54 protein-coding genes and 3 tRNA genes (2 of these 57 only partly in view) are annotated in these 55993 nt (G+C 68.8%); 43 read left to right on the top strand and 14 right to left on the bottom strand.

The window, feature by feature from the left end:
* The 10 genes from recJ to PSV23_RS06365 all read left to right on the top strand — a co-directional run.
* Positions 1–1425, top strand: the 3' portion of a protein-coding gene (gene recJ, locus PSV23_RS06410) for a single-stranded-DNA-specific exonuclease RecJ (RefSeq protein WP_300467044.1). Its footprint begins 390 nt before the window's first position; the window shows 1425 of its 1815 coding nt (coding positions 391–1815); the start codon falls outside the window, past its left edge; it ends in the stop codon at positions 1423–1425.
* Between the two features lie 235 nt (positions 1426–1660).
* Positions 1661–1735, top strand: a tRNA-Glu gene (locus tag PSV23_RS06405).
* Positions 1736–1851: 116 nt separating this feature from the next.
* A complete protein-coding gene (locus PSV23_RS06400) occupies positions 1852–2271 on the top strand; it encodes a response regulator (RefSeq protein ID WP_300467042.1) in 420 nt (139 codons plus the stop codon).
* Positions 2272–2379: 108 nt separating this feature from the next.
* Positions 2380–2949: a cold-shock protein gene (locus tag PSV23_RS06395; protein WP_300467040.1), complete on the top strand. Its 570-nt coding sequence runs from the start codon at positions 2380–2382 to the stop codon at positions 2947–2949.
* Between the two features lie 28 nt (positions 2950–2977).
* Complete coding sequence (locus tag PSV23_RS06390) at positions 2978–3448, top strand: DUF192 domain-containing protein (RefSeq protein ID WP_300467038.1); 471 nt, start codon at positions 2978–2980, stop codon at positions 3446–3448.
* Between the two features lie 52 nt (positions 3449–3500).
* Positions 3501–3577: transfer RNA gene (locus PSV23_RS06385), tRNA-Pro, on the top strand.
* A 27-nt stretch (positions 3578–3604) separates the two neighbouring features.
* Positions 3605–3910 carry an ETC complex I subunit gene (locus PSV23_RS06380; protein WP_300467036.1) on the top strand — a complete coding sequence of 102 codons (306 nt, stop codon included), beginning with the start codon at positions 3605–3607 and terminating at the stop codon, positions 3908–3910.
* Positions 3911–4022: 112 nt separating this feature from the next.
* Positions 4023–4099, top strand: a tRNA-Arg gene (locus PSV23_RS06375).
* Positions 4100–4136: 37 nt separating this feature from the next.
* Positions 4137–4907 (top strand): exodeoxyribonuclease III, encoded by a 771-nt coding sequence (locus tag PSV23_RS06370; RefSeq protein WP_300467034.1) that lies wholly within the window; start codon positions 4137–4139, stop codon positions 4905–4907.
* Positions 4908–4949: 42 nt separating this feature from the next.
* Complete coding sequence (locus tag PSV23_RS06365; protein ID WP_300467032.1) at positions 4950–5405, top strand: hypothetical protein; 456 nt, start codon at positions 4950–4952, stop codon at positions 5403–5405.
* Here the strand turns inward: PSV23_RS06365 and metC are convergent.
* Entirely contained in the window at positions 5395–6567 is a 1173-nt protein-coding gene (metC, locus tag PSV23_RS06360; RefSeq protein WP_300467030.1) for a cystathionine beta-lyase, read from the bottom strand. The two genes, PSV23_RS06365 and metC, sit on opposite strands and share 11 nt — an antisense overlap.
* A gap of 101 nt (positions 6568–6668) precedes the next feature.
* Between metC and PSV23_RS06355 the strand changes: the two genes are divergently transcribed.
* The gene (locus PSV23_RS06355; RefSeq protein WP_300467028.1) at positions 6669–7772 is read left to right on the top strand and encodes an amino acid ABC transporter substrate-binding protein; all 1104 of its coding nucleotides are present in this window, start codon (positions 6669–6671) and stop codon (positions 7770–7772) included.
* 28 nt (positions 7773–7800) lie between these two features.
* Positions 7801–9111 carry a dicarboxylate/amino acid:cation symporter gene (locus tag PSV23_RS06350; RefSeq protein WP_300467026.1) on the top strand — a complete coding sequence of 437 codons (1311 nt, stop codon included), beginning with the start codon at positions 7801–7803 and terminating at the stop codon, positions 9109–9111.
* A gap of 142 nt (positions 9112–9253) precedes the next feature.
* Here the strand turns inward: PSV23_RS06350 and PSV23_RS06345 are convergent, their stop codons facing one another.
* From PSV23_RS06345 to PSV23_RS06335, 3 genes are read right to left on the bottom strand one after another with little or no spacing between them, the layout of a single operon-like run.
* A complete protein-coding gene (locus tag PSV23_RS06345) occupies positions 9254–10090 on the bottom strand; it encodes a sulfurtransferase (protein WP_300467025.1) in 837 nt (278 codons plus the stop codon).
* A 20-nt stretch (positions 10091–10110) separates the two neighbouring features.
* Positions 10111–11331, bottom strand: a complete 1221-nt coding sequence (locus PSV23_RS06340) for a cyclopropane-fatty-acyl-phospholipid synthase family protein (protein ID WP_300467022.1) — start codon at positions 11329–11331, stop codon at positions 10111–10113.
* Between the two features lie 33 nt (positions 11332–11364).
* Complete coding sequence (locus tag PSV23_RS06335) at positions 11365–12825, bottom strand: deoxyribodipyrimidine photo-lyase (protein ID WP_300467020.1); 1461 nt, start codon at positions 12823–12825, stop codon at positions 11365–11367.
* A 111-nt stretch (positions 12826–12936) separates the two neighbouring features.
* Between PSV23_RS06335 and kdsA the strand changes: the two genes are divergently transcribed.
* From kdsA to PSV23_RS06315, 4 genes are read left to right on the top strand one after another with little or no spacing between them, the layout of a single operon-like run.
* Positions 12937–13800, top strand: coding sequence for a 3-deoxy-8-phosphooctulonate synthase (gene kdsA, locus PSV23_RS06330; protein ID WP_300467018.1), 864 nt, complete (start codon positions 12937–12939; stop codon positions 13798–13800).
* 18 nt (positions 13801–13818) lie between these two features.
* Positions 13819–15288: a D-glycero-beta-D-manno-heptose 1-phosphate adenylyltransferase gene (gene rfaE2 / locus PSV23_RS06325; protein ID WP_300467016.1), complete on the top strand. Its 1470-nt coding sequence runs from the start codon at positions 13819–13821 to the stop codon at positions 15286–15288.
* Positions 15285–16286, top strand: coding sequence for an ADP-glyceromanno-heptose 6-epimerase (rfaD, locus tag PSV23_RS06320; RefSeq protein WP_300467014.1), 1002 nt, complete (start codon positions 15285–15287; stop codon positions 16284–16286). The genes rfaE2 and rfaD overlap by 4 nt, the downstream gene beginning before the upstream one ends.
* The gene (locus PSV23_RS06315; protein WP_300467012.1) at positions 16283–17389 is read left to right on the top strand and encodes a DUF3089 domain-containing protein; all 1107 of its coding nucleotides are present in this window, start codon (positions 16283–16285) and stop codon (positions 17387–17389) included. Before rfaD ends, PSV23_RS06315 begins: the two co-directional genes overlap by 4 nt.
* On the opposite strand, the gene recG is transcribed toward PSV23_RS06315, so the two are convergent.
* Positions 17386–19473 (bottom strand): ATP-dependent DNA helicase RecG, encoded by a 2088-nt coding sequence (recG, locus tag PSV23_RS06310; RefSeq protein WP_300467010.1) that lies wholly within the window; start codon positions 19471–19473, stop codon positions 17386–17388. The genes PSV23_RS06315 and recG overlap by 4 nt on opposite strands.
* A gap of 83 nt (positions 19474–19556) precedes the next feature.
* On the opposite strand from recG, the gene PSV23_RS06305 reads away from it, so the two are divergent.
* Together PSV23_RS06305 and mfd are read left to right on the top strand one after the other, a co-directional pair.
* Positions 19557–19877 carry a succinate dehydrogenase assembly factor 2 gene (locus PSV23_RS06305; protein ID WP_300467008.1) on the top strand — a complete coding sequence of 107 codons (321 nt, stop codon included), beginning with the start codon at positions 19557–19559 and terminating at the stop codon, positions 19875–19877.
* Positions 19877–23338: a transcription-repair coupling factor gene (gene mfd, locus PSV23_RS06300; RefSeq protein WP_300467006.1), complete on the top strand. Its 3462-nt coding sequence runs from the start codon at positions 19877–19879 to the stop codon at positions 23336–23338. The genes PSV23_RS06305 and mfd overlap by 1 nt, the downstream gene beginning before the upstream one ends.
* Here the strand turns inward: mfd and PSV23_RS06295 are convergent.
* Genes PSV23_RS06295 through PSV23_RS06285 form a run of 3 tightly spaced genes read right to left on the bottom strand, consistent with a single transcriptional unit; the run spans position 23335 to position 26036 of the window.
* Positions 23335–24081, bottom strand: a complete 747-nt coding sequence (locus PSV23_RS06295; protein ID WP_300467004.1) for a hypothetical protein — start codon at positions 24079–24081, stop codon at positions 23335–23337. The two genes, mfd and PSV23_RS06295, sit on opposite strands and share 4 nt — an antisense overlap.
* Before the next feature lie 2 nt (positions 24082–24083).
* Positions 24084–24680, bottom strand: a complete 597-nt coding sequence (locus tag PSV23_RS06290; protein ID WP_300467002.1) for a helix-turn-helix domain-containing protein — start codon at positions 24678–24680, stop codon at positions 24084–24086.
* Positions 24681–24722: 42 nt separating this feature from the next.
* Positions 24723–26036 (bottom strand): diguanylate cyclase domain-containing protein, encoded by a 1314-nt coding sequence (locus PSV23_RS06285; protein WP_300467000.1) that lies wholly within the window; start codon positions 26034–26036, stop codon positions 24723–24725.
* Positions 26037–26264: 228 nt separating this feature from the next.
* Here PSV23_RS06285 and PSV23_RS06280 point away from each other — a divergent pair, with 228 nt between their 5' ends.
* Positions 26265–27170: a YihY/virulence factor BrkB family protein gene (locus PSV23_RS06280; RefSeq protein WP_370461011.1), complete on the top strand. Its 906-nt coding sequence runs from the start codon at positions 26265–26267 to the stop codon at positions 27168–27170.
* On the opposite strand, the gene PSV23_RS06275 is transcribed toward PSV23_RS06280, so the two are convergent.
* The gene (locus PSV23_RS06275; protein ID WP_300466996.1) at positions 27133–27363 is read right to left on the bottom strand and encodes a sulfurtransferase TusA family protein; all 231 of its coding nucleotides are present in this window, start codon (positions 27361–27363) and stop codon (positions 27133–27135) included. The two genes, PSV23_RS06280 and PSV23_RS06275, sit on opposite strands and share 38 nt — an antisense overlap.
* Entirely contained in the window at positions 27360–27851 is a 492-nt protein-coding gene (locus tag PSV23_RS06270; RefSeq protein WP_300466994.1) for a CinA family protein, read from the bottom strand. Before PSV23_RS06270 ends, PSV23_RS06275 begins: the two co-directional genes overlap by 4 nt.
* Positions 27852–27933: 82 nt before the next feature.
* Here PSV23_RS06270 and PSV23_RS06265 point away from each other — a divergent pair, with 82 nt between their 5' ends.
* The gene (locus PSV23_RS06265; RefSeq protein WP_300466992.1) at positions 27934–30246 is read left to right on the top strand and encodes a fused MFS/spermidine synthase; all 2313 of its coding nucleotides are present in this window, start codon (positions 27934–27936) and stop codon (positions 30244–30246) included.
* Here the strand turns inward: PSV23_RS06265 and PSV23_RS06260 are convergent.
* Complete coding sequence (locus PSV23_RS06260; protein ID WP_300466990.1) at positions 30243–31379, bottom strand: bifunctional 2-C-methyl-D-erythritol 4-phosphate cytidylyltransferase/2-C-methyl-D-erythritol 2,4-cyclodiphosphate synthase; 1137 nt, start codon at positions 31377–31379, stop codon at positions 30243–30245. The two genes, PSV23_RS06265 and PSV23_RS06260, sit on opposite strands and share 4 nt — an antisense overlap.
* A gap of 110 nt (positions 31380–31489) precedes the next feature.
* On the opposite strand from PSV23_RS06260, the gene PSV23_RS06255 reads away from it, so the two are divergent.
* The 8 genes from PSV23_RS06255 (at position 31490) to PSV23_RS06220 (ending at position 40530) form a co-directional block, all read left to right on the top strand.
* Positions 31490–31909, top strand: a complete 420-nt coding sequence (locus PSV23_RS06255) for an MAPEG family protein (RefSeq protein ID WP_300466988.1) — start codon at positions 31490–31492, stop codon at positions 31907–31909.
* Positions 31910–31959: 50 nt separating this feature from the next.
* Entirely contained in the window at positions 31960–33012 is a 1053-nt protein-coding gene (gene dusB / locus PSV23_RS06250; RefSeq protein ID WP_300466986.1) for a tRNA dihydrouridine synthase DusB, read from the top strand.
* A complete protein-coding gene (locus PSV23_RS06245; RefSeq protein WP_300466984.1) occupies positions 33009–35306 on the top strand; it encodes a PAS domain-containing sensor histidine kinase in 2298 nt (765 codons plus the stop codon). Before dusB ends, PSV23_RS06245 begins: the two co-directional genes overlap by 4 nt.
* A gap of 9 nt (positions 35307–35315) precedes the next feature.
* Positions 35316–36731, top strand: a complete 1416-nt coding sequence (locus PSV23_RS06240) for a sigma-54 dependent transcriptional regulator (protein ID WP_300466982.1) — start codon at positions 35316–35318, stop codon at positions 36729–36731.
* Positions 36728–37591 (top strand): D-amino-acid transaminase, encoded by an 864-nt coding sequence (locus tag PSV23_RS06235; RefSeq protein WP_300466980.1) that lies wholly within the window; start codon positions 36728–36730, stop codon positions 37589–37591. The genes PSV23_RS06240 and PSV23_RS06235 overlap by 4 nt, the downstream gene beginning before the upstream one ends.
* A gap of 108 nt (positions 37592–37699) precedes the next feature.
* Complete coding sequence (gene hfq / locus PSV23_RS06230) at positions 37700–37945, top strand: RNA chaperone Hfq (protein ID WP_300466978.1); 246 nt, start codon at positions 37700–37702, stop codon at positions 37943–37945.
* A 165-nt stretch (positions 37946–38110) separates the two neighbouring features.
* Positions 38111–39433 carry a GTPase HflX gene (gene hflX, locus PSV23_RS06225; protein ID WP_300467231.1) on the top strand — a complete coding sequence of 441 codons (1323 nt, stop codon included), beginning with the start codon at positions 38111–38113 and terminating at the stop codon, positions 39431–39433.
* A gap of 95 nt (positions 39434–39528) precedes the next feature.
* Entirely contained in the window at positions 39529–40530 is a 1002-nt protein-coding gene (locus PSV23_RS06220) for a sensor histidine kinase (protein ID WP_300466976.1), read from the top strand.
* Between the two features lie 6 nt (positions 40531–40536).
* Here the strand turns inward: PSV23_RS06220 and mazG are convergent, their stop codons facing one another.
* The gene (mazG, locus tag PSV23_RS06215) at positions 40537–41322 is read right to left on the bottom strand and encodes a nucleoside triphosphate pyrophosphohydrolase (protein ID WP_300466974.1); all 786 of its coding nucleotides are present in this window, start codon (positions 41320–41322) and stop codon (positions 40537–40539) included.
* Positions 41319–42707, bottom strand: coding sequence for an MFS transporter (locus PSV23_RS06210; RefSeq protein ID WP_300466972.1), 1389 nt, complete (start codon positions 42705–42707; stop codon positions 41319–41321). The genes mazG and PSV23_RS06210 overlap by 4 nt, the downstream gene beginning before the upstream one ends.
* A 132-nt stretch (positions 42708–42839) precedes the next feature.
* On the opposite strand from PSV23_RS06210, the gene PSV23_RS06205 reads away from it, so the two are divergent.
* The 4 genes from PSV23_RS06205 to ygiD all read left to right on the top strand — a co-directional run bounded on the left by PSV23_RS06205 (position 42840) and on the right by ygiD (position 45668).
* Entirely contained in the window at positions 42840–43733 is an 894-nt protein-coding gene (locus PSV23_RS06205; protein WP_300466970.1) for a D-alanyl-D-alanine carboxypeptidase family protein, read from the top strand.
* Complete coding sequence (locus PSV23_RS06200) at positions 43730–44185, top strand: hypothetical protein (RefSeq protein WP_300466969.1); 456 nt, start codon at positions 43730–43732, stop codon at positions 44183–44185. Before PSV23_RS06205 ends, PSV23_RS06200 begins: the two co-directional genes overlap by 4 nt.
* Before the next feature lie 119 nt (positions 44186–44304).
* Entirely contained in the window at positions 44305–44907 is a 603-nt protein-coding gene (wrbA, locus tag PSV23_RS06195) for an NAD(P)H:quinone oxidoreductase (RefSeq protein ID WP_300466967.1), read from the top strand.
* On the top strand, positions 44907–45668 hold the full coding sequence (gene ygiD / locus PSV23_RS06190; protein ID WP_300466965.1) for a 4,5-DOPA dioxygenase extradiol: 762 nt from the start codon (positions 44907–44909) through the stop codon (positions 45666–45668). Before wrbA ends, ygiD begins: the two co-directional genes overlap by 1 nt.
* Before the next feature lie 37 nt (positions 45669–45705).
* Here ygiD and PSV23_RS06185 read toward each other — a convergent pair whose 3' ends face one another.
* The gene (locus tag PSV23_RS06185) at positions 45706–47265 is read right to left on the bottom strand and encodes an AMP-binding protein (RefSeq protein WP_300466963.1); all 1560 of its coding nucleotides are present in this window, start codon (positions 47263–47265) and stop codon (positions 45706–45708) included.
* Positions 47266–47434: 169 nt separating this feature from the next.
* Here PSV23_RS06185 and lipA point away from each other — a divergent pair, with 169 nt between their 5' ends.
* The 11 genes from lipA to PSV23_RS06130 all read left to right on the top strand — a co-directional run.
* Entirely contained in the window at positions 47435–48397 is a 963-nt protein-coding gene (gene lipA / locus PSV23_RS06180) for a lipoyl synthase (protein ID WP_300466961.1), read from the top strand.
* Positions 48398–48404: 7 nt separating this feature from the next.
* Positions 48405–48860 (top strand): type II toxin-antitoxin system RatA family toxin, encoded by a 456-nt coding sequence (locus PSV23_RS06175; protein ID WP_300466959.1) that lies wholly within the window; start codon positions 48405–48407, stop codon positions 48858–48860.
* Positions 48857–49969, top strand: a complete 1113-nt coding sequence (locus PSV23_RS06170; RefSeq protein ID WP_300466957.1) for an NAD(P)/FAD-dependent oxidoreductase — start codon at positions 48857–48859, stop codon at positions 49967–49969. Before PSV23_RS06175 ends, PSV23_RS06170 begins: the two co-directional genes overlap by 4 nt.
* The gene (locus tag PSV23_RS06165) at positions 49962–50492 is read left to right on the top strand and encodes a GNAT family N-acetyltransferase (protein ID WP_300466955.1); all 531 of its coding nucleotides are present in this window, start codon (positions 49962–49964) and stop codon (positions 50490–50492) included. Before PSV23_RS06170 ends, PSV23_RS06165 begins: the two co-directional genes overlap by 8 nt.
* 129 nt (positions 50493–50621) lie before the next feature.
* Positions 50622–50804 carry a 50S ribosomal protein L32 gene (rpmF, locus tag PSV23_RS06160; protein WP_055830178.1) on the top strand — a complete coding sequence of 61 codons (183 nt, stop codon included), beginning with the start codon at positions 50622–50624 and terminating at the stop codon, positions 50802–50804.
* A 106-nt stretch (positions 50805–50910) separates the two neighbouring features.
* Entirely contained in the window at positions 50911–51507 is a 597-nt protein-coding gene (locus tag PSV23_RS06155; protein ID WP_300466952.1) for a hypothetical protein, read from the top strand.
* A 104-nt stretch (positions 51508–51611) separates the two neighbouring features.
* Complete coding sequence (eno, locus tag PSV23_RS06150) at positions 51612–52892, top strand: phosphopyruvate hydratase (protein WP_300466950.1); 1281 nt, start codon at positions 51612–51614, stop codon at positions 52890–52892.
* A 158-nt stretch (positions 52893–53050) separates the two neighbouring features.
* A complete protein-coding gene (locus PSV23_RS06145) occupies positions 53051–53488 on the top strand; it encodes a nuclear transport factor 2 family protein (RefSeq protein ID WP_300466948.1) in 438 nt (145 codons plus the stop codon).
* 140 nt (positions 53489–53628) lie between these two features.
* Positions 53629–53946 (top strand): septum formation initiator family protein, encoded by a 318-nt coding sequence (locus PSV23_RS06140; protein ID WP_370461010.1) that lies wholly within the window; start codon positions 53629–53631, stop codon positions 53944–53946.
* A gap of 193 nt (positions 53947–54139) precedes the next feature.
* Positions 54140–55174: a pyruvate dehydrogenase (acetyl-transferring) E1 component subunit alpha gene (gene pdhA / locus PSV23_RS06135; protein WP_300466944.1), complete on the top strand. Its 1035-nt coding sequence runs from the start codon at positions 54140–54142 to the stop codon at positions 55172–55174.
* Positions 55171–55993 carry the 5' portion of a pyruvate dehydrogenase complex E1 component subunit beta gene (locus tag PSV23_RS06130; protein WP_300466942.1) on the top strand. Its footprint extends 569 nt past the window's final position, so 823 of the gene's 1392 nt are visible here — the first part of the coding sequence; the start codon lies at positions 55171–55173; its stop codon lies beyond the right edge, outside the window. The genes pdhA and PSV23_RS06130 overlap by 4 nt, the downstream gene beginning before the upstream one ends.

Below are 55993 nucleotides of genomic sequence, written 5' to 3'. Positions count from 1 at the left end.
ATCTATGTGCCGGACCGGATGACCGAGGGGTATGGCCCCAGCGCGCGGGCCTTCGACACGTTGAAGACCTCGGGCGCCGATCTGGTCATCACCGTCGACTGCGGCGCGGCGGCCAATGAGGCGGTGGCGCATGCGGCGGCGATCGGGCTGAAGGTCGTGGTCATCGACCATCACATGATGCGCGAGCATCCGCCGGTCTGCGCCGCCGTGGTCAATCCGAACCGGCCGGGCTGCAACTCGGGGCAGGGTAATCTGGCGGCGGCGGGGGTGGTGTTCGTGCTGCTGGCGGCGCTGAACCGCGAGGCGCGGCGGCGGGGGATGTTCGCCGATCTGAAGGAGCCGGATATCCGCCACTGGCTGGATCTGGCGGCCATGGGGGCGATCTGCGACGTCACGGGGCTGACGGGGTTTAACCGGGCCCTGACCAGCCTCGGGCTGCGGCGGATGTCGGAGTGGGGCAATCCGGGATTGAGGGCGCTTCTGGCGGCGGCAGGAGCCGAGCCGGGACCGGCCAAGTCGAACCATGCGGGCTTCATTCTGGGCCCGCGGATCAACGCCGGGGGCCGGATCGGCAAATCGGACCTGGGCGCGCGGCTGCTGTCGACCGACGATCCCGCCGAAGCGGCGGCGCTGGCCCAGGAGCTGGACGCCCTGAACATCGCTCGCCGCGAGGTCGAGCGGCAGGTGACGGATCAGGCCACGCGGATGGTCGAGGCGACCGGCGTCCATGCCGACGGCTCGGCCGTGGTGGTGATCGAGGGCGACGACTGGCATCCGGGGGTGGTCGGCATCGTGGCCGGCCGGCTGCGCGAACGCTGGCGCAAGCCGGTGGTGGTGATCGGCGTCGATGCGGTGAACGGGATCGGCAAGGGCTCGGGCCGGTCGCAGCCGGGCATGAACCTGGGCCGGGCCGTGCAGGCCGCCTGGGAGACGGGCGTGCTGCTGGCCGGGGGCGGCCACGCCATGGCGGCGGGACTGACGGTCCGCGCCGACGACATCGGACGGCTGCGGGACTTCCTCAACGAGCGGATGGCGGGCGAGCAGGCGGCGGCGGATGCGCTGGATGTGGTCGAGATCGACGCCCTGATCGACCCGGGCGCGGCGACGCGGGGCCTGTTCGAACAGTTCGAGCAGCTGGCGCCCTTCGGACCGGCCAATCCCGAGCCGCTGTTCGCCCTGGAGCATGTCTCGGTGCGCGACGCCGTGGCCATGAACGGGGGCCATGTGCGCTGCCGGCTGGTCGGGGCCGACGGCGCGTCGGTAAAGGCCATCGCCTGGCGCTGCGCAGACCTGCCCGGGGGCCAGTCGCTGCTGTCGGGACAGGGCGGGCTGAGCGTGGTCGGCCGGCTGAAGGCCGACGACTGGAACGGCCGCAAGGGCGTGCAATTCGAGATCGAGGACTTGGCCGATCCGCGGATGGTGTGACGTCTCCTCCCTGTCGCGAAGCGATGGGGAGGTGGCGCGGCGCGGATACGCGCCGTGACGGAGGGGGCGACGCTGACGGTAGCTCGTCGGAGCGCCAAAACCCCGCCACCGAGTCGCCCCCTCCGTCTCGTCGGCTGAACGCCTCCGAGCCACCTCCCCATTCGCGTCGCGAATGGGGAGGAGAGGGGTTGCACGCCCCGGAATCGGCGGCTATATCGCCCGCTCTCCGCGCAGCGGTCCCTTCGTCTATCGGTTAGGACGTCAGGTTTTCAACCTGAAAAGAGGGGTTCGACTCCCCTAGGGACTGCCAGCGCGGAGCCTTCCCCTTTTTCACCGCCGACCCCGCCGCGGCGCCGAGCCTTTCAGGGTCTGGCGCGTTGGAACGGCGTGTCCGGTGTGCGGGCGGAGGATGGCCGGTTGATCGAAATGTCCGCAGACCCGGGTCAGACATCGTCATTCATCCCGCCTGCCCCCGGCGCGCGCGCGTCCATCCTGATGGTCGAGGACAACGCCGAAGTGCGATTGATGGGAGCGACCCTGCTGGAGGAGGCGGGGTTCGAGGTGCATCAGGCCGGCGACGCCGACGAGGCGCTGGCCCTGGTGAGGACCGGGCTGGCTTTCGACCTGCTGTTCACGGACGTCGTCATGCCCGGCGACATGGACGGGGTGGCTCTGGCGGCCGAGGTGCGCCGGCTTCAACCGGGGGTTCCGGTGCTGCTCACGACCGGTTGGGGCGACAGGGTCAACGGTTGCGGGGGGCTGGACCTGATCGGAAAACCCTACCGTGCGCCCGAGCTGACGCGGAAAATTCGGGCGCTTCTGGACGACGCCGAAGGCTCGATCTGACCGCATATGTCGCTTTCTGGCGAAAACAGGGGTTTTTTGCTTTTCCGAGCTTCACAGAACCGTGTTAAATAAACGCCGTCCGCAAGGGTCGCGGGCAGGGGGAAGGCTGTGTCTGACTACGAGGGCGTTGGGACGGTCGCTGCGGTGCGTATTGCCGGCCGGGTGAAATGGTTCGATCCCGGCAAGGGATACGGCTTCATCGTGCCCGACGACCCGTCGCTCACCGACATGAAGGACGTGCTGCTGCACATCTCCAGCCTGCGCGACAGCGGGCGGGACACCGCGCCGGAAGGCGCGCCGATCACCTGCGATTGCGCCCGGCGTCCCAAGGGCTGGCAGGTCACCGAGGTGCACGACCTGGGCGAAGGCGATCCCGAACTGGCTCCCGCGCCGAAGCGCACCGGCTATGACGGGCTGAGGCAACAGGAAGCGTCGCGCGTCGCCGGGACCGAGACGGCGTCCGGGGGGCCGCTGGAGACCGCCGTCGTAAAATGGTTCAATCGCACCAAGGGCTACGGATTCGTGGTGCGCGACGGCGCGCCGGGCGATATCTTCGTCCATGTCGAGACCTTGCGGCGCTGCGGGCTGGATGACCTCCTGCCGGGCGAGACGGTTGCGGTGCGGTTCGCCGAAGGCCCCAAGGGGCTGGTGGTCGCGGAAATCAGGCCGGGCGGATAGTCTCCGCCCCTTTGAGGGTGGATGCGAGATGCTACGTCGTGGAATACTGGCCGTCCTGTCCTCCGCCGTCCTGCTGGCCGCCTGCGCAGGCGCGGGGACGCCCAAGGACGCGAACGGCAATCCGCTGGAACCCCTGACCATCACCACCGCCAGCGGCGAGCACCGGTTCATGGTGGAGATCGCCGACGACGCGGCCGAACGGGAACGCGGGCTGATGTTCCGCGACCCGCTGGCGGATGACCGCGGCATGCTGTTCCAGTTCCCGGACGTGGCCGAGCGCGGCTTCTGGATGCGCAACACGCCCAGCCCGCTGGACATCATCTATATCGACCCGCGCGGGCGGATCGTCTCGATCGCGAAGAACGCCACCCCTCGGTCGGACACGGTCATTCCGTCGAACGGCCCGGCCAGCGGCGTGCTGGAACTGCGCGCGGGCCGCGCCGACGAGATCGGGGCGAAGGCGGGCGACAGGGTGCGCCATCCTTTCTTCGCCGAATAGCAAACACGCGTTGCGGCGGGGCGCCTCCCGTGGCAAGAGCCCGCCTCTGGATCGGGGTGTAGCGCAGCCTGGTAGCGCATCTGGTTTGGGACCAGAGGGTCGGAGGTTCGAATCCTCTCGCCCCGACCAGAGAGATCGAAGAGCCCGGAGCTTCCCATGCTTGCCCGCATCCACCGCCCCGCCAAGACCGCGATGCAGTCCGGCAAGGCCTCGGCGAGAGAATGGCGTCTGGAGTTCGAACCGGCGTCGGCGCGGACGATCGATCCGCTGATGGGCTGGACCAGTTCGAGCGACATGAACGGCCAGGTCCGCCTGACCTTCGATACGGCCGAGGAGGCTGTAGCCTATGCCGAGCGGCACGGCATTCCGTTCCGACTGCACGAGCCGCAGGATCCGCCGGTGATCCTCAAGGCCTATGCCGACAATTTCGCCACCTTCCGCAAGGTGCCGTGGACGCACTGAATTCTTTTGCGGCTACCGCGCTTCGCCGCATCCTTGTTCGGCTACCGCGCTTCGCGCTACTTGAGCCGTGCTGTTGTTCGGCTACCGCGCTTCGCGCTACTTGAGCCGTCGGGCGCCCATAGCTCAACCGGATAGAGCACCCGCCTTCTAAGCGGGATGTTGCAGGTTCGAGTCCTGCTGGGCGCGCCACTCCTGAACCGCGCCGACGCCCGCGCATTGAGGGGCGATGCGGATCGCGACCTTCAACATCAACGGCGTCAACACGCGGCTGCCGAACCTGCTGGCATGGCTGGAGGAGGCGCGGCCGGATGTAGCCTGCCTGCAGGAGCTGAAGGCGACCGATGCACAGTTCCCGGAGGCGGCTATCCGCGACGCCGGCTATCATGCCGTATGGAAGGGGGAGCACCGCTGGAACGGGGTGGCGATCCTGTCGCGGGTCGAGCCGGTGGTGACGCGGCGCGGGCTGCCCGGCGACGAGGCGGATGCGCAGAGCCGCTATATCGAGGCGGCGGTGGACGGGATTCTGGTCGCGTCCCTGTATCTGCCCAACGGCAACCCCCGGCCGGGGCCGAAATTCGACTACAAGCTGGCCTGGTTCGAGCGGCTGATCGCCCATGCCGAGGGGCTGCTGGCCAGCGGGGCGCCGGTGGTGCTGGCGGGGGACTATAACGTCGTGCCGACCGAGGCGGACATCTACAACAGCCGTTCGTGGAAGAAGGACGCGCTGCTGCAGCCCGAAAGCAGGGCGGCGTATGCGCGGCTGCTGGATCACGGGTGGACCGACGCCTTGAGAGAGCGGTTTCCGCACGATCCGCCGCCGTGGACCTTCTGGCAATATTTCCGGCAGGCGTGGGAGCGGGATGCGGGTCTGCGGATCGACCATCTGCTGCTGAGCCCGTCGGCGGCGGGACGGTTGAGCGACGCCGGGGTGGACCGCGTGGTGCGCGGGCGCGAGCGGGCCAGCGACCATGCGCCGACGTGGATCGTGCTGGACTGAACCGGGACGGAGCGTGGCCGTTCAGGGATCATGGCGCGTGCCTTGAAAGTCTTTTCGTACTCTGACGGCTTCCACTCCTGGACCGTGGCGGCGACGTCGCGGGCGAAGGCGCTGGAAGCCTGGGGCGTGAAGCGGGACCTGTTCAAGGACGGCTCGGCGGTTGAGGCGGCGGAGGGGCCGGACAAGGCCGCCGCGCTGAAGGCGCCGGGCGAGCTGATCGAACGCGGACTGTCGGTCGATATCGGCAAGGTGGAGAAGACGAAGGCTCCCAGGGCGATGAAGAAGCGAGGTCCCGGCGCGAAGGACCTGGCCCGGATCGAGGCGCTGGAGGCCGAACTGGCGAAACTGGACGCCGAGCAGGCGCAGGAGACGCAGACGCTGGAGGCGCGGCGGGCCGGGCTGGAGCGGGAGGCGGCGGTTCTGGCGGGACATCAGGCGAAGGCCGCGGATGCGCTGCGTGCGAAGCTGAAGGCGGCGCGGGCGAAGGTCAGCGGATAGCGGCCCGCCAGGCGGCGAGACCGATCTCAAGGTCGGCGAGAAGGTCGGCGGGCGATTCCAGGCCGATGTGGAGGCGCAGCAGCTCGCCCTGAAGTATGGGCGGGTGGTTGCGGAAGGCGAGTTGGCCGGTCTCGTGAGTGATCAGGCTTTCGAACCCGCCCCAGGAATAGCCGAGGCCGAACAGCTCGAGCGCCGACATCAGGGCGTGGGCGGCGGCTTCGTCGCCGCCGTGCATGACGACGCCGAACAGGGAGGCGGCGCCGGTATAGTCGCGGCGCCAGAGGTCGTGGCCGACCGAGCCGGGCAGGGCGGGGTATAGGATGCGGGCGACCTCGGGGCGGGCCTGCAGCCAGGTCGCGACGGTCTTTGCCGAGCGGGCCTGTTCCTCATAGCGCAGGGGCAGGGTGCGGATGCCGCGCAGGGCCAGCCAGGCGTCATCGGGGGAGACCCGCCAGCCGAGGTCCTCGATGGTTTCAGCGATGGCGCGGCCGACTTCGGGCCCGGCGACGGCGATGGAGCCCATCAGCAGGTCGGAATGGCCGCCGACGTATTTGGTCACGGCCTGGACGCTGACGTCGACGCCGTGGGCGAGGGGGCGAAAGGCGAGGCCGGCCGCCCAGGTGTTGTCCATGACGGTGCGGACGCCCCGCGCGCGGCAGGCGGCGGCGAGGGCGGGCACATCCAGCATCTCGAATGTCAGGGAGGCGGGCGATTCGATCAGCAGGACGCGGGTCCGGTCGGTCAGGCAGGCGAGGATGTCGTCGGTCCGGGCGTCCGCAGCATGGAAGGCGGTCGTCACGCCGCGGGCCTTCATGTGCCGCGTCAGAAAGCGGCGGCTGGGGCCGTAGAGAGCGTCGGTGGTCACGACCTCGTCGCCGGGGCGCGCCAACGCGGTCAGGGGCACGGTGACGGCGGCGAGGCCGGAGGGGACGAGGAAGGCGTCGGTGGCGCCCTCCAGATCGGCGAGGGCGGCGCGCAGTTCGCGGGCCGCGGTCAGGTCCTCGATGCCGTAGACGGGGCCGAGCGTTCCGTCGCGCATGTCCGCCGGCGCATCATTCAGCAGGGTGGAGGCCCGCTCTACCGGCGGAGCAACCGCGCGGCGGCCACGGCCGCGCCGGGTGGCGGAGGCGATAAGGCGGGTGCGGTCGCTGCGGTCGGACATTCGGGCCGTGGGAAGGCTTGCGGTTCGGTCTGCAAAAGCCTCTAAAGCGAGGCGGGGCGCAAGGTCTGACACGGCTTCGGCGAGGCTTAATGAGGGCAGGTTTGGCAGGAGGCTGGACGGCGACCGCTGCAATCGTGGCGGCGCTCCTGACGCTGGCCGCTTGCGGGCGAGGCGACCGTCAGGCCGACAAGGACGCGGGCGAGGACGTCGGCGCCCGGACCGACGTCGCCGCTCCTGCCTTCGCCAGTCCGACCCTGGCCGCGATCAAGCGGCGCGGCCGGTTGAACTGCGGCGTGCATGAGGGACTGGTCGGCTTCGCCTTTACGGACAACCGCGGCCAGTGGCGCGGATTCGACGCGGACTTCTGCCGCGCCCTGGCGGCGGCGGTTCTGGGCGATGCGGACGCGGTGCGTTTCGTGCCGCTCGTCAGCAGCCAGAGGTTCGAGGCGCTGCGCAGCGGGCGGGTCGACGTGCTGTGGCGCTCGACCTCGTGGACCCTGTCGCGGGAAGCCCGGGAGGGCGTCCGCTTCGCCGGGATCAACTATTATGACGGCCAGGGCTTCCTGGTGCGCCGGTCGCTGGACCTGGCCAGCGCCACGGAGCTGAACGGCGCGCGAATCTGCGTGCAGCGCGGCTCGACCTCGGAGCTGAATGTCGCTGACTGGTTCCGGTCGCGAGGACTGGAATACACCCCCGTGGTCACCGCCAATGAGGAGGCGGCGCGCGCGGCCTACGGGCGCGAGGACTGCGACGCCTTCAGCGCGGACATCTCGGCCCTGGCGGCGGCCCGCACCACCTTGTCGAATCCGGAACAGCACGCCGTCCTGCCCGACGTCATCTCCAAGGAGCCGCTGGGGCCGGCGGTCAAACAGGGAGACGACGCCTGGACATCGATCGTGCGCTGGACCCTGAACGCGGTGATCCTGGCCGAGGAACTGGGGGTGACCCAGGACAATGTCGATCAGCAGGCGGAGGATTCGCGCGATCCCCAGGTCCGGCGCCTTCTGGGCGTCGAGGGCGACTTCGGGGCCATGATGGGATTGCGCCGGGACTGGGCGAAGTCGGCGATCGAAGCCGGTGGAAATTATGGAGAAATCTTCGCGCGGAATGTCGGCGGGGATTCATCGCTCGACCTGACGCGCGGGCTTAACGCACAATGGAATGCAACGCCGGGCGGCCTGATCTACGCCCTGCCCATCAGATAACGACATCGGCCGAGGGCCGGGGGGACGCATGGAAACGACGAAAAAGGGCGGCGTGCCGCTCTACCTGTGGATGCTGCTGGGCTTCGCGGCCGGCCTGGGGGGCGGGCTGTACGTCAATCTGACGGGCCAGACGGTGATCCCGGAGGTGATGTCGATCATCCAGGCCGTCGGCCAGATATTCCTGCGCCTGCTGTTCATGCTGGTCCTGCCGCTGCTGTTCGCGGCCCTGGCGGTCGGGGTGGCCGAGATGGGCGATCTCAAGTCGCTGGGCCGGGTCGGCTTCAAGACCCTGGTGTTCACCGTCGTGGTCTCGGCCATCGCCGTGGGCATCGGCCTGGGCATGGTCAACTACTTCCGCCCCGGCGACGGGGTCGATCCGGTGCTGGCCCAGCAACTGCTGGCCCAGGGCGCCCAGGGAGCCTCGGCCATCGTCGGCAATGCGCCCAAGAGCATCGAGGCGGGCCAGTTCTTCCTCGACATGATCCCGTCCAACGTCTTCACGGCGGCGGCTGACAACCAGATCCTGCCGGTGATGATCTTCGCCCTGATCTTCGGCATCGGCATGGTGATGGCGAAGAGCCCGGCCACCGACGCGCTTCAGAACGTCCTGCAGGGGCTGCTGGAAGTGATGATGAAGCTGATCAATCTCGTCATCAAACTGGCGCCCGTCGCCATCGCGGCCCTGATGTTCAACCTGTCGGCGGTGTTCGGCTGGGATCTGCTGGTGCGGCTGGGAGCCTATGCCGGCGTCGCGGTCGGGGCGATGGCGATCCACATGTTCATCGTCTATCCGCTGCTGGTCTGGATCTTCGGCGGCATGAACCCGCTGAAATTCGCCAACGGGGTGCGCGAGCCGTTCGTGGTGGCCTTCTCGACCGCCTCGTCCAACGCGACCCTGCCGATCGCCATCAAGGCGGCGGAAGAGAAGCTGAAGCTGCCGCGCCGCATCTCGCGCTTCGTGCTGACGGTCGGGGCGACGGCGAACCAGAACGGCACGGCCCTGTTCGAGGGCGTGACGGTTCTGTTCCTGGCCCAGTTCTTCGGCGTCGACCTGAACCTGCAGCAGCAGCTGGTGGTGATGCTGGTCTGCATCCTGGGCGGCATCGGCACGGCCGGCGTGCCGGCCGGATCGCTGCCGGTCATCGCCCTGATCCTGACCATGGTCGGGGTGCCGGCGGAGGGCATCGGCCTGATCCTGGGCGTCGATCGCTTCCTGGACATGTGCCGGACCACGCTGAACGTCACGGGTGATCTGGTCGCGGCGACGGTGGTGTCACGCGGCGAGGTTGACGTGCCGGCCGATGTGGCGGGACCCGAGCCGGTCGCGCCGCCGGTCTAGGTATCTTCCCGCCCACACGGCGAATGCCGGGGCCCGGTTCGCAAACTCGATCACCGAGACAAGCAAGCCGGGCACAAGGTGATCGCGCGTGACTTCCATCCGGGCGCCGGCATTCGCCGGGATGAGCGGAGATAAATGCGTCTCAGCCGGTCCCAACCGGCGTGTCGGGTCGGCCGCCCCATTCTGCCCAGCTGCCGTCATAGAGGCGGGACGGCCTGCCCAGCTCGGCGAGTCCGAGGCTGAGGATGGCGGCGGTGACGCCCGAGCCGCAGGTGGTCACGACCGGACGGTCCGGATCGACCCCGGCGTCGCGGAAGGCCTGTTCCAGGGCCGTTCCCCGCTTCATCGTCCCGTCGACCTCGAGCAAGGCCGGGAAGGGCAGGTTCAGCGCGCCGGGCATGTGGCCGGAGCGCAGACCCGCGCGGGGTTCGGGCTCACGGCCCTGGAAGCGACCGGCCGACCGGGCGTCCAACACCTGAACTTCCGCCTCCAACGCTGTGCGAATGTCAGAGAGTTCGGCGACGGCGTCGGCGTCATGGCGCGGAGAGAAGACGGCGGGGACCGGTGCGGCGGACGGCCCACTCTCCACCGGACGCCCTTCCGCCACCCATTTCGGCAGGCCGCCATCCAGTACACGGACGTTCGCCGCGCCCATGACGCGGAACATCCACCAGGCCCGGGCGGAGGAGCGGATGCCGACCGTGTCGTAGACGACGATCGCGTCCCGTTCCGAAATCCCGAGGCTCCCCATGCGCGCGGCGAAGACGGCGGGTGTGGGCAGCATGTGCGGCAAGTGGCTGTCCGGATCTGAACTGGCGTCCAGATCGAAGAAGACCGCGCCCGGCAGGCGCGCCGCCTCGAAATCCGGCCGTCCGTCGCGCCCATCCAGATGCCAGCTGGCGTCAAGGATGCGCAGGCCGGGATCGTTCAGAGACGCCGCCAGCTCTTCGGTTGGGATCAGGGGCGAGGGAGCGGTCATGTCGGGGTCCGGCGCCGCGATCAGTCGCGCGCGAGGACCAGCTGTATCACGTCGGTCCGGGCTGAACGGAAGCCGGCCTCGCAATAGGCGAGATAGAAGCGCCACAGCCGCCGGAACCGGTCGTCGAACCCGCCCATGCGGCGGATGTCGCCCCAGGCGGCCTGGAAGCGCTCGTCCCAGAGCCTGAGCGTCTCGGCATAGTCCTGACCGAACCGCTCTATGGCCCGCCACTCAAGCCCCGCACGGTCGATGACGGGTTTCAGCGACGTCTCCGACGGGAGCATCCCGCCGGGGAAGATGTATTTCTGGATGAAGTCAGTGCGCTTGTTGTAGCCGGCGAACAGGGCGTCATCGATGGTGATGATCTGCAGGCCCGCCTTGCCGCCGGGCTTCAGCACATCGTGGATCTTGCCGAAATAGGCCGGCCAGTATTCCTGGCCGACAGCCTCGAACATCTCGATCGAGGCGACGCGGTCGAAGGTCCCCTCGACGTCGCGATAGTCGGCCATGCGGATGTCGACGCGGTCGGACAGGCCGGCGTTGAACATGCGCTGACGGGAGAAGTCGAACTGCTCCTGCGAGATGGTGACGGCGGTGACGCGGGCGCCAGCCTCCTTCGCCGCGAACTCGGCAAACCCGCCCCAGCCGCAGCCGATCTCGAGCACCGACTGACCGGATTGCAGGTCCATCAGCCGGGCGAGGGAGGCGTATTTCTCATGCTGGGCGGCCTCCAGAACCATGTCTCCCCGGGTGAACCGGGCCGAGGAATAGGTCATCGAGCGGTCCAGCCACGAGGCGTAGAAGGCGTTCCCGAGGTCGTAGTGGGCGTGGATGTTCTTGCGCGAGCCTTCGCGGCTGTTGCGGTTCATGCGGTGGGAAACCCAGTGGACCGCCTTCATCACCGCATGGCCGTCGACCAGGCGTCGGATGTGCTCGTAGTTGTGGGCGAAGGATTCCAGAAGGCCGGCGAGGTGCGGGCTTTCCCACTCGCCGGCCATGTAGCCTTCCGCGAAGCCGATATCGCCGGACGCCAGGACGCGGCGGGCGAAGCGATAGTCCTTGATGTCGAAGACGGCCGACGGGCCCGGCTGCGACCCTTCCAGTTGATGCACCTCGCCATTGGGCAGGAGGACAGTCAGGCGGCCGAAGGTCCAGTTGGCGGCCAGAAGGCGCAGCAGGAATGAGAACCCGCCGGGGGTGCGGGCGCCTGCCTCATGCCGCTCGGCGGTGACCGACGTCATGACCGGAAGTCTCCGATGGACGACGGATGGCCGTCAATCCCCTTCGGCCCCGCGGCCGGCGACGACGGATTTGAGGGCGTCCAGCGCGCGCTGGCGGGCCTCGGCATGATCGACGACAGGAGCGGGGTAGTCGCGCCCCAGGCGGAGGTTGGCGGCCGCGAGGATGTCGGCGGGCGCCGTCCACGGCGCGTGAAGCCAGCGGTCGGGCAGGCGGCTGAGTTCCGGAACCCACCGTCGGACGTATCGGCCGTCTGCATCGAATTTCTGCCCCTGAATGACTGGATTGAAGATTCGGAAGTACGGTGAAGCATCCGCTCCGGATCCAGCGACCCATTGCCAATTCTGAACATTGGAGGCGAGGTCGGCGTCGACAAGGGTGTCCCGGAACCACCGCTCGCCCTCCCGCCAGTCGATCAGCAGGTGTTTGATCAGGAAGGAGGCGACGATCATGCGCACCCGGTTGTGCATGAAACCGGTCGTCCAGAGCTGGCGCATGCCCGCGTCGACGACGGGATAGCCGGTCCGGCCCCGCTTCCACGCCGTCAGGGCGGCGGCGTCGTCACGCCAGGGCATGGCGTCGTACTCGGGACGGAAGGCCGTGTCGGTCATCCGCGGGAAGGCGTGCAGCAGATGGGCGGAGAATTCGCGCCAGCCGATCTCCGCGACGAATTTTTCCGCTTCGGCGGCGGGGACCCGACCGTCGGCGGCGGCCTCGCGGGCGGCCTGGATGGCGCGCCATGGGCTGATCTCGCCGAAATGCAGATGGGGGGACAGTCGGCTGGTGGCCGGCTCGGCTGGCCGGTCGCGGCCGACGGAGTAGGATTTCAGACCCCCGGCGACGAAGGCGGAGAGGGCGGCGGAGGCCCCGGCCTCGCCCGGGGTCCAGTCGAAGCCGCCGGACCAGTCGGGACGGGTCGGATGCAAGCCCCAGGCGTCGAGGTCGTCAGAGGCGATGTCGGCGGGCGTCGCGACGATGCGCGGGCCGGTCGTGGGCGGCGGGGCCGAGGCCGTAGCCAGCAGGGCCTTCATGAAGGGGGTGAAGACCTTGTACGGCTGGCCGGCGCCGTTCAGTACGCCGCCCGGACGGTGCAGCAGGGCGGCGTTGTAGCCCTTGCAGTCGACGCGCTCAGCCTGAAGCGCGTGGGCGATGTCGGCGTCGCGGGCGAAGGCGTCGGGCTCGAACAGGCGGTTCATGAAGACGGCGTCGGCGCCGGTTTCGCCGATCAGGCGGTGCAGTTCAGCCTCGCTGTCGCCGCGGCGCAGGATGAGGCGCGATCCGCGCGCCCGCAGGGTGGCGTCGAGGGCGCGCAGGGACTTGTCCAGCCACCACAAGGAAGCCGCACCCATGGAGCAGACGCGCGAGCCCTGGTCGAGGATGTAGACGGGAATGATCGGCCGTCCGGTTTCGGCGGCGTGCATCAGGGCCGGATTGTCGGCCAGGCGCAGGTCCTGACGGAACCACAGGATCACGGGACGATCGGCCTTGGTGGTCATGCGGTCGGGCTCCGTGATAGCTTGCGAACCTCAACGTCCGACGCCACCTGATCGCCGCATGAGTGCGGCATCGACCGCGCGTCGCCAAGCCGCAAATCCGGGAAGCCTGTCTTGTCCAAGCCCAACGCCGTCATCGACATCAAGCAAGGGCTGAAACGCCCCGTCAGCATCGGCGGCGGTCAGCGAATCGTCTTCATCGCCGGCCCGTGCCAGCTGGAAAGCCGCCAGCACGCGCTGGAAATGGCCCATGCGCTGAAGGAGATCGGCGAGCGGCTGAACGTCGGCGTCATCTACAAGACCAGCTTCGACAAGGCGAACCGCACCTCGGCGACCGCCGCGCGCGGGTTCGGCCTTGAAGGATCGCTGCCGATCTTCGCGGAGATCCGCGAGGTCACGGGCCTGCCGGTGCTGACCGACGTGCACACCGAGGAGCATTGCCGCATCGCCGCCCAGGCCGTGGACGTGCTGCAGATCCCGGCCTTCCTCTGCCGCCAGACCGACCTGCTGCTGGCCGCCGCGGCGACGGGCAAGGTCATCAACATCAAGAAGGGCCAGTTCCTCGCCCCCTGGGATATGAAGAACGTCATCGCCAAGGTCGTCGGCGCGGGCAATCCCAACGTCATGGCCTGCGAGCGGGGGGCCAGCTTCGGCTACAACACCCTGGTCTCGGACATGCGGTCGCTGCCGATCCTGCGTGAGATCGGCTGTCCGGTGGTGTTCGACGCGACGCACAGCGTGCAGCAGCCAGGCGGGCAGGGGACCTCCTCGGGCGGACAGCGGGAGTTCGTGCCGGTGCTGGCCCGCGCCGCCGTGGCCGTGGGCGTGGACGCCGTCTTCATGGAGACCCATCAGGACCCCGACAATGCGCCGTCGGACGGGCCGAACATGGTGCCGCTGGACCAGTTCGAGGCGCTGTGCGCCGACCTGATCGCCTATGACGACCTGACCAAGGCGCGGATGGCGAAGGCGGCGTGAATCCGATAGGCCAAGGGGATGGCTGAACGCACGCTCGATCTGGGAGAACTGCAGGCGCTGCTCGAGGGCGTGCGCGGGCTGAAGATCGCCTGCGTCGGCGACCTGATGCTGGACCGCTATGTCTATGGCGAGGTCAGTCGCATCTCGCCGGAAGCGCCGATCCCCGTGCTGCGCATGGGCCGGACCGTCGCCATGCCGGGCGGCGTGGGCAATGTGGCGCGCAATGTCGCCGCCCTCGGGGGTGTGGCGCGACTGGGCGCGGTGGCGGGGCAGGATGCGGCCGGCGATGAGCTGGCGGCGCTGATCGCCGTGGAACCGGGCATCGAGGACGCGGTGGAGCGCCGGGCCGGCGTGGCCACCATCGTCAAGACCCGCTTCGTCGCCGCCGGCCAGCAACTGCTGCGGCTGGACGAAGAAGCCGCGGCCTTGATGGGCGATGAAAGTGGCGCCTTTACGGGCGCTTCCGTCTATTTGTTATCAGATTACTCCAAGGGCGTAGTCAGCGATCTGGTGATCGCCCAGGCCCTTTCCGCCGCGCAGAAGAGCGGCGCGCCGGTGGTCGTGGATCCCAAGGGCCGCGACTTCGCCCGCTACGGCGCGGTCGATCTGATCAAGCCGAACGCCAGCGAACTGGCGGCGGCCACGGGACTGCCGGTCGAGACCGACGCCGAGGTCGAGGCGGCGCTGAAGGCGCTGCTGCACGCGACGACGGCCAAGGCCGTGGTGGTCACGCGCGCGGGCAAGGGCATGAGCCTGATGCGGCGCGGCGAGGCGGCGAAACATTTCCCCGGACGGGCGCGCGAGGTGTTCGACGTTTCGGGCGCCGGCGATACGGGCCTGGCGGCGCTGGGCCTGGCGCTGGGCGCGCGCGCCTCGCTGGAGACGGCGGTCGAGTTCGCGATCCTGGCCTCTGGCGTGGTGGTCGGCAAGGCGGGGACGGCGGTGGTGACCCCGGCCGAACTGATCGACGCGGAGATGAGCCAGCACGCCGCCGGGGCCCACGCCAAGGTCATGCCGCTGGAGGAGCTGGCGCATGTCGTCGAGGGCTGGAAACGGCAGGGGCTGAAGGTCGGCTTCACCAACGGGTGTTTCGACATCCTGCATCGCGGTCACGTGGCCTATCTGGCCCAGGCGCGTGGCTGGTGCGACCGGCTGGTGGTGGCGCTGAACACCGACGCTTCCGTGCGCCGGCTGAAGGGCGAGGGGCGGCCGATCAACGATCTGGACAGCCGGGCCGTGGTCATCGGCGGGCTTCAGTCGGTGGACCGGGTGACGGCATTCGACGATCCGACGCCGCTGGCCCTGATCGAACGGCTGCGGCCGGACGTGCTGATCAAAGGCGCGGACTACACCCGAGAGGGCGTGGTCGGCGGCGATCTGGTCGAGAGCTGGGGCGGCGAGGTCAAACTGGCGACGTTCGAGGACGGCTATTCGACCACGAAGACGGTCGAGAAGATGAAGGGTCGTGAAGGGGAGGCGGGGCGATGATCCGGCGCATGATCGTGGTGACGGGCGGGGCCGGCTTCATCGGCTCGAACATCGTGGCGCGCCTGTGCGCCGAAGGGCGGCGCGACATCGTCGTGGTCGACCGGCTGGAAACGGCCGATCTGGGCAAGTGGAAGAATCTCGCCAAACACTCGATCGCCGACTTCTGGTCGCCCGAGGAGATGTTCGAACAGCTGGAACGGAACGCTGAACGGATCGAGGCGGTGGTGCACATGGGCGCCATTTCGTCGACGACCGAGCCGGACGCGGACCTGATCCTGCATACCAATTTCAGCCTGTCGCGGGACCTTTGGGCCTGGTGCGCCCTGCGCGACGCACGGCTGATCTACGCCTCGTCGGCGGCGACCTATGGAGACGGCGGACTGGGGTTCGAGGACCATGATGATCTTCGCTCTCTGTCTGCGCTTCGACCGTTAAATGCCTATGGTTATTCGAAGTATCTGTTTGACCAGTACGCGGCGCGGCAGGCTCAGATGCGGACGGCGCCGACCCAGTGGGCGGGGCTGAAATTCTTCAACGTCTATGGGCCGAACGAGTACCACAAGGGCGGGATGAAGTCGGTCGTGGCCCAGATCTGGCCCAGGGTTCAGGCCGACCAGCCGGTGACCCTGTTCCGCTCGCACAATCCGAACTACGCCGACGGCGGCCAGATGCGCGACTTCGTCTTTGTCGACGACGTGGTCGACATGGTCGAGTGGCTGCTGGAGACGCCGGAAGTGTCGGGGGTGTTCAACGCCGGATCGGGGCAGGCGCGGTCGTTCCTCGACCTGGCCAACGCGACCTTCGCGGCGGCCGGAAAGGCGCCGAGGATCGAATACGTCGATACCCCCGAGAGCATCCGCGACAAATACCAGTATTTCACCGAGGCCCGGATGGAGCGGGTGCGCGCCGCCGGCTTCGGCGGGCAGCCGACGCCGCTGGAAGAGGGCGTGCGCCGCTATGTGCAGGACTTCCTGGCCACGGCGGACCCGTATCGATGACGCGGCCCAGGCTGACCTTCCGCCAGTGGGCCGGCTGGATCGGCCTGACAATCATTCTGGTGCTGGCCGCCGCGGTGGCGGTGTGGCGCGGGGACATCCTGAGGGCCGGGCTGGATCCGCAGGTGCCATTCCAGACCTATACGCCGCCACCCGCTCCGGACTATGGCGCACCGGCGGCCTGGGCCTTGCGGGAGACGCGAACCGCGGGCGCGGGGCCGGCGGCGATCTTCTTCGTCCACTCCACCACCTATGACGGCGGGCGGGAGTGGAACGGACCGATCGGGGATCGCGAGGCCGACGCATGGCTGAGCCGGGTGGTTCTGCCCAACTACGCCGGGCCGTTCGCGCGCGCCGGGGCGATCAGCGCGCCGCGATACCGGCAGAGCAGCCTCTACACCCGGCTGACGCTGCGCGAGGACGCGCGCGAGGCGAGGGCCTTCGCTTATGGCGATGCGGCGGCGGCGTTTGACGTCTGGATCGCCAACCATCCGACCGGGCCGATCGTGCTGGCCGGACTGGAGCAGGGCGGCGAGATCGTGGAGCGGCTGGTGCGCGAGCGCGTGGCTCCCGATCCCGCGCTGCGCGAGAGGCTGGTCGCGGCCTATCTGATCGATGTTCTGGCCGCTGCCGACGGCCTGTCGCCACGGGTTCCGGCCTGCGCGCGGCGCGATCAGGTCGGCTGTGTCGTCGGCTGGTCGCCGGTAGGCGAGGGCAATGACGCGGCGGCGCGGCGGCGGCTGCGGCGGGCCCTGGTCTGGGACGCACGGGGACGCCTGGTCGATCTCGACGGGCGTCCGGCCCTGTGCGTCAATCCGGTGACCGGTTCGACCGACACGGCGCCGGTCGAGGCGCGGCTGCACAAGGGGGCGACCAACGCCACCGGGCTGGAGTGGGGCGCGCGGCCGGCCCTGATGGCCCGCGAAATCGCCACCCAGTGCCGGGGCGGTTTGCTTCGCCACACGGAGCCCAGGACGGAGTCGTTCCGCGAGACGGGGAGTTGGGCGGATCGAAGAAAATCACGACCTTACAATCTGTTCTACGGTGATATTGAAGCCGACGTTCAGGCTCGCCTGACGGCCTGGCAGGCGCGTCCGGCGATCTAGTCTATGCCCGGCCGGTCGTTGCGCCAGTCGAACAGCGCTTCCAGGACCTTCACCGCCTCGCCGCGCGGGCTGGTCAGGTCGGGGTCGCGGCCCAGCACCAGACGGGCGTCGTCGGCGGCGGCCAGCATCAGGGCGCGATGGCGGATGGGGTCGGCGAAGCGGTAGGCGGGGAAGCCGCTCTGCTTGAGGCCCAGGGGATCGCCGCCGCCGCGCAGGCGGAAATCCTCTTCGGCGATCTCGAAGCCGTCCTCGGTGCGGCGCAGGGTCTCAAGCCGGGTCTTCGCCGTTTCGCCGAGACCGTCGTCGCCGCCGCCGTACAGCAGGATGCAGGCGCTGGCCTTGGCCCCGCGGCCGACCCGGCCGCGCAGCTGATGCAGTTGGGCCAGGCCGAAGCGGTCGGCATGCTCGATGACCATGATGGTGGCGTTGGGCACGTCGACGCCGACCTCGACCACGGTGGTGGCGACCAGCAGGGGGATGCGGCCGTCTGCGAAATCGGCCATGACGGTCTCGCGCTCGGGGCCCGGCATCTGACCGTGGGCGAGGCCGACCTCGACCTTGAGGATGCGGCGCAGGTCGGCGGCGCGGGCCTCGGCGGCGGCGAGGTCGGAGGCTTCGCTCTCGGCCACCAGGGGGCAGATCCAGTAGGCCTGGGCGCCGCCGTCGATCGCCGCCTTCAACCGTTTGGCCACCTCGCCGATGCGGGCCAGCGGCAGCACGGCGGTGGTGACGGGCGTGCGGCCCGGCGGCTTCTCCATCAGCCGCGAGACCTCGAGCTCGCCGTATTGGGTCAGCTCGAGGGTGCGCGGGATGGGCGTGGCCGACATGGTCAGCAGGTGGACGCCGCCGGTGCGGGGGTCGCCCTTGGCCTGTAGTCGCTGGCGCTCGTTGACGCCGAAACGGTGCTGTTCGTCGATCACGGCGAGGGCCAGCCGGTCGAAGCGCACGGCGTCCTGGAACAGGGCGTGGGTGCCGATGGCGACCTGGGCCTCGCCCGAGGCGAGGGCGGCGAGCCGGGCGCGGCGCTCGGCGGGCGTGTCGCGGCCGGTCAGGAGGACGGCGCTGACGCCGGCGGCCTCCATCATGGGGGCGATGCGCTGATAGTGCTGGCGGGCGAGGATTTCGGTCGGAGCCATCAGGGCCGACTGGAAGCCCGAGGCGGCCGCGTCGGCCAGGGCCAGGGCGGCGACGGCCGTCTTGCCCGAGCCGACGTCGCCCTGCAGCAGCCGGCCCATCTGTTCGCCCGAGGCGAGGTCGCGGCGGATTTCGGCGATGGCGTGATGCTGGGCGCCGGTCAGCTGGAAGGGCAGGGACGCCAGCAGGCGGGCCGAGGCGTCGCCGGGATGGATGACCGGGGCGGGGGTGATCTGGCGGGCCCGGCGGCGGCGGGCCAGGGCCAGCTGGTGGGCGAACAGTTCGTCATAGGCCAGCCGCTGACGAACGGGGGCGTCGGGCTCCAGATCGGTCTCGGCCTCCGGGGCGTGCAGCCGTTCGAGGGCGGCGCGCCAGCCCGGCCAGCGGGTCTTCGCCAGCCAGGCGGGATCCTGCCATTCGGTCAGGTCCGGCGCGTTCTGCAGCGCGGCCTGGACCAGTTTGCGGATGACGCGCGACGACAGGCCCTGGGTCGCGGGATAGACCGGCTCGATGGCGGCGATGTCGCCAGCCTGTTCGGGGGTGAATATGTCGGGGTGCACGATCTGCACCTCGCTGTTGAACCGCTCGACCTTGCCCGTGACCAGCCGGGTCTGGCCGCGCGGCAGCAGGCGGTCGATGTGCTGGGCCGAGCCGCCGAACCAGATCAGATGGACGAAGCCGGTGGCGTCGGTGGCCCGGACCTTGATGGGCGCCCCGGGCTTGGCCGGGACGATCAGGCGGTCGATGACAATCTCGAAGATCCCGACCTGGCCCTCGACGGCGTCCGCGGCGGTCATGGGGCGACGGACGATCAGGCCGGACGGGGACAGGAACAGGACGTCGCGCACCAGCTGCCCGGCCAGCTTCTGGACGAGCGGCAGCACTTTCGGGCCCACGCCCTTCAGGGTGGAGACCTCGGCGAACAGGGGAAAGAGAATCTCGGGCCGCATCACGCGACAGCATAGCTGGCGAAACGGCGGGGGGAACGCTATCTGACCCGTCCTGTTTACTGACCGACCGGGCAAGGAAGCTTGTGGCCGATATTGACGCGCGTCCCGAAGAGGCTTCCGCCCGTGAGCGGCTGGGCCGGATCGTGTTCCGGGCCTGGCGGCGCGGATTCCGCGAGGCTGACCTCGTGCTGGGTCCGTTCGCGGACCAGGTCGGCCCGACCCTGACCGAAGACGAACTGGATTCCCTGGAGGCTCTGCTGGCCGAAGACGACGATCACCGACTGTACGCCTGGATCATCGGCAGCGAGCCGACGCCCCCGGCGCACGACACCGCTGTGATGGGCAAGATCCGCGCCTTCATGCGCGACCACGTCGCCGCCGCCGTCGCCGAGGGCGCGGGTTGATGGATGGCGTGGAGCCCCGGCGGGGCGATCAGGAGCTGGGCGGGGCGCCCGAGGGACTGGACGCGCTGACCGTCGCCGAACGGCTGAGGACCGCGGGCGGCGTCGGCGTGTTCGTGGCGCGCGACTACGCCCGCATGGGCGAGTTCGTTCAGGCGTTCGGCTTCTTCGCCCAGGACATCGAGGTCATCGAATTCCCGGCGTGGGATTGCCTGCCCTACGACCGGCTGAGCCCGTCGTCGTCGGTCTCGGCCGAGCGGATGGCGGCGCTGACCCGGCTGGCGCAACGCCATCCGACCGAAAGCCGCCCGACGCTGGTTGTGACCACCATCGGGGCGGCGATCCAGCGGACGCCGCCGCGCGAGGTGACCAGCGGGGCCGGATTCCAGACCACGGTCGGCCTCGATCTCGACACGGCGGCGCTGGAGCGGTATTTCGCCGCCAACGGCTATATGCGCGCCTCGACGGTGTCGGAGCGCGGCGAGTTCGCGGTGCGGGGCGGGGTCATCGACGTGTTTCCGCCGGGCTTCGCGGAGCCGGTGCGGCTGGACATGTTCGGCTCGGAGCTGGAGTCGATCCGCACCTTCGACCCGGCGACCCAACGGTCGACCGGACAGCGGCGCGAGGTGTCGCTGGCGCCCGTGTCCGAGGCCCTGCTCGACGCGGAGAGCATTTCGCGGTTCCGCACCGGCTATCTCAGCCTGTTCGGCGCGGCGGGCGACGATCCGCTGTACGCGGCCATCAGCGAGGGCGCGCGACGGCAGGGCATGGAGCACTGGCTGCCGCTGCTCTACGATCGTCTGGAGACCCTGTTCGACTATCTGCCCGACGACGCGAAGGTCTTCCTGGACAATCAGGTCGAGGCGGCGCGGAGCGAACGCTGGACCTTGACGCGCGACGCTTACGAGGCGCGCCGGGACGCGGCGATGAGCCGGAAGGCCGGCGGCTCTGCCTATCGCGCCCTGCCGCCCGAGCGACTGTATCTGGACGAAGCCGAGTGGATCACGGCCCTGGCCGGGCGCTGGGTGCGGCGGATGACGCCCTTCCACGGGCCGGGTGAGGACGCCGGAGGGCGGCTGGGGCGCAGTTTCGCGGCCGAGCGGGCGCAGGACAGCATCAATCTGTTCGAGGCCGTGGCGCGCCACGCCGAGGCGGTGAAGGCGGCCGGCAAGCGGGTGTTGTTCGCCTCCTGGACCGAAGGTTCGTCCGAACGGCTGGCCGGGATGCTGGCCGATCACGGGCTGGAGCATGTCGTCGCCGTGCGCGACTGGACCGACGTCCAGAAGGCGCCAAGGGACATCTATCTGCGCGGGGTTCTGCCGGTCGAGCATGGGTTCGAGACCGGCGATGTCGCGGTCATTTCCGAGACCGACATCCTCGGCGACCGGCTGGCGCGACCGCGGAAGAAGCGGCGGGCGTCGAACTTCCTCGCCGAGGCCTCGGCCCTGACCACCGGCGATCTCGTCGTGCACCTCGATCACGGCATCGGCCGCTACGAGGGGCTGAAGACGCTGGAGATCCAGCAGGCGCCCCACGACTGTCTGGAGCTGGTCTACGCCGGCGACAGCAAGCTGTATCTGCCGGTCGAGAACATCGACCTGCTGACCCGCTATGGCAGCGACTCTGACGGGGCGCAGCTGGACCGGCTGGGCGGGGCCGGCTGGCAGGCTCGCAAGGCCAAGGCCAAGCAGCGGCTGCGTGACATGGCCGAGGGGCTGATCGCCCTCGCCGCCAAGCGGTCGCTGCGGACGTCGGACCCGATCACCCCGCCGCACGGTCTGTTCGACGAGTTCTGCGCCCGCTTCCCCTATGAGGAGACCGACGACCAGCTGAACGCCATCGGCGACGTGCTGGAGGACCTCGGCAAGGGCACGCCGATGGATCGCCTGATCTGCGGCGACGTCGGCTTCGGCAAGACCGAGGTGGCGCTGCGGGCGGCCTTCGTGGTGGCGATGACGGGGCAGCAGGTGGCCATCGTCTGCCCCACCACCCTGCTGGCGCGGCAGCATTTCAAGACCTTCAGCGAGCGGTTCGCCGGCTGGCCGGTCACGGTGCGCCACCTGTCGCGTATGGTCACGGCGAAGGACGCCGCCGAGACGCGCGCGGGGCTGAAGGACGGATCGTTCGAGATCGTCGTCGGCACCCATGCGGTGTTGAGCGAACAGGTCGGGTTCAAGGACCTAGGCCTTGTTATCGTTGACGAAGAGCAGCATTTCGGCGTCAAGCACAAGGAGAAGCTGAAGTCCCTGCGGGCCGATGTTCACCTGCTGACCCTGACGGCCACGCCCATTCCGCGCACGCTGCAGATGGCGCTGTCGGGCATCCGCGAGATGTCGATCATCGCCACCCCGCCGGTCGACCGGCTGGCGGTGCGGACCTATGTCACGCCGTGGGACCCGGTGCTGGTGCGCGAGGCCCTGCTGCGCGAGAAATACCGCGGCGGTCAGGCCTATTATGTCGTGCCGCGCCTGAGCGACCTGCCGGAGATCGAGAAATTCCTGCGCGAACAGGTCCCCGAGATCAAATTCGTGGTCGGCCACGGCCAGATGTCGCCGACCCAGCTGGAAGACGTGATGAGCGCCTTCTACGACGGCAGCTACGACCTGCTGCTGTCGACCACCATCGTCGAAAGCGGCTTGGACGTGCCGACGGCCAACACCCTGATCGTGCACAAGGCCGACATGTTCGGCCTGGCCCAGCTGCACCAGATCCGGGGTCGTATCGGACGGGCCAAGGCGCGGGCCTTCGCCTATCTGACCACGCCGCCGAACAAGCCGATGAGCCTGTCGTCCGAGCGGCGGCTGCAGGTGCTGCAGTCGCTGGACAACCTCGGCGCCGGCTTCCAGCTGGCCAGCCACGATCTGGACCAGCGCGGCGGCGGCAATCTGCTGGGCGACGAGCAGTCGGGCCATATCCGCGAGGTCGGGGTCGAGCTTTATCAGCAGATGCTGGAGGACGCGGTGTCGGAGCTGCGTCTGTCCGGCGAGGGCGGCGGGGTCGTCGACCGCGGCTGGTCTCCGGCGATCAATGTCGGGGCGGCCGTTCTGATCCCGGAGGAATATGTCCCGGACCTCAACGTTCGTCTTAGCCTGTATCGCCGTCTGTCGGACGCGGAAAACAGCGAGACGCGCGAGGCGCTGGCCGCCGAACTGATCGACCGGTTCGGCCCGCTGCCGGATGAGGCCAAACAGCTGCTGCGGATCGTCGGCATCAAGGCCAACTGCAAGACGGCCTGTATCGAGCGCATCGACATCGGGCCCAAGGGCGCTGTGCTGACGCTGCGCAACAACGCCTTCCCCAATCCGATGGGGCTGGTCGGGCTGATCCAGAAGAACCACGCCTTCTGGAAGCTGCGGCCCGATCAGAAGATCGTGGTCAAGGGCGAGTGGGACACGGCCGCCGACCGGCTGAAGGTGGCCGAACGCATCACAGCCGATCTGGCGCGGGTGGCCGGGGCGGCCTAGCCAGTGTGCGGATCGGCGTTCTCGAAGCGCGCCTCCCACCAGGCCTTCCAGCGACCCTCCAGATCGGCGAAGGCCGTGTCGGACAGGCCGTAGGTGGTCAGGGTCAGCATGGTCGAGCCGCGCGGGCGCTTCTCTTCCCTGGGCGGGCTGTCCAGCACGACCAGCAGGCCGTCGCCCCAGGCGTCGACCGTGACGCCGATCTGGTGGCGGGCCGTGAACCAGACCTGGCCCGAGGCGTCCGCATCGGGGCCCAGCGGCATCGCGTATGGCTCGCCAGGCGCCGGGGCGGCGTCGAGACCCAGCACCGACCGGCCCAGCCGGTCCGCGCGCGGCGGGCCCGAGAAGAAGATCGTGCGGCGCGTCTGGCCGGGATGGCGGGCGAAGGCGAAAGCAAGCTGGTGGGTGAAGGAGATCCAGCCCTCGACCATGCCGTCGAACACATCCGACCAGTCGCCGGCGGGAGCGGAGCGGACCACCCGGACGAGGGTGGTCGTCTCGCCCGCAGCCTCGACCTCATACCGGTCATTGACGCCGACAAAGGTCACGACCCGGCGCGCCTCGTCGGCCTCGGCGTGGGTGACGAAGATGAAGTCGATCTCGTCCTTCAGGCTGTCGGCATCCCAGCCGAACCACTGTTTGATCTTTTGCGGATCGCGCAGGGCAGCCCAGACTTCATCGGCGGGGGCGGGCACGGTCACCTCGACGAGGACGTGATCTTCCATCGGCTTCGCGGCTTCGGTCATGGTCAGTTCCTGGCTGGAGCGGGCTTGGGCGTCGCCGGATGGGCGGCGGCCGTGAGGCGGTAGCGGCGGCCCGAGGGGGCTGAATATTTGCGGGCCAGAGCCGCGACGGCGGCGCTGACCTCTTCGGTGAAGGCGTCGAAATCGGCGGGGGTAGCGAAGGTCACGTCGGCCTCGACCGTCAGGGTGAGCAGGCGCGACCCTTCGGCGGCCGCGTCCTGGCGCATGCGGGCGACGTCACGGACGATGGTCGAGGCGGTCGAGATCAGGTGGTCGGCGGCGTGGCGGTCCTGGGCGTCGACTGCGTCGGGGTCGGGCGGGGCCTGCATCATGGCCGGGTCGAAGACGTAGTTCTGCGCGGCGACGAACAGGCGTTCGGTGAAGCCGCGCCTGCGGCGTTCTTCAGCCAGCTGGATCAGGCCCGCGCCCTCGAGCGCGCGCAGATGGTGGCCGATGTTCTGGCGCGGCAGGCCGAGCATTTCCGACAGGCCCGCGGCGGAGGCGGGCTCGGTCAGGGCGGCGAGAATGCGCCGACGGAGGGGCGCCAGCGCCAGAAGGGCAATGTCCAGATCGTCGAGCAGGGCTGAGGGACGCGCCGTCATGGCGCAAACCTGCATTAGACAAAATAGATTGTCAAATGAACGTCAGGCCTGGGACCGGACATCCTTCGAGGCGCGTTCCAGCACGGCGGCGGGGGATTCGCCCGGCGTGATTTCGGCCACGCCGACCTCGAACTCGACCACGAAGGGCGAGCGGTCGGGGCCGGCGTCGAACGCCGTGCAGCCGATGACGGCGGCGATCCGGTCGGCGGCGATCCGGCCCGATGGACCGTGGGTGGCGGGCAGGGCGAGGGCAAAGACGTCGGGCGACAGCCGCGCCGCCGTGTCTTCGGTGCGGATCAGGCGCGAGACCATGGCGCCGATCTGGGGCAGGGCGCGGTCCAGCCAGCCGCCCTTGCGGGCCTCGACCACCGCCTCGGTTTCCGAGACACGCAGCACGGCGACCGAGAGCGGGCGCCGGCGCAGGCGGGCGCCCTCGGCCACGCGCGCCAGATGGCTGGCGAACAGCTGAGGCGTGAACAGGCCGGTGGCGGGATCGGTCAGGCCCGAGCCGCGCGCGCTTTCCAGCGCCTTGCGGATGGCGACGTGGCGGCGGTGCGCGCGGGCCAGGGCGGTGACCCGCTCGGCCGTCTCGTCTTCCGGCGTGTCGGCGGCGGCGACGTCGGCGAAGCCCCGGTTGTAGAGCTCGGCCAGGTTGATCTCGCCCGAGCCGCGCAGATAGAGCACGGCGGGGATGTGATAGAGCCGCGTGTTCCGCTTCATGCCCGAGGCGATCGACAGGGCCGGGGTGTGATCCTCGGCCCCCCAGAGCACGGCGGCGTCAAAGGGCTTTTCGTGCAGGTAGTCGAAGGCAGTGTAGGGCGTCGGCGCGGCCACGACCTCGCAGCCCCGGTCGGTCAGGGCGTTGGACAGGGCGAGGAAGTGCCGGTCCGGCTTGCCCGCCGCCAGGACGCGCAACGGCGTGGCGTCCGGGTCGGCCAGGGGCAGGGGCTGCCCGCGCGCCGCGAAGGTGGCCTCGCGCAGGCTGACCTCCTCTTCGGCGATGGCGGACCGGATCAGGTTTTCCAGACGCAGCGCGGCCTGGGCGGCGTGCGGCGGGCTGGACATGACGATGTCGGCCGAACCGGGCTCCCAGCCGGCGGCGTCGGCGCCGATGGCGAGAACGGGCAGGCGACGGGGCGAGACGGTCTGGCGCAGGGCGTCGACGCCGTGGACCGCGTCGGGCAGGCGGGCGTCGAGGATCACGGCTTCCAGCGGCCAGTCGATCAGGGTCTGGATGGCGCCCGCCAGTGAGCGGGCGGTGACGGTGCGCCAGCCGAGGGCGTCCAGCCCCTGACACAGCGGACCGATCAGGTCGTCGTCAGGGGCGACGACCAGAATGCGCGGATCGGAACCCAAGATCGGAATCTCCAGCCGCGCCCAGCCCCGGGCGCTGCTTCATGGCGGCGGACCATAGCGACGGTCGGCGGCTGTAAGCAACGGGTCACGCAAGGGGTCGGGGGCGGCTATCCCCAGCAGCGCTTTCCCCGGGACCGAATTGGGGTAGAAGTGCGCGCTTCAACGGTTGTGGGGACCGGCTTGCAGGCCAAATCGGATATTGAAGTCGCCGCGCGCTGGGCCACGCCCATGCTGTGGGGCCGGCTGGCGGTCAAGGCGTTCTCGCGCAGCTGGGGCCGCGACGTGATGCTGTACACGGGCGGGGTGTCGTTCTTCGCCCTGCTGGCGGTGTTCCCGGCCATCGCCATCCTGATCGGCTTCTACAAGGCGGTGCTGTCGATCGCCCAGGTCAGCGAGCAGGCGGCGGCCCTGGCCGATGTCATGCCGACGGCGGCGCGGGCCATCTTCCGCGCCGAGATCGAGCGACTGGCCAATGCATCGGCGCGGACGGTGTCGGCGCAGAGCTTCTTCGCCGTCGTCATCGGCGGGTACGCCGCGCATCGCGGCTTCAAGGCCCTGCTGGCGGGGCTGAACCTGATCCACGACGAGACGGAGCCGCACGGCTTCTTCAAGTTCAACCTGCTGGCCTTCTTCGTCGCCCTGGCGGCCTTCCTGCTGTTCACCGTGGTGTCGGGCGCGGTCGTGACCTCGCGGCTTCTGGAGCACGCCGGCCCGGGCGCCGAGGGGCCGCCTGGAGGCATTCCGCTGGACGGGCTGTGGCCAGCCCTGGGTCTCGCGATCGGCCTGACCATGCTCTACCGCTATGCGATGTCCCACCGGACGCCGGTGGCCTGGGCGCCGTCGATCGCCGGGGGGCTGGTGGCGACGGTGATGTCGACGGTCTCGTCGTGGCTGTGCGCCATCTATGTCGAGCAGATCGCGCCCCTGGGGGCGACCTATGGCTCGGTCGGCGCGGTGGTGGTGCTGCTGATCTGGCTGTCCTGGAACGTCAACGCCTTCTTCTACGGCGGGGCGTTCGCGACGGAGATGGAGATCGCGGCGCGGTCGATCGGCGCGCCCGAGATCGAACCGGACGCGCCCGCCTCGGAGACGGTGGTCAGCCTTTCCGAGCGTCGGGCGTCTCGACCACGATAGTCAGAATCCCGTCCGCCTCATCGACCGAGACGACCCGGCCGCCCAGACCGGTCATCAGGTGCGGCACGTCGATGCGGGCCATGGGGTCTGTGGCCAGCAGCGTCAGCCGCGCGCCGGCAGGAGCCTCGCGCATCGCCTTCTGAAGTTTCAGGCTGGGGGTCGGGCAGCGGTGGCCGCGGGCGTCGACGATCATCCGCCGATCCGGTCCAGCAACAGGCGCAGGGCCACGCGCACGCTTTCCAGACGGATACCCTCGCGGCCCAGGTCGCCGAAGCGGTGCTCGGCGTGGATCAGGCCCGAAGGTCCGAAGGCCGCGAAATGGACGAGACCAATCGGCTTTTCGTCGGACCCGCCTCCCGGACCCGCTACCCCGGTGACGGCGACCGAGACGGTGGCGGCGGAGCGGTTGACGCCGCCCTCGGCCATGGCGCGGGCGACCGGTTCCGAGACGGCCCCGTGGGCCTCGATCAGGTCGGCGGCTACGCCCAGCATCTCGCACTTGGCCGTGTTGCTGTAGGTCACGAAGCCCCGGTCGAGCGCCGCCGACGAGCCCGGGACCGCCGTCAGGGCGCCCGCGACCAGACCGCCGGTGCAGCTCTCGGCCGTGGCGATCATCAGACCGCGCGCGACGGCCGTTTCGACGACCCGCCGGGCCAGTACGTCAATATCGTCGGGGAACATCGGGCGGGGCCTTCCGAAGGGGCGGCGAGTCGGTCCAGGGTGGGCCAAGCGCCCGGTAACGGCGCCAGCATACGGGGCGGGCATGAGCGACACCACCGGGGACACGGCCATGGACGCGGGCGCGCCGGACAAGCCCGCCGATCGGCTGACGCCACTCCTGTTCGCCCTGGCCATCTTCACCTCGGCCTCGCTGGTGTTCGTGGTCCAGCCGATGGTGACCAAGCTGGTGCTGCCCATGCTGGGCGGCTCGCCGGCGGTGTGGAACACGGCGATGGTCTTCTTCCAGACCGCGCTGCTGGCCGGATACGCCTACGCCCACGTCCTGCAGAAGGTCGGGTCGATCAAGACCCAGGTGGCGATCCATCTGGCGCTGCTGCTCGCCGCCGCCCTGTTCCTGCCGCTGCGGGTCAACGGCTGGCTGGGCGATCCCGACCCGTCGGCCCCGATCCTGTGGCTGCTGGCGACCCTGGCCCTGTCGGTCGGCGCGCCGTTCGCCGTGCTGTCGGCCACGGCTCCGCTGCTGCAGGCCTGGTACGCCCGGGTGCGGGCCGGACACGCCGACGGCAAGAACCCCTATGTCCTGTACGCCGCCTCGAACCTCGGCAGCTTCCTGGCCCTGCTGTCCTATCCGATCCTGATCGAGCCGCTGGCGACCCTGTCGGGGCAGCGATGGGGCTGGAGCGGCGGCTATGTCGCCTTCATGCTGATGGTCGTGGCCCTGGCCCTTGTGGTCTGGCGCCGCCGGCTGGACCGTACGACGGAGCCCGCGCGGCTGGCGGCCAGCCCGCCGATGACCCTGCGCGAAAAGGTCATCCTGGTGCTGCTGGCCGCCGCGCCGTCCAGCCTGATGCTGGGGGTGACCTCGCACCTGTCCACCGATGTGGCGTCCGCGCCCTTCCTGTGGGTCCTGCCGCTGGCCCTGTACCTGCTGACCTTCGTCATCGCCTTCCAGAACAGGCCGTGGATCCCGCTGAACCTCACCCTGCCTGTTCAGGCGGCGATCGGAGCGGTCTGCGTGCTGACCGTGGCCTTCCGCTCGTCCAACTGGAGCATGGCCTTCGCCATCCACCTGATCGCCTTCTTCTTCGCGGCCCTGATGTGCCACCAGTTGCTGGCGGCGCGACGGCCGGCGCCGGACCGGCTGACGGAATTCTATCTGCTGATGTCGCTGGGCGGCGTGGTGGGCGGCGCCTTCACCGCCCTGATCGCGCCGGTCATCTTCAACATGGTCTGGGAGTACCCGCTGGTCCTGGTGCTGGTCGGGCTGGCCCGGCCATGGGGCAAGGGTCGGCTCAATGGGACGCAGACGGGCATCCTTGTAGCCGCCGCCGTGGTCGCGGCGATTCCCGGGCTGCTGTCATGGTACCTGAACAGCAATGACGGGGCGCGAGCCGCCTTCTATGCGACCTCGCCGTTCCAGATGGGCCAGCTGGCCATGATCATCCTGCTGCCGGCGGCCATCTGCGCCTTTCTGGTGCGTGACCGGGCGCTGGCCTTCACCGCCATCCTGCTGATGATCACCCTTTCGTCCCAGTGGATCGCGCGAGGCTATGACTGGAGCTATTCGGGGCGCAGCTTCTTCGGCGTGATGCGGGTGGCCAATTCGCCCGATCCCCGGCTGGGGGGCGACGTCCATGTGATGATGCACGGCACGACCCTGCACGGCGCCCAGGCGCGGGACCCGCGCTTCGACTGCGTGCCGACCCTCTACTACGCTCCCGCCACGCCTATCGGCCAGGCTGCGGACATGGTCGAGGCGCGGGGTCCGGCCCGGATCGGCGTCGTCGGTCAGGGTTCAGGCGCCATGGCGACCTACAAGCGCGCCGAGGACTCGATGACCTTCTTCGAGATCGATCCGATGGTCGACCGGCTGTCGCGCGATCCGGAGTGGTTCACCTATATCTCGAACTGCGCCTCAGGGCCGATAGACACCGTTCTGGGCGATGCGCGGCTGACGCTGGCGAAGCAGCCGGCGGGGTCGTACGACCTGCTGATCATCGACGCCTTCTCGTCGGACGCCGTGCCGACCCACCTGCTGACGGCCGAGGCCATCGAGGGCTATCTGAAACTGCTTAAGCCCAACGGGGTGGTGCTTCTGCACCTGTCCAACCGAAACCTCGACATCACCCTGCCGGCCATCGCGGCCGCGCAGGCGCTGGGCAAGGCCAGCCTGCATCAGATCTACTACGAGGGCGATTCGACGCCCGAGATGGCCGAGGCCTCGACCGAGGCCCTGATCCTGTCGCCGACGCCCGAGGGACTGGCGGATTTCCGCGCCGACGCCCGCTGGAAACAGCCGCTGCCGACGACTGTGCGGCCGTGGACGGACAACTATGTCAATCTGTTCGGCTCGCTGTGGCGGAGCATGTTCCCGCCGGCGGAACGGCCGCTCTAGGCGGGCAGTTCGATCGTCGCCAGGGCCTGGGCCGCCAGGCCTTCGCCGCGGCCGGTGAAGCCCATGGCCTCGGTCGTCGTGGCCTTGACGCTGACGGCGTCGAGCGGAAGCGACAGGATGTCGGCGAGGCGTTCGCGCATGGCCTGACGGTGCGGCTTCACCTTCGGCCGCTCGCAGATCAGGGTCACGTCGACGTTCACGAGGCGGCCGCCGCGCGCGGCCAGCCGTTCAACGGCGTGGATCAGGAACAGGTCCGACGCCGCGCCCTTCCACTGCGGATCGGTGGGCGGGAAATGGTCGCCGATGTCGCCGTCGCCCATGGCGCCGAGAACGGCGTCGGTGAGGGCGTGCAGGCCCGCGTCGGCGTCGGAATGGCCGATCAGGGTCTGGTCGTGCGGAATCTCGACCCCGCACAGCCAGACCGATGTTCCCGGCCCCCAGCGGTGGGCGTCGAAGCCCTGACCCACGCGGATCTGGCGGGGAATGAGCGCTTCGGCCATGGCGAAATCCTCGGGGAAGGTCAGTTTCATCAGCCGCGCGTCGCCGGCCACCATCGCGACGGCCCGTCCGGCGGCGCGGGCGACTTCGACATCATCGGTCGGCGGCGCCTGCCCGGCCCAGCTGGCGTAGGCGTCCCGGATGGCCTCAAGCCGGAACCCCTGCGGAGTCTGGGCGCGCCAGAGACCGGTCCGGTCGATCGACGCGCCCATGAGGTCATCTGCGCCGCGGCGCAGGCTGTCCGCGACCGGCAGGACGGGCAGGGCGGCCTCGTGTTGCTCCAGGGCGGCCAGAACCCGGGCGATCGTCGCCGCGTCCAGAAGAGGCCGGGCGGCGTCATGGATCAGGACGCGCGCGTCGGGCGCCGCCGTCAGGGCGTTCAGGCCCGCCTGAACCGAGGCCGCGCGTGTCGCGCCGCCGGGGACTGTGAACCATCGCTCCAGGCCGGCCAGCGCGTCCGCGGCCATGGCCTCGGCGCCGGGTGCGATGACCACCGCCAGCTCCGACGCCCCGGCGGAGAGCAAGGCTTCGGCGGACCAGCGCAATACGGGGCGTCCGCCCAGTCGGCGCCATTGCTTGGCCTCGCCCGCGCGTGATCCGGTTCCGGCGGCGACGATGATGGCGGAGAAACTCATGGCCCGCTTCTACCCATGCCATGCGGCGCTGACGAGGGCCTGGCGCAACAGGTCCATCCTGTTTGACAACCATGTTCCGCGAAGCCAGCCTGCGGATAGGAGGACGTCCAATGGGTCAGGCAATCCTGCAACCGGTGATCGCCCTGGTGCTCTGGTCGATGGTGATGTGGGGCTGGCTCTACGCCACCCGCCTGCCCGCCATGGCCCGAGCGCGCACGAAACTGGACCCCGCCCTGCCGGGGGACGTCATGCTGGGCGATCTTCCGCCCCGTGTGCGGTGGAAGGCCGACAACTACAACCACCTGATGGAGCAGCCGACGCTGTTCTATGCCACCGCCGTGACGCTCGCCCTGGTGGGCCAGGGTGAGCAACTGAACCTCTGGCTGGCCTGGGCCTATGTCGCGCTGAGAGTGACGCACAGCCTGATCCAGGCCCTGGTCAACGCCATTCCCGTGCGCTTCGCCGTCTTCATGGCCGCCAGCGTGGTGCTGATCGTCCTGGCCGTGCGGACCGCCATCGCGGTGCTCTGACAGTCAGGCCGGATTGGACCCGCCGACGTAAAGGCCCTATCTGCCCGCCCATGCGCAACGGCCTCCAGATCGGCGATGTTTGGGTGCCCGGACGGGTGCTGACTGCGCCCATGACCGGGATCACCGACCTGCCGTTCCGGCGGCTGGCCTCGCGGCTGGGCGCGGCCTATGTCGCGACCGAGATGGTGGCCTCGGCCGAGCTGGCGCGGGGACGGCCCGATGTGGTGCGCCGCGCGGCGGTGGGCGAGGGCCTTCCCCTGACGGTGATCCAGCTGGTCGGCCGCGATCCCGCGACCATGGCCGAGGGCGCGCGCATGGCCGAGAAGGCCGGGGCTGACATCATCGACCTGAATTTCGGCTGTCCGGCCAAGGAGGTCACGGGCTCGGCCTGCGGCTCGGCCCTGATGCGGACGCCGGACCTGGCCTGCCGGCTGATGCAGGCGGCGGTCGAGGCGACCACGCGGCCGGTGACGGTCAAGATGCGGCTGGGCTGGGATGACGCCCACCGCAACGCCCCCCTGCTGGCGAAGCGGGCCGAGGAGATCGGCGTGTGCGCCGTAACAGTCCACGGACGGACGCGGGCGCAGTTCTACACCGGGCAGGCGGACTGGACGGCGGTGGGCGAGGTCAAGGCGGCGGTGGGCATTCCCGTCATCGTCAATGGCGACATCCTGACCGCCGGCGACGCGCGCGAGGCGCTGCGGCAGTCCGGCGCCGATGCCCTGATGCTGGGTCGTGGCGTCTATGGCCGACCCTGGCTGGCGGCGCATATGGAGCGGGCGCTGGCTGACGGGACGGTGTTGGTGGAGCCGGAACGGGAAGAGCGGCTGGGCATCGTCATCGAGCACCTGCGGGCCTCGGCCGCCTTCTACGGCCTGCCATTGGGCCTCAGGATGTTCCGCAAACACCTGGGCTGGTACATTGAACAGGCGCCGTGGCCGGAGGATCCATTGGAGCGGCGGGCCGCGAAATCCCGACTGTGCCGCCTCGATAGCCCGGAAGAGGTGGAGCGGGAGCTGGCCCTGCTGTGGCGCCCACTGACGCATTCCGGCAACCACGCTGTTGATATTTCGCCACAGGTGGCCGAAGCTGGCGTGGCATGACGGATACACGGCCCGCCGACGCAGAACCCGCACCCGCCGCTGATCGACGCGGCGCGGTTCGCTGGTTCACCGGCGGGTCGGAGGAACGGCGGCGCAACACCTTCCTGATCGCCTACACCCTCGCGTTCCTGATCACCATCGCGGCCATCTGGCTGGTCGCGGTGGCGCCGGGCAGCAGTGGCGAGGGCGCGCGGGCGACCGCCAGCCAGGCGGTGCTGATCATCCTCGGCGCCAATCTGCTGCTGATCGCGGGGTTGGCGATCGTCGTGGGGCGGCGGGCGCTGTCGCTGTTCCGGCGGCGCACGGACGCCGGCGCGCGCCTGCATCTGCGCTTCGTGACCCTGTTTTCCCTCGTCGCCCTCGTGCCGGCCGTCCTGATCGCACTGGTGTTCGGGGTGCTGGTCAACCGTGGCGTGGACCAGTGGTTCAGCGACAACGTTCAGTCGGCGGTCAAAAACGGCGCCCTGATTGGCGAGGCCTACCTGGACGACGTCTCCGACGAGATGGACGGCGATCTGCGCGTGATAGCGGACCAGCTGGTCGGGGCCCGGCCGCTGTTCAAGAACCGCATCCAGTTTTCCGACGCACTGACCCAGATCGCCGACCTTTTCGGTTATCCGGCCATCTACATTCTGGGACCCGAGGGCGAGGTTCTGGCCAGCGGAGAAGCGCCCGGCGCGCCGCCCTATGTTGCGCCGCCGCGCGCCATTCTGGAAGCGGCCGCCGAGGGTGGAGAGCCGCCGCAGCAGGTGACCGAAAATCCCGACGCGGTGCGATCGTTGATCGCCCTGCCGGCTTATGGCGACGCCTATCTTTATCTGGTGCGGCCGCTGCAGGAGGGGCTGATCGCCCAGATGCGCAACGGCGAGGAATCAATCATTGCCTATCGCGAGGCCCAGCAGAGCCGGCAGCGCATCCAGGCGGCCTTCGCCCTGAGTTATTTCGAGACGGCCCTGCTGGTGCTGGTTGGGGCGATCTGGCTGGGCATGGGCGCGGCCAGCGCCATCTCCGCGCCCATCGGGAGGCTGGTCGAGGCGGCGGACCGGGTGGCCGGCGGCGACCTGACGGCACGGGTCGACAGCGAGGACGGGCCGGGGGAGATCAAGACCCTGTCGGCCGCCTTCAACCGGATGACCGGCGATCTGGAGGCGCAGCAGGCCGCGCTGAGGGCCGCCAGCGAGGAGGCCACGGGACGCAGCCGGTTCATCGAGACCGTGCTGTCGGGAGTGTCCGCCGGGGTGATCGGCCTTGATCGCCAGCGCCGCGTCTCGGCCATCAACGACAGCGCCGTGGAGCTTCTGGCCATCCGCGACCCGGATATCATCGGCCGCCCGCTGGGCGACGTGTCGCCCGAACTCAGCGAACTGGCGGGCCGGGCCGAGGCCCATATCGAGGAAGAGATCGACGTCACCCTCGAGGGCGAAACCCGGCGTCTGCGCGTCCGAATCGAGGGCGGGGTGGGCGGCGAGATGGTGCTGACCTTCGACGACATCACCCGTCTGGTCACGGCCCAGCGCAACGCCGCCTGGCGGGACGTGGCGCGGCGGATCGCGCACGAGATCAAGAACCCGCTGACGCCGATCCAGCTGTCGGCCGAGCGGCTGCGGCGACGCTATCGCGGCCAGGTCATGGATGACGTCGAGGTGTTCGACCGCTGCACGGAGACCATCATCCGCCAGGTCGGCGACATCGGCCGGATGGTCGACGAGTTCTCGTCATTCGCCCGCATGCCCGCGCCGCGCTTCACGGCCGCTGATCCGGCCGAACTGCTGCGCGAGGCGGTGTTCGCCCAACGGGTCGCGGCGGCGGAAATCGGGGTGGAGCTGATCGAGCCCCTGCCCAAGGCGGTGCTGCACGCCGACCGGCCGATGATCGGCCAGGCCCTGGCCAACATCCTGAAGAACGCCGGCGAGGCGGTGGCCGCGCGCCGGGCCATCGCGCCGAGAGCCGATGACGGCGATCGGCCCGGCATTTCGGCGCGGCTGACGGTCGAGGACGAGACGGCGACCTTCGTCATCGAGGATGACGGCATGGGCCTGCCGGCCAAGGACCGCGACCGCCTGACCGAACCCTATGTGACCACGCGCGAGAAGGGCACCGGCCTGGGTCTCGCGATCGTCAAACGCATCTGCGAGGAGCACGGCGGCGAGCTGAAGCTGGCTGATGCGGAGCACCTTTCGGGCGCGCGCGTGTGCCTGATCTTCCCCCTTAAATCCCAACCCAAATCGACCGGCGCGGCCGGGGCGAAGGATGCAAAAGCATCCCGATCCCCGACTGTCCCGGCCGCCGAATAGCGAGGCGTCATGCGATCCACGGGAGCCGACATTCTGGTCGTCGACGACGAGGCCGATATCCGCGAGCTGGTCTCCGGCCTGCTCGAGGACGAGGGCCATGCCGTGCGGACGGCCTCCAACTCGGACGAGGCCCTGGCCGCGATCCGGGCGAGGAAGCCGTCGCTGGCGCTGCTGGATATCTGGATGCAGGGCGGCGGTCTGGACGGGCTGGAACTGCTGGACGTGATCAAGGAGCTGGATCCCGATCTGCCGGTGGTGATGATCTCGGGCCACGGCAACATCGAGACTGCGGTCACGGCGTTGCAGCGCGGGGCCTATGACTTCATCGAGAAGCCGTTCAAGTCGGATCGCCTGGTGGTGGTCGTCCAGCGCGCGCTGGAGGCCACCTCGCTGAAGCGCGAGAACCGCCGGCTGCGCGCCCAGGTGGCGGCGCCGACGGGCTTCATCGGCCGCTCCGCCGCGGCCCAGGCCTTGCGCAGCACGGTTGCCAAGGTCGCCCCGGCCAACAGCCGGGTCCTGATCTCGGGCCCACCGGGCTCGGGCAAGGAACTGGTGGCGCGCCAGATCCACGAGGCCAGCGCCCGTTCCAGGGGCGAATTCGTCGCCATCGCCGCCGCCGGCATGACGCCCGAGCGGCTGGACATCGAACTGTTCGGGGAAGAGGGCGTTGACGGCCGACCCCGCAAGATCGGCGTGTTCGAACGCGCCCATAACGGCACCCTCTATCTGGACGACGTCGGCGACATGCCGCGCGAGAGCCAGAGCCGGGTGCTGCGCGTGCTGGTCGAACAGCGGTTCCGCCGCGTGGGCGGCGAGCAGGACGTGCAGGTCGACATCCGCGTCGTCACCTCGACCTCCCGCGACCTGAAACAGGAGATCGCCGAGGGACGGTTCCGCGAGGACCTGTTCCACCGCCTGAATGTCGTGCCGATCCGGGTGCCGGCCCTGTCCGAGCGCCGCGAGGACATCCAGGAACTGATCGATTATTTCATCGACACCCTGTCCTCGTCACAGGGGCTGCCCAAGCGGCGGCTGGGCGACGACGCCATCGCCGTGCTGCAGGTTCACCCCTGGCCGGGCAACGTCCGCCAGTTGCGCAACAACGTCGAACGGCTGCTGATCCTGGCGACCGGGGACGTCAACGAGCCGATCAGCGCCGACATGCTGCCGCAGGAAGCGACCAACGCGAACTCGACCGGCACCCTGGGGGGCGAACGCATCATCGCCCTGCCTCTGAGAGAGGCGCGCGAGGTGTTCGAACGCGAGTATCTGGCGGCGCAGATCATGCGCTTTGGCGGTAATATCTCGCGCACCGCGGCCTTCATCGGCATGGAGCGGTCGGCCCTGCACCGGAAGCTCAAGTCGCTGGGCGTGTCGCCGTCTCGTGGCGGCGAGGAAGACATCGAAGAGGTCATCGAGGAATGAGCCGCGTCGCCTACGTCAACGGCCAGTATCAGCCGCACGGCCAGGCCGTGATCCACGTCGAGGATCGCGGCTTCCAGTTCGCCGACGGCGTCTATGAGGTCTGGTCGGTGTTCGACGGTCGCATGGCTGATTTCGATGGTCATATGACGCGGCTGCACCGCAGCCTGAACGAGCTGCGCATCGAAATTCCGATGACCCGCGAATCCCTGACCCGGGTGCTGCAGGAAACGATCCGCCGCAACCGGGTCCGCAACGGCATCGTCTATCTGCAGATCACCCGGGGCACGGCCCGTCGCGACCATCCGTTCCCGGCCGAGGGCACGCCCCCCAGCGTCGTCGTCACGGCCAGGTCGATGAGCCCCGACCGCAGCGAGGCCACCGCCAAAAAGGGCGTCGCCGTCGTCACCGTGCCCGACATCCGCTGGGGCCGCTGCGACATCAAGACCGTCGGCCTTCTGGCCAACGTCCTGGCCAAGCAGCAGGCGCGCGAGCGCGGCGCCTATGAGGCCTGGATGGTCGACGAAATGGGTCTGGTCACCGAGGGCTCGTCCACCAACGCCTGGATCGTGGACGAGAACGGCAAGCTGCGGACGCGCGACACCCAGGCCAATATCCTGAAAGGAATCACCCGCACGGCGATCATGGCGCTGATCGAGGACGAGGGCGTCGAACTGGACGAACGGCCGTTCAGTGTCGATGAGGCCAAGCGGGCAAAGGAGGCGTTCTTTACCGCCGCCGGGGCTTTCGTCATGCCGGCGGTGTCGATCGACGGCGTCAAGATCGGTAACGGCAAGCCGGGCCCGATCACCACCCGTCTGCGCACCCTGTATCTGGATCAGGCGCGCCGCGACGCCATCTAGGCGTTGCGGCCCCGCGCGGGCGGCGTCTAAGGTGAGGGGCCGGACATCCGATCCAGCCCCGCGCCGCTCCTTCGGCCGGAGAACAAGCAAGAACAGGCTGAACCTGCCATGTCGCAAGACAAGTCCAAGAACCTTCAGGACACCTTCCTCAACAGCGTCCGCAAGACCAAGACGCCCCTGACCATCTTCCTGGTCAACGGCGTCAAGCTGCAGGGCATCGTGACCTGGTTCGACAACTTCTGTGTGCTGCTGCGCCGCGAGGGCCAGTCGCAGCTGGTCTACAAACACGCCATCTCGACCATCATGCCGTCCGCGCCCGTGCAGTTGTACGAGCCGGAAGCCGACGAGGACTGAGCCTTTTTCGTCCGTCGCCCTCGGGCTTGACCCGATGGCCGGACGTGGTGCGCTCGTGTGTCAGGGGGATGGCCCGATGGCCGGCGACTTCCTATCTGTCGATGAGCACCACAACATCCGATCCTCGGGTCAAGCCCGAGGATGACGTCGTAGAAAGCCCGAGACCTGACCAACAAGCACATCGACCACGCCGTCCCGCTGATCCGGGCCGTCGTCATCCATCCCGAGCGTTCCGACTCCGGCGCCAGCGAAAGCTCACGCCAGTCGGTCGAGCGTCTGGAAGAGGCCGTCGGCCTGGCCCGGGCGCTCGACCTCGACGTCCGCGCCGAAGAGATCGTGCGCATCCGCAAGGTCACGCCCGCCACCCTGTTCGGTTCGGGCAAGGTCGAGGAACTGACCGCCCTGGTTCTCGCCGCCGAGGCCGAGGCCGTGGTCGTCGACGACGACCTGTCGCCGGTGCAGCAGCGCAATCTGGAAAAGGCCTGGGACTGCAAGGTCATCGACCGCACCGGCCTGATCCTCGAGATCTTCGGCCGCCGGGCCCGGACCAAGGAAGGCCGGCTGCAGGTCGAGCTGGCGCGGCTCGACTATGAGAAATCCCGTCTCGTCCGCACCTGGACCCACCTCGAGCGGCAACGCGGCGGCACCGGCTCGACCGGCGGCCCCGGCGAGACACAGATCGAACTCGACCGCCGCCTGATCGCCGACCGCATCGTCAAGCTGAAGGCCGAGCTGGAAGAGGTGCGGCGCACCCGCGGCCTGCACCGCAAACAACGCCAGAAGGTCCCGTTCCCGACCATCGCCCTGGTTGGCTACACCAACGCCGGCAAGTCGACCCTGTTCAACCGGCTGACCGGCTCGGACGTGGTGGCCAAGGACCTGCTGTTCGCCACCCTCGACACCACCCAGCGCACCATCCGCCTGCCGCAGGGCCGGCCCGCGATTGTGGCAGACACCGTGGGTTTCATCTCCGACCTGCCGCACGAACTGGTCGAGAGCTTCCGGGCGACGCTGGAAGAGGTGGGCGAGGCCGACCTGATCCTGCACGTCCGAGACATCGCCTCGGCCGATTCGGAAGCCCAGTCGAAAGACGTCGAGGCGGTGCTGAAACAGATCCCGACCCCGGAGGGCAAGACCCGTCGGGTGCTGGAGGTCTGGAACAAGACCGACCTGCTGGCCGAGGACGTGCGCGACGCCGTGCTGGGCCAGGCCGAACGCCTGTCCCGCGAGGGCAAGGCCGTGGCCGTCTCGGCCTGGACCGGAGAGGGGATCGAACCCCTGCGCGACACCATCGCAAGCCTGATCGACGACGACCCGGAGACGGAGCTGGTGCTGGATCCGTCGCAGGGCGAGGCGCTGGCCTGGCTGTACGAGAACGGCCGGGTCACGGGCCGCGACACGGACGACCACGGCCGGACCCATGTGACGGTGCGGCTGCACCCGGCGGCGCTGGGGCGGTTCGAGCGACAGTTTTCCGGGGCCGGTTAGGCAGTATGGCGCGCGCCGAAGCGGCCTGTGCTAGCATCAGGTGTTCACGCATGGTCGCGCAGCTTCGCGCGACGCGGTTGGGCGTGGGCCATTGAATGTCGAAGACGAAACAGAGCGCGCCGACCTGGGACGCCGGAAACCTGCAGCGGGGGCTTGAGGCCGCCGGGGTCGCGCTGTGGTCATGGAACGTCGACGACGACACCTTCGCCATGGACGATGCGGCGTTCGGGCTCTGGGGCATGCCGGTTCGGCCCCACGTCACCTTCGAGGATCTCTCGTCCCATATTCACCCGGCGGACCGGGACCGGGTGCGGGCCGCCTTCGCCGCCACCCGGGCGGTGGTGGGCCCCTATGAGATCGACTTCCGCATTCTCGTCGCCGGCGACGTCCGTTGGGTCTCCGCGCGGGGGCAGGGTGATGACCTGGGCATGGTCAGCCGCAAGATGTTCGGCATCTTCATCGACGTGACCGGCCGCAAACAGGCCGAGGAAGGCCACGAACTGCTCGCGGGCGAAATGAGTCATCGGGTCAAGAACCTGCTGGCCATCGCCTCGGGCCTGACCGCCATCACCTCCCGGTCGGTGGATACGACCGGCGACATGGCCCGGGAACTGACCCAGCGCCTGACCGCCCTCGGCCGCGCCCACGATCTGGTGCGCCCGCTGCCGGGCGAGGAAGGCAAGGCCGCGCTGCTGGGCGACCTCCTGTCCGTCCTGCTGGCGCCCTATGACGACCTCGGCGCCTTCAGCGGCCGCATCCGGGTGTCGGTGCCGCGCATGGGCGTGGGCGAACAGGCCGCAAATGCACTGGCCCTGATCGTCCATGAGCTGGCGACCAATTCGCTCAAATACGGCGCGCTGTCGGCGGAGACCGGAACCCTGGACGTATCCTGTTCCGCTCATGACACCGAGCTGGTGATCGCCTGGACCGAACAGGGCGGACCGCCGGTGAAACCGCCGGAGGGACCAGGCGGCTACGGCAGCCAGATGGTCGCCCGCGCCATGGCCCGCCAGCTGGACGGCGCTATCGAGCGAGACTGGGCGGAGCAGGGGTTGGTGGTCCGGTTGCGGATGAACAAGGACCGGGTGGCGCAGTAGCGGGCGTCACGCCCGCTCCGCCGCCTTGGCCGCGTCCCACAGCCCGTCCATCTCGGCCAGATCCGACTGTTCCGGCGACCGCCCGTGCTTCGCCAGCTCGGCTTCGATGAACCCGAACCGGCGGATGAATTTGGCGTTGGCCCCCCGCAGGGCGTCCTCCGGCTCGACGCCCAGTTTCCGGGCCAGATTGGCGACCACGAACAGCAGGTCGCCGACCTCGTCGCGGGCCTTGTCGAGGTCGCCTGCGGCGATCTCGACGCGCAGTTCGGCGACCTCCTCGTGCAGCTTGTCGAAGACCTCGTCGGTGGAGGGCCAGTCGAAGCCCACGCGGGCGGCGCGCTTGGTCAGTTTGGCGGCGCGGGCGAGGGCGGGCAGGCCGACCGGGACGTCGTCCAGCACGCCGTGTTGCGCCCTGGCGACCCGTTCGGCTGCCTTGATGTCCTCCCAGCGGGCCTTCTGGGCCGCGCCGTCCGATTTGGCGGCTTCGTCGCCGAAGACATGCGGGTGCCGCCGCTCCAGCTTGTCGGCGATGGCGTTGGCCACGTCGTCGAAGGCGAACAGCCCCTGTTCCTCGGCCATGCGGGCGTGGAAGACGACCTGGAACAGCAGGTCGCCCAATTCGCTGCGCAGATCGTCCATATCACCGCGCTCGATGGCGTCGGCGACCTCATAGGCCTCCTCAAGCGTGTAGGGGGCGATGGTGGCGAAGGTCTGCTCCACGTCCCAGGGACAGCCGCCGACCGGGTCGCGCAGCCGGGCCATGATGGCTGTCAGGCGGTCGATAGGCGTCATGCGGGCTCCGCAACCGGATCGGCGGCCGCGCCGTCGCGGGCCTCAAGCGCCTTGCGAATCTCGTCATGGCGAGCGGGCGTCAGCGGATAGCCCTTGAGCACCAGGGCGGCCGCCGCCAGCAGCACGCCGGGTACGAGGATGAAGAGGATCTGCAACGTCAGCAGCGAGCTCTCGCTGTTGCCCCCGGCCCCCGGAATGGCGCGGAAGCCGACCCACTGCAGGATCAGATAGGGGATCAGGGCCACGACATGGCCGATCTTGGTCGTGGCCGACAGGATGGAGAACATCAGGCCGGTGCGGTCCACGCCCGTGTCCAGCCGCACCTCGTCGCCCGCGTCGGCCATCATGGCCCGCAGCAGGAACAGGCCGGCGGCGTAGGGCAGGCCGGCGATGAACATGGCCGTGGCCGTCAGGGCGAAATTGCCGCCCGGAACCAGGGTCGCGCCGATGTAGAAGACCGCGAAGATCAGGCTGGCCGTCGCCAGCGCCCTGTCCTTGCCGATCTTCGTGGCCAGCCAGGCCCAGAACGGCGCCCCGACCAGTCCGGCGACGAAATAGAACAGCATGAACAGCGAGGCCTCGGTGTGGTCGTAGCCCTTGATCTGGCCGAAGAAGAAGAACAGCAGCGAGCCGGTGATGCCGGGCGCCACGCCCAGCAGCAGGTCGGCGAACAGCAGCTTGCGCACCGTCTTCTTGCCGAACAGGCCCAGATAGGCCTTCGGGCCGCCGTGCGGCGGGGCGCCGGCGTTAACCGGCTCGGGTACGACGAACATGGCCAGACCGATGGTGACGGGCAGGGCGATCATGATGGCCCAGCCCATGATCCGCACCCCGGCGGCGTAGTCGCCGAGGCCGGTCTTCACCACCACGGTCGGCAGGATCAGGATCAGGATCACGCCGATGATGTTGAACACCTGCCACCAGCCGTAGACCCTGCTGCGCTGGTCGTATTGCGGCGCCAGCACCGAGGCCCAGCCCAACTGGCCCAGGGTGCCGATCGAGAAGCCGAGGTAGAGCACCAGCAGCCAGCCGAACAGGTAGGCCGCGCCCGCGCCGGGCTGGACCAGCACGAACATCATCAGGGCCGACAGCATCAGGATCGGCGTCGAAATGGCCATCCACGGGCGGTACCGGCCCCATCTCGTCTTCGTCTTGTCCATGCCCCAGCCGATGAAGGGGTCGAAGACGATGTCGATCAGCCTCACGGCCATGAACACGGCGGCGACCACCCCCAGCTCCAGCCCCACATAGGTGGCGTAGAACTCCGGCAACGTCACCGGCAGGGCGACGCCGAAGGCCGCCAGCGGGAGGCAGGGTCCCGAGAAGGCCGCGAGAACGGCGTTGGAGCGGCGGGCCGGAGCGTGGGCGGCGGGTGCGTCGGTCATGGCTGCGTCCGGCGATCCGGCCCGAGTCGGCCGTAGCTGCAGCATGCCGACTTTGCGTGCGCCGCGCGAGCGTCGGCCGCCCTGGGGCGAAGGGCCTTGCGGCGGCCACACAGACAGGGTCACCATCACCGCATGCTGATGCGCCTGATCCTGTTTCTGTTCAGCGCCGCCGGCCTCATCGCCGCGACGGGCGCCGAGGCGCAGACGCGCGCGCGCGCGCCGCAGTCCGGCCAGGCGCAGGTCTGCGACGCCGACCCGATCGAATGGGCCGGGCCCGCCCTCGCCAACAGCCTGTCCTGGCAACGCATGGAGTGGACGCCGTTCGGTCCGACCGAATACGGCTGGGAGACCTATCTGCCGCTGATTCAGCAGGAGCTGGGCGTCGACTGCGCGCCGAACTCGCCGGTGTTCGCGCGGCGGCTCGCGGAGTTCCAGATCGCCCATGGTCTGTCGCCCACCGGATGGTTCGATGCGGCGACCTTCCAGACCTTCCGCGGCCTGTGGCAGGAACGTCGGCCCTTCATCATGGCGCGGGTGCGCGAGGAGCCGTGCCCGGAGCCGCCGCCGCTGTACCAGCTCGGCTATCTGGTCGAATCGGAAGAGCACGCCGACCGGCTGACCCGGCTGCTGCGTCGCGATGTGCTGGACGCCTATCGCCGGCTGGTTCAGGCGGCGCGCGCCGAAGTGCCCGAGGTCGCCCATAATCCAGAGCTGCTGCAGATATTCTCCGGCTTCCGCGACCCGGAAGCGGACGCCGCCCGCTGCGCCGCGTCCGGCAACTGCGACGGGCTGAGGCGGGCGGTGTGCTCGCCGCACCGGACCGGCACCGCGGTGGATCTCTATGTCGGTCAACTGCCGGGCCTGGGGGTGGACGACACCTCCGCGGTCAGCCGGCTGCATATGAGCCGGACGCCGACCTATCGCTGGATGGTCAGGAACGCCGGGAGGTTCGGCTTCACCCCCTATGTCTATGAGCCTTGGCACTGGGAATGGGTCAGCCCGACGGGCGGCTACGCAGGACCATGATCCGTGGACTGACGGTCGCCGAAAAGGCGCTGGCCGAACAGGCGTTCGGCGCTGCCCTCGGCCTCTCCACGGTCCGCTTTCTGAACTCCCCCTGGCCGTTCGACAGGGCCTTCGTCGCCGGACGCTGGTTCGGGCGCGACTGGATCATCTGGCCGGGCCGGAGCCTGCCGCGGGATATCGCCCGCGCGCCGCTGCGGCCGCAGGCGACCTTCATCCACGAACTGACCCATGTCTGGCAGGCGCAGCAGGGCGTGAACCTGCTGACCGGCAAGCTGAGGGCCGGCGACCGGCCGTCAGCCTATGAGTATCCGGTCGGCATGGATTGCGCCTGGGGCGAGCTGAATATCGAGCAGCAGGCCATGGTGGTCGAGCATCGGTTCCGCCTGACGCGAGGCCAGCGCACGCCCGGCGACCAGGCCTTCTATGACCGGGTCTGTCCGATCGGCCGATAGGTCGGAACGGGGGCGCCCCCAGCCGGTTTCCTTGAGGCGGCCTTGCGGCAGCGCGCCAACCCCCTATATCAGCTACAGACACTGTTGCGGAACGGCGTCGCATATTCATGGGAGGCTTCATGCCCCGGATTCTGGTTCTTTATCATTCCACCTACGGCCACATCGAAGCCATGGCCGAAGCGGTCGCCGAGGGCGCGCGCTCGGTCGAGGGCGCGGTGGTGGACATCAAACGCGTCCCCGAGCTGGTCCCCGAGGACCTGGCCAGGGCCAGCGGCTACAAGCTGGATCAGGCCGCGCCGATCGCGACCATCGCCGACCTTGAGAATTATGACGCTGTCATCGTCGGCGCCGGCACCCGCTATGGAACGGCCGCGTCGCAGATGCGCAACTTCTGGGACCAGAGCGGCGGCGTCTGGGTGAAGGGCGCTCTGGTCGGAAAGGTCGGCTCGGCCTTCACCTCGACCGCCACCCAGCACGGCGGTCAGGAGACGACCCTGATCGGTCTGATCCAGACCCTGCTGCACCACGGCATGCTGATCGCGGGCCTCCCCTACGCCTGGGCCGGTCAGTCGCGCATCGACGAGATGACCGGCGGTTCGCCGTATGGCGCCACAACGATCACGGGCGGCGATGGATCGCGCATGCCCAGCGAGAACGAACTGGACGGCGCGCGCTGGCAGGGCCGCTACGTCGCCGAGACGGCGCAGAAATTGTTCGGCTGATGCGCCAGCCAGCTGTCTTCTTTGGCCATGGATCGCCGATGAATGCGCTGGGCGGTCCCTGTGCGGACGTCTGGCGCGAGGTCGGGATCACGATCGGCAAGCCGAAGGGCGTCGTCATGGTGTCGGCCCATTGGGAAACCGACAGGCTGGGCGTGACGGCGCAGTCCCGCCCGGCGACGATCCATGACTTCGGCGGTTTCCCCGATGCACTGCACGCGATGCAGTACCCGGCGCCCGGCTCGCCGGAGCTGGCGGCGCGGGTCTCCGAACTCACCGGGGCGGCGCCCACGACGCAGTGGGGCCTGGACCACGGGACCTGGTCGGTTCTCGCCCATGTCTGGCCCGAGGCCGACGTGCCGGTGGTCCAGCTGTCGCTGAACCGCCGGCTGGATGCGCAGGGTCATTTCGATCTGGGACGCAAGCTGTCGGCCCTGCGCGACGAGGGCGTGGTGATCGCCGGCTCGGGCGACTTCGTCCACAATTTGCGGACCTGGAAGCGGACGGGCGGCGAGGCCTATGACTGGGCCTCGGGCTTCAACGAGGCGGTCAAGTCAGCCCTGATCCGCGGCGACGATGCGGCCCTGATCAACTGGGTGGATCTGGCCGGGGACGCGCAGCTGAGCGTGCCGACCGAGGAGCATTTCCTGCCGCTGCTGTACGTCGCCGCCCAGCGGCTGCCGGGCGACGACGTCAGCTTCTTCAACGACGTCATCGAGGGTGGTTCAATCTCGATGACGGGCGTGCGGATCGGTCAGGCCTAGGGAGGTCCGCAAGCCGTCTCTGCCGGCCCGGTGACGATCACGCGGCCTTGTCGACCTCCGCCATCTGCTGGATGCGGACGTAGTCGGTCTTGCCGGTGCCAAGGACGGGCACCTCGGCGACGCGCATGATCTTCTTGGGCACGGCCAGCTCGGGGGCGCCGTGGCTGCGGGCCCACTCGGCCAGGCGGGCGACGTCGGCGTCCTTGCGGTCGGTCACCAGCACCAGCTTCTCGCCCTTGCGGCTGTCCGGGATGGAGACGACGGCGTGGCGGGCGTCGGGCCAGACCGCGCTGGCCAGCCCCTCGACCGCCGTCAGGGAGACCATCTCGCCGCCGATCTTGGCAAACCGCTTGACCCGGCCGAGGATCGAGACGTAGCCGTCCTTGTCGATGTCGACGATGTCGCCCGTGTCATGCCAGCCGCCGACCAGCGGATCGATGGACCTCGGATCGTCGGCCGACAGATACCCCCGCATCACATTGGGACCGCGCAGATAAAGCCGGCCGCCCTCGGGTATGCCGTCGACGGGGTCAATGCGCCATTCGAGACCAGGCATCATCTGGCCGACTGTGCCGGGGCGGTTGCGGTCGGGATGGTTCACGGCCACCACCGGCGCGGCTTCGGTGGCGCCATAGCCTTCCAGCAGCTTCAGACCGTGGAAGCGGGTGTTGAACAGATGGTGAGTCTCGTCGCGCACCCGCTCGGCTCCGGCGACGACGAATTTCAGGGTGGCGAAGTCGTCCGCGGCGGCGACGCGGGCGTACTGGTTCAGGAATGTGTCGGTGGCGAACAGGACCGAGGCGTTCACCTGCGGCAGCAGTTCGACGATCTGTTTGGCGTGGAGCGGCGAGGGGTACTGGAAGGCTTTCAGCCCCTGAAGGATCGGCAGCAGCACGCCCCCGGTCAGTCCGAAGCAGTGGAAGGTCGGCAGTGGGTTGAACATGACCCAGTCGGGGTCCAGGTCGATGTGCTGGGCCACCTGCCGGCAGTTGGCGACCAGGTTCCACTGGCTGAGCACCACGCCCTTGGGCGCGCCGAAACTGCCGGAGGTGAACAGGACCACGCCCGGCGACGACGGCTCGGTCTTCACCCGGAAGCGTCTGGGCATCATCCCGGCCATCAGGCCGTACAGCTTGTCCTGCAGGCCGATGGTTTCGCGCACGTCGTCCAGCCAGACGATCTCGGCGACCGTGGCCAGGTCCTCGACCAGGTCGTCCAGCTTGGCCTGGGTGATGAAGCGTTTGGCGGTCAGGACCTTCTTGACGCCCGCCGCCTTGATGGCCGCCTTGATGTTGGCCTCGCCCGAGGTGAAGTTCAGCATCACCGGCACCCGGCCGTGGGCGTGCAGGCCATAATAGGTGACGACCACCCCCATGCTGGACGGCAACAGGATGCCGACCCGCTCCGACAACACGGTCATGGCCGCGATCTTGCGGCCCAGCACGAAGGCGGCGCGAATCAGACCGGTGTAGGTGAGGGGCTTGCGGTCCTGGTCTTCCAGAATTTCCTTGTCGCCGTACGTCTCGCGGGCCGCGATCAGGGCGTCGAAAATAGTCTGCTCGCCAGCCTTCATATCCAGGGGTACGCGCAAAACCATCCTCCGTTGGGCCCGGTTGGTTCCGGCCCTTTATGGTGAGCGAGGCAAACTAGGGCCCCGACGCCGTATTGAAAAGATGCGTTACGTTGCGTGAGCATTGGGCCCGCCTTGCCTTCGCCGCGAGGAAGGACGACATAGCGGTTCCGCACAGCCCGGAGCCCGCGACGCCTTGGTCACGCTGATCGACACCCTGACGAAGACGCCGGCCGAACTGCGTCACCCGGAAAAGCAGAACCGCCCGGAAACGGCCGTGTTGAAGAAGCCCGACTGGCTGCGCGTCAAGGCGCCGGGGTCGGGCCAGTACAATGCGACCCGCGCCATCATGAAGGAAAAGGGCCTTCATACGGTCTGCGAGGAGGCGGCCTGCCCGAACATCGGCGAGTGCTGGAGCCAGAAGCACGCCACCCTGATGATCATGGGCGACACCTGCACGCGGGCCTGCGCCTTCTGCAACGTCAAGACCGGCCTGCCGCAACCGCTCGATCCCCAAGAGCCGGGGAAGGTCGGGATGGCCGTGGCGGAGATGGGTCTGAATCACGTGGTGATCACCTCGGTTGACCGCGATGACGTGTCCGACGGCGGCGCCGCTCACTTCGCCGAGGTCGTGCGCCAGATCCGGCTGCAGGCGCCGAACACCACCATCGAGATCCTGACGCCCGACTTCCTGCGCAAGGACGGGGCGGCCGAGGTGATGATCGACGCCACGCCGGACGTGTTCAACCACAACCTCGAGACCGTGCCGCGGCTGTATCTGAAGATCCGGCCCGGGGCCCGCTACTTCCACAGCCTGCGTCTGCTGCAGATGGTCAAGGAGCGCGACCCCAACCAGTTCACCAAGTCCGGCATAATGGTCGGCCTGGGCGAGACCCGCGAAGAGGTCATGCAGGTGATGGACGACATGCGCTCGGCCGGCGTCGACTTCATCACCATCGGCCAGTATCTCCAGCCGACCCGCAAACACGCCGCCATCGACCGCTTCGTCACCCCGGACGAGTTCAAGGCCTATGAGGCCATCGCCCGGGCCAAGGGCTTCCTTATGGTGTCCTCGTCGCCGCTGACGCGCAGTTCGCACCATGCCGGCGACGATTTCGCCCGGTTGAGGGCGGCGCGGCTGGCGCAGACGGGACGCTGAGCCCCGCTTGGCCGTCCACCGCGTCACGAAAATCCTGCCTTACAAGCCCGGGCAATTGGCCGCGCTGGTCGCCGACGTGCGCGCCTATCCCGAATTCGTACCCTGGGTGACCGCTTTGCGGACCTGGGCCTCACGTGAAGAGGCGCCCGGCGTGTCGCTGGTGGACGCCGAGGCGGCGGTCGGTTTTTCCTTCCTCAAGGAGCGGTTCTCGACCTGGGTTCGACATGACACGAACCGCAACCTGGTCGAGGTCGGTTTGCTGCGGGGCCCATTCAAACATCTGAACAACCGCTGGGAGTTCTTCCCCGATCCGCGGGGGACGCGGGTCGAGTTCTTCATCGACTTCGCCTTCAAATCGAGACTGCTGGACGGGGTGCTGCATGCCAATTTCGACCGCGCGGTCGGCAAGCTGATGTCCTGTTTCGAGGCCCGGGCCGAGGCGCTCTACGGTCCGAAGGCGTGAGCTTCGATTTTGACGCCACGGTGGTGGGCGCCGGCGCGGTTGGTCTCGCCTGCGGCCGGGCGCTGGCGAAACGCGGCCTGTCGGTGCTGGTGCTGGAGAAGGAGCCGCACATCGGCCAGGGCGTGTCCTCGCGCAATTCCGAGGTCATCCACGGCGGCCTCTACTATCCGACCGGGTCGCTGAAGGCGCGGTTATGCGTTGAGGGCCGGCGGCTGCTCTACGCCTTCCTCGAGAGCCACAAGATCGACTTCCGCAAATGCGGCAAGCTGGTCGTGGCGACGGAAGAGGCGGAGGTCGCGCGCATCGAGGCCATCTTCGAACAGGCGACCGCCAATGGCGTCGAGGGTCTGGCGCATTTGACCGGCGCCCAGGCCCGGGCGCTGGAGCCCGGCTTGAACGCCCACGCCGCCATCCTGTCGCCCGAGAGCGGCGTCTTCGACAGCCACGGCTACATGCTGGCCCTGCAGGGCGAGATCGAGGACGCGGGCGGCTCGGTGGTCGTCTCCACGCCGTTCGAACGGGCCGAGCCGCTGCCGGGCGACGGCTTCACGATCAGAGCGGGCGGGGAGGGCGGCGCGACCCTGACCACGCGACTGCTGGTCACGGCTCCCGGTCTCGGCGCCCAGACTGTTGCGGCGCGGATCACGGGCTATCCCGTCGAACGCATCCCGGCGGGTCATTTCGGCAAGGGCGTCTATTTCCGTCTTGCCGGCAAGGCTCCGTTCGAGCGGCTGATCTATCCGCCGCCGATTCCCGGGGCGCTGGGAACCCACTATCGCAAGGACCTGGGCGGACAGGCCGTGTTCGGGCCCGACCTCGTCTATGTCGATATCGAGGACTATTCGGTCGATCCGGCCAAGACCGCCGAGTTCGAGGGATACATCCGCCGCTTCTGGCCGGGCCTGCCGGATGGCGCCCTGACGGCTGACTACGCCGGCATCCGGCCCAAGCTGCACGGACCCGGCGAACCGCAGCCGGACTTCCAGCTGGGCGGCCGCGAGGACCACGGGATCGACGGTCTGGTCGCGCTGTTCGGCATCGAGAGCCCCGGCCTGACCAGTTCGCTTGCGATCGCCGAGGCCGTCAGCGAAATGCTGGCCCATGACTGAGATCACCATACGCCACGCCGTCGCGGCGGACATCCCCGCCCTGCACCCCCTGATCGAGAGCGCCTATCGCGGCGAGGCCTCGCGCGCTGGCTGGACGACGGAGGCGGATCTGCTGGATGGCCAGCGCACCGATCCGGAAGACCTGGCCGGTATTCTGGCCGATCCGAAACAGGCCCTGCTGTCCGCCTGGCGCGGAGACGAACTGGTCGGCTGCGTCCTGATCGCCGATCGGGGCGAAGGGACGGGTTATTTCGGCATGCTGTCGGTCAGCCCGATCCTGCAGGGCGGGGGCCTGGGCCGTCGTCTGGTCGAGGCCGCCCACGCCACGCTGGCGGAGCGCTTCGGCGCCCGGCGCGTGCGAATCTCGGTGTTTCCCCAGCGTGGAACCCTGATCGGCTGGTATGAGCGGCTGGGTTATCGCCTGACCGGGGACACCCTGCCGTTCCCCTATGGCAACCCGCGCTTCGGCCTGCCGCTGCGGGACGATCTGTACTTCCTGGTCATGGAACGCGCCCTGGATTGAGTGGCGGCGCGACATGCCTTGAAATCGCCCGCGGCTTCATGCATAAGCCCGCCCTCGCTGGCGGCTCTCTGGGGCCGCCGCTGTTGTTTTCGCGCTCTCGCAGCGCCGACTAAGAAGATTGAGACGGACATGGCCGTTCCGAAGCGCAAAGTATCGCCCTCGCGTCGCAACATGCGCCGCGCCCACGACTCGCTGGGGACCAATCCCTATACCGAGGACAAGGACACGGGCGAGCTGCGCCGCTCGCACCACATCGACCTGAAGACCGGGACCTATCGCGGCCGTCAGGTTCTGACGCCCAAGGAAGACTAGTCTTCCACGGCTCGGCCTTCGGGCCGGACGAGAGATTTCACGGCGCGCGATGACTCGCGCGCCGTTTTCGTGCGTTCTGTCCGGCATACAACGCTGGAGACGCCCCATGATCCGCTTCACCGCCCTCGGTTCCGCAGTCCTGCTGACGCTCACGGCCTGCAATGCGCCACCCGCTGAACCTGCGCCCGAGCCCTCGCCGCCGCAGGTGGATCCCGGAACGCCCGTGGCGACCGCCAACACTCTGACTTCCGAGGGGTATGGCCCCGTGCGCGTCGGCATGACCCGGGCCGAGGTCGAGGCCGCGCTCGGCGCTGATTCGAATCCGGAGGCTGCCGGCGGGCCGGAACCGGAAAGCTGCGACGTCTTCCATCCCGCTCGCGCGCCCGAGGGGCTGACCGTGATGGTCGAGGACGGACGATTGAGCCGGATCACCCTGATGCGCGCTTCGACGGTGCAAACCGCCGGGGGCCTGGGCCTGGGTTCGACCGCCGCCCAGGTGAAGGCCGCCCATGCCGACGCCGCGGTCGAACCGCACAAATACGTTGAAGGCGCGGAATACATCACGGTCTGGAACGGCGGTCGCGCGGCGAATGGCGATGATCCGGCGTCGCGAGGAATCCGCTTCGAGACCGACGCGGCGGGCGTGGTGACGACGATCCACGCGGGCGGGCCTTCAATCCAGCTGGTCGAAAGCTGCCTGTAGTTCGACAACCGCCCGCAACGCGTGGCCGGTCCACCACCGTTCCTTGCGGCGGCGGGGTCGCGCGCGCTAAACCCCGCCGACTTCCCTGACAGCAGAGCGCCCCCATGACCGACATCGCCGACATCGTCGCCCGCCAGATCCTCGACAGCCGCGGCAATCCGACGGTCGAGGTGGATGTGATCCTCGACGACGGCAGCTTCGGCCGCGCCGCCGTGCCCTCGGGCGCTTCCACCGGCGCGCACGAGGCCGTCGAGCTGCGCGACGGCGACAAGGACCTGTGGGGCGGCAAGGGCGTGGGCAAGGCCGTCGACAACGTCAACGGCGAGATCTTCGACGCCCTGTCCGGCATGGACGCCGAGGACCAGCGCCGTATCGATGAGGCCCTGATCGCCCTCGACGGCACCGAGAACAAGGGCCGGCTGGGCGCCAACGCCATCCTCGGCGTCAGCCTGGCCTGCGCCAAGGCCAGCGCCATTTCCTCGGGCCTGCCGCTGCACCGCTATCTGGGCGGCGTTTCAGCCCGGATCCTGCCGACGCCGATGATGAACATCATCAACGGCGGGGCGCATGCCGACAATCCGATCGACATCCAGGAGTTCATGATCCTGCCGACGGGCGCCGAGAGCTTCTCGGAAGCCCTGCGCATGGGGTCGGAAATCTTCCACGCCCTGCGCCAGCAGCTGAAGGACGCCGGCCACAACACCAACGTCGGCGACGAGGGCGGTTTCGCCCCCAACCTGGCCTCGGCCGAGGAGGCGCTGAGCTTCATCACCCGCGCCGGACAGGCCGCCGGCTATCTGGCCGGCGAGGACTTCCATCTTGGCCTGGACGTCGCCGCCACCGAATTCTTCAAGGACGGCAAGTACGTCATGGCCGGCGAGGGCAAGACGCTCGAGGCCGACGCCATGGTCAACTACCTCGCCGACCTGTGCGAGCGCTTCCCGATCGTCTCGATCGAGGACGGCTGCGCCGAGGACGATTTCGATGGATGGCGGATGCTGACCGAGCGTCTGGGCGACCGCTGCCAGATCGTGGGCGACGACCTGTTCGTCACCAACCCCGCCCGTCTGGCCGCAGGCATCGGCGAGGGCCTGGCCAATTCTATCCTCGTAAAGGTCAACCAGATCGGGACATTGTCCGAGACTCTTGACGCCGTGGATATGGCGCATCGCGCGGGCTACACTGCGGTGATGAGCCATCGCTCGGGCGAAACCGAGGATTCGACCATCGCCGACCTGGCCGTGGCCACCAACTGCGGGCAGATCAAGACCGGCTCGCTGGCCCGCTCTGACCGGACGGCCAAATACAACCAGCTGCTCCGCATCGAGGAGATGCTGGGCGATCAGGGCGCCTATTTCGGCGATGGGATGCTGTTGAACCGCTAGACGGGGTCGCTGGCCGGGCGGTTCGACGCCCGGCGGATACTGCGCGGCGTCATGAGATTCCGAAAGTCCGACACCGGGCGTGCGGCTAAGCCTGAACCCGGCACACAGGGAGTCAGGCAATGGTTTGTCGTGCAGTCCTGATCGCAGGGATGCTGCTGATGGGAATGGTTTTCGCGGGACCGGCGGGGGCGCAATCGCCGGAGGATGATCGTCGGGCGGTGGCCGCGCTGGACGTCGAGTACCAGGCGGCGGTCAAGCGCAACGATTTCGCCGTCATGGACCGGATTCTTCACCCGGACTTCGTGCTGGTGACCGGCAATGGCCACGTCTTCGACCGTGAGGGCCTGTTCGAGAGCGAACGCGTCACGACCTATGAACAACAGGACGAGACGCCGGGCAGCCAGACGGTCCGGGTATTCGGCGACACGGCCGTCGTGACAGCCAGGCTGTGGATCAAGGGGACCGGCCCGTCCGGTCCGTTCGATCGCACCCTGTGGTTCAGCGACACCTATGTGCGCACCGACTCCGGCTGGAAATACGCCTTCGCCCAGGCGTCGTTGGCCCTGCCGCCCGGGCAGGCGGCGGTCGCCCCCTAGCCCGCCGGGCGATCCCGGCGGAAAACCCTCGTGTTCTCGACGCAGGTTTACGGTCAAGCTACGGTTCGTTAGGCATTTTCGGTCAGACTCCTTCAATCTTGAGTCTACGCTCAGAAGGAGCGTCCCGCGTGCCCGAACGGATGAAACCCTATTTCCCCTCCGCCATCCTGCTGCTGCTGATCGCCTATCTGGGCGTTCAGGCCCTGACGGGCGAGCGCGGCCTGCTGAGCGGGCATGAGCGCGACGCCATGCTGGTGCGCCGCGAGACCCAGTTGGCCGGCATCATGGAGCAGCGACGCGACCTCGAGGTGCGGGTCCGCTATCTGCGCACCGACAGCCTGTCGCGGGATTTGCTGGAGGAGCGGGCGCGCGCCGTGCTGGGCTTCAGCGACCCGCGCGACTACGTCATCCGGGTCACGGCGCCTGTCGCCAGCAAGGGTCCGGCCCCCAGAGCCTGATCGCAGATCAGGCTCCCTTTCGTGGAACGAAACCTGAGTTCGGACGCGTGCGCATCCGAACCGGTTTCGTTCGCGCGTGAACTTTCGTTACAGCTTGACCGGCGCGCTTTGCGTTTCGGGAACGAAGGCTGCTAAAGCCCCTTTCCGTAACGACAAGAGGCCCTCAACCGCGGGCCCAGCCGGGAGATGACGGATGGCGAAAGCCCCCGCCGCCAAAGCTGTTTCCAGCAAGGCGACAAAGCTGCCCAATACGCCGACGGCCTCGAAAGAGGACCTGCTGCGCTTCTATCGCGAGATGGTCCTCATCCGCCGCTTCGAGGAGCGCGCGGGCCAGCTGTACGGCATGGGGCTGATCGGGGGCTTCTGCCACCTGTACATCGGCCAGGAGGCCGTCGCCGTGGGGGTGCAGGAAAGCGTGCGCCAGGGTCACGACAAGATCATCACCGGCTACCGCGACCACGGCCACATGTTGTGCGCGGGCATGGACCCGAAACAGGTCATGGCCGAGCTGACGGGCCGCATCGGCGGCTCGTCCAAGGGCAAGGGCGGCTCGATGCACATGTTCGACACCGCCACGGGCTTCTACGGCGGCCACGGCATCGTCGGGGCCCAGGTCGCCCTCGGCACCGGCCTGGCCTTCGCCGGCCGCTATCGCGGCGATGACTCGGTCGCCTTCATCTATTTCGGCGACGGCGCGGCCAACCAGGGCCAGGTCTATGAGAGCTTCAACATGGCCCAGCTGTGGAAGCTGCCGGCCGTCTACATCATCGAGAACAACCAGTACGCCATGGGCACGAGCATCGAGCGCTCGTCGTCCACGACCCGACTGAGCGAACGCGGCTCGAGCTTCGGCATCCCCGGCGAACAGGTCGACGGCATGGATGTTCTGGCGGTGCGCGACGCCGTGGCCCGGGCGGTCAAGCGTGCGCGCGAGGGCGGCGGTCCCTTCATTCTGGAAATGAAGACCTACCGCTATCGCGGTCACTCCATGTCGGATCCGGCCAAATATCGGGCCAAGGAAGAGGTCGACGAGGTCAAGAAGACGCGCGACCCTATCGACCACGTCAAGATGCTGCTGGACCAGGCCGGCGCGACCGAGGACGACCTCAAGGCCATCGACGCCGAGATCAAGACCATCGTCGCCGAGGCGGTCCAGTTCGCCCAGGAAAGCCCGGAGCCGGACCCGTCCGAGCTCTATACCGACGTCTATGTGGAGGCCTCAGCGTGACCGACATTCTCATGCCGGCGCTGTCGCCCACTATGGAAGAGGGCACGCTGACCAAATGGCACATCAAGGCGGGTGACACGGTCAAGGCCGGGGACGTCATCGCCGAGATCGAGACCGACAAGGCGACCATGGAGGTCGAGGCCGTCGACGAGGGCGAGGTCACCGAAATCCTCGTCGCCGAGGGCTCGGAGAACGTGAAGGTCAACACGCCGATCGCCCGTCTGGCGGGTGAGGGCGGCGCTGCTGCGCCCGCGCCGAACGCCGATGCTCCCCCGGCTGAAGCTGCGGCCGCCGCCGACGCGCCGAAAGCCGCCGCCGAGGGCAAGACCGGCGACCCCGAAAAGGCCCCCTCGCAGTCGCCGAGCCCGAAGGTCGAGCTGCGCGACCCGCAGATCCCGGCCGGCGCCAAACTGATCAAGACCACCATCCGCGACGCCCTTCGCGACGCCATGGCCGAAGAGATGCGCCGGGACGACAAGGTGTTCCTGATCGGCGAAGAGGTCGCCCAGTATCAGGGCGCCTACAAGGTCAGCCGCGAACTGCTGCAGGAGTTCGGCGACAAGCGGGTCGTCGACACCCCGATCACCGAGCACGGCTTCGCCGGCCTGGGCGTCGGCGCGGCCATGGCCGGGCTGAAGCCGATCGTCGAGTTCATGACCTTCAACTTCGCCATGCAGGCGATCGATCACATCATCAATTCGGCGGCCAAGACCCTGTACATGTCGGGCGGCCAGATTCGCGCCAGCATCGTCTTCCGCGGCCCCAACGGCGCCGCCAGCCGCGTCGGCGCCCAGCACAGCCAGGACTATTCGGCGTGGT

This window comes from Brevundimonas sp., assembly GCF_029946145.1.
Taxonomy (GTDB): Bacteria; Pseudomonadota; Alphaproteobacteria; order Caulobacterales; family Caulobacteraceae; genus Brevundimonas.
Note: the sequence above shows the minus strand (reverse complement) of the source record. Positions and strands in the feature narration are given on the sequence as shown.

Coding starts and splice junctions, on each gene's coding strand:
- PSV23_RS06400 (WP_300467042.1), top strand. CDS start 1,852: ATGTCCGCAGACCCGGGTCAGACATCGTCATTCATCCCGCCTGCCCCC.
- PSV23_RS06390 (WP_300467038.1), top strand. CDS start 2,978: ATGCTACGTCGTGGAATACTGGCCGTCCTGTCCTCCGCCGTCCTGCTG.
- PSV23_RS06380 (WP_300467036.1), top strand. CDS start 3,605: ATGCTTGCCCGCATCCACCGCCCCGCCAAGACCGCGATGCAGTCCGGC.
- PSV23_RS06370 (WP_300467034.1), top strand. CDS start 4,137: ATGCGGATCGCGACCTTCAACATCAACGGCGTCAACACGCGGCTGCCG.
- metC (WP_300467030.1), bottom strand. CDS start 6,567: ATGTCCGACCGCAGCGACCGCACCCGCCTTATCGCCTCCGCCACCCGG.
- PSV23_RS06350 (WP_300467026.1), top strand. CDS start 7,801: ATGGAAACGACGAAAAAGGGCGGCGTGCCGCTCTACCTGTGGATGCTG.
- PSV23_RS06345 (WP_300467025.1), bottom strand. CDS start 10,090: ATGACCGCTCCCTCGCCCCTGATCCCAACCGAAGAGCTGGCGGCGTCT.
- PSV23_RS06340 (WP_300467022.1), bottom strand. CDS start 11,331: ATGACGTCGGTCACCGCCGAGCGGCATGAGGCAGGCGCCCGCACCCCC.
- PSV23_RS06335 (WP_300467020.1), bottom strand. CDS start 12,825: ATGACCACCAAGGCCGATCGTCCCGTGATCCTGTGGTTCCGTCAGGAC.
- rfaE2 (WP_300467016.1), top strand. CDS start 13,819: ATGGCTGAACGCACGCTCGATCTGGGAGAACTGCAGGCGCTGCTCGAG.
- rfaD (WP_300467014.1), top strand. CDS start 15,285: ATGATCCGGCGCATGATCGTGGTGACGGGCGGGGCCGGCTTCATCGGC.
- PSV23_RS06315 (WP_300467012.1), top strand. CDS start 16,283: ATGACGCGGCCCAGGCTGACCTTCCGCCAGTGGGCCGGCTGGATCGGC.
- recG (WP_300467010.1), bottom strand. CDS start 19,473: ATGCGGCCCGAGATTCTCTTTCCCCTGTTCGCCGAGGTCTCCACCCTG.
- mfd (WP_300467006.1), top strand. CDS start 19,877: ATGGATGGCGTGGAGCCCCGGCGGGGCGATCAGGAGCTGGGCGGGGCG.
- PSV23_RS06295 (WP_300467004.1), bottom strand. CDS start 24,081: ATGACCGAAGCCGCGAAGCCGATGGAAGATCACGTCCTCGTCGAGGTG.
- PSV23_RS06290 (WP_300467002.1), bottom strand. CDS start 24,680: ATGACGGCGCGTCCCTCAGCCCTGCTCGACGATCTGGACATTGCCCTT.
- PSV23_RS06280 (WP_370461011.1), top strand. CDS start 26,265: ATGCTGTGGGGCCGGCTGGCGGTCAAGGCGTTCTCGCGCAGCTGGGGC.
- PSV23_RS06275 (WP_300466996.1), bottom strand. CDS start 27,363: ATGATCGTCGACGCCCGCGGCCACCGCTGCCCGACCCCCAGCCTGAAA.
- PSV23_RS06270 (WP_300466994.1), bottom strand. CDS start 27,851: ATGTTCCCCGACGATATTGACGTACTGGCCCGGCGGGTCGTCGAAACG.
- PSV23_RS06265 (WP_300466992.1), top strand. CDS start 27,934: ATGAGCGACACCACCGGGGACACGGCCATGGACGCGGGCGCGCCGGAC.
- PSV23_RS06260 (WP_300466990.1), bottom strand. CDS start 31,379: ATGAGTTTCTCCGCCATCATCGTCGCCGCCGGAACCGGATCACGCGCG.
- PSV23_RS06255 (WP_300466988.1), top strand. CDS start 31,490: ATGGGTCAGGCAATCCTGCAACCGGTGATCGCCCTGGTGCTCTGGTCG.
- dusB (WP_300466986.1), top strand. CDS start 31,960: ATGCGCAACGGCCTCCAGATCGGCGATGTTTGGGTGCCCGGACGGGTG.
- PSV23_RS06245 (WP_300466984.1), top strand. CDS start 33,009: ATGACGGATACACGGCCCGCCGACGCAGAACCCGCACCCGCCGCTGAT.
- PSV23_RS06240 (WP_300466982.1), top strand. CDS start 35,316: ATGCGATCCACGGGAGCCGACATTCTGGTCGTCGACGACGAGGCCGAT.
- PSV23_RS06235 (WP_300466980.1), top strand. CDS start 36,728: ATGAGCCGCGTCGCCTACGTCAACGGCCAGTATCAGCCGCACGGCCAG.
- hfq (WP_300466978.1), top strand. CDS start 37,700: ATGTCGCAAGACAAGTCCAAGAACCTTCAGGACACCTTCCTCAACAGC.
- PSV23_RS06220 (WP_300466976.1), top strand. CDS start 39,529: ATGTCGAAGACGAAACAGAGCGCGCCGACCTGGGACGCCGGAAACCTG.
- mazG (WP_300466974.1), bottom strand. CDS start 41,322: ATGACGCCTATCGACCGCCTGACAGCCATCATGGCCCGGCTGCGCGAC.
- PSV23_RS06210 (WP_300466972.1), bottom strand. CDS start 42,707: ATGACCGACGCACCCGCCGCCCACGCTCCGGCCCGCCGCTCCAACGCC.
- PSV23_RS06205 (WP_300466970.1), top strand. CDS start 42,840: ATGCTGATGCGCCTGATCCTGTTTCTGTTCAGCGCCGCCGGCCTCATC.
- PSV23_RS06200 (WP_300466969.1), top strand. CDS start 43,730: ATGATCCGTGGACTGACGGTCGCCGAAAAGGCGCTGGCCGAACAGGCG.
- wrbA (WP_300466967.1), top strand. CDS start 44,305: ATGCCCCGGATTCTGGTTCTTTATCATTCCACCTACGGCCACATCGAA.
- ygiD (WP_300466965.1), top strand. CDS start 44,907: ATGCGCCAGCCAGCTGTCTTCTTTGGCCATGGATCGCCGATGAATGCG.
- PSV23_RS06185 (WP_300466963.1), bottom strand. CDS start 47,265: ATGGTTTTGCGCGTACCCCTGGATATGAAGGCTGGCGAGCAGACTATT.
- PSV23_RS06165 (WP_300466955.1), top strand. CDS start 49,962: ATGACTGAGATCACCATACGCCACGCCGTCGCGGCGGACATCCCCGCC.
- rpmF (WP_055830178.1), top strand. CDS start 50,622: ATGGCCGTTCCGAAGCGCAAAGTATCGCCCTCGCGTCGCAACATGCGC.
- PSV23_RS06155 (WP_300466952.1), top strand. CDS start 50,911: ATGATCCGCTTCACCGCCCTCGGTTCCGCAGTCCTGCTGACGCTCACG.
- eno (WP_300466950.1), top strand. CDS start 51,612: ATGACCGACATCGCCGACATCGTCGCCCGCCAGATCCTCGACAGCCGC.
- PSV23_RS06145 (WP_300466948.1), top strand. CDS start 53,051: ATGGGAATGGTTTTCGCGGGACCGGCGGGGGCGCAATCGCCGGAGGAT.
- PSV23_RS06140 (WP_370461010.1), top strand. CDS start 53,629: ATGAAACCCTATTTCCCCTCCGCCATCCTGCTGCTGCTGATCGCCTAT.
- pdhA (WP_300466944.1), top strand. CDS start 54,140: ATGGCGAAAGCCCCCGCCGCCAAAGCTGTTTCCAGCAAGGCGACAAAG.